Source organism: Sphaerisporangium sp. NPDC051017 (assembly GCF_040683095.1).
Classification (GTDB): domain Bacteria; phylum Actinomycetota; class Actinomycetes; order Streptosporangiales; family Streptosporangiaceae; genus Sphaerisporangium.
This window is the reverse complement of record NZ_JBFBCI010000018.1, coordinates 1-57,671: the sequence shown is the minus strand read 5'-3', so window position 1 is coordinate 57,671 and position 57,671 is coordinate 1. Positions and strand designations below refer to the sequence as shown.

Sequence of the window (57,671 nt, the reverse complement as noted above, 5' to 3'; positions counted from 1 at the left end):
TGGCGTCCTTCTCGTCGACCTTCGCGACGTTGCGGTGGGCGAGCAGGCCGAAGCGGCCCCACGGCTTGGCGGGGTTGGGGAGGAACTCGTCGTTGAAGACCTCCCACATCTCGGCGGGGGTGACCTCGCCGCCACGGGCGTCGGTGCGGGCCTGGATGACGCCGGAGAACTCGATCTGCAGCCGTCGCGGCAGGTCGAAGCCGTACTCGGCCTTCATGATGTAGGCGACGCCGCCTTTGCCGGACTGGCTGTTGACGCGGATGACGGCCTCGTACGTGCGCCCGACGTCTTTGGGGTCGATGGGCAGGTAGGGCACGGCCCACGGGTAGGAGTCGACGGCGACGCCCGCCGCGACGGCGTCGCGCTCCAGGGCCTCCAGGCCCTTCTTGATGGCGTCCTGGTGGGAGCCGGAGAAGGCGGTGTAGACGAGCTCGCCGCCGTAGGGGTGGCGGGGGTGCACGGGGAGCTGGTTGCAGTACTCGACGACGCGGCGGATCTCGTCGATGTCGCCGAAGTCGATCCGCGGGTCGATGCCCTGGGAGAAGAGGTTCATGCCCAGCGTGACCAGGCAGACGTTGCCGGTGCGCTCGCCGTTGCCGAACAGGCAGCCCTCGATGCGGTCGGCGCCGGCCTGGTAGCCGAGCTCGGCGGCGGCGACGGCGGTGCCGCGGTCGTTGTGGGGGTGCAGGGACAGGACGATCGAGTCGCGGTGGGCGAGGTTGCGGCTCATCCACTCGATCTGGTCGGCGTAGACGTTGGGGGTGGCCATCTCGACGGTGGCGGGCAGGTTGATGATGACCTTGCGGTCGGGGGTGGGCTGCCAGACGGCGTTGACGGCGTCGCACACCTCGACGGCGTACTCCAGCTCGGTGCCGGTGAACGACTCCGGCGAGTACTGGAAGAAGATCTCGGTGCCGGTCATCTGGTCGGCGAGCTTCTTGCACAGCTTGGCGCCCTCGACGGCGATGGCGGTGATGCCCTCCTTGTCCTGGCCGAAGACGACGCGGCGCTGCAGGGTGGAGGTCGAGTTGTACAGGTGGACGATGGCCTGCTTGGCGCCGCGCAGCGACTCGAAGGTGCGCTCGATCAGCTCGGGACGGGCCTGGGTCAGCACCTGGATGACGACGTCGTCGGGGACGCGGCCCTCGTCGATGATCTGCCGGACGAAGTCGAAGTCGGTCTGGGAGGCGGCGGGGAAGCCGACCTCGATCTCCTTGAAGCCCATGCGGACCAGCAGCTCGAACATCTGGAGCTTGCGGTGGGAGTCCATCGGGTCGATCAGCGCCTGGTTGCCGTCGCGCAGGTCGACGGCGCACCACTGCGGGGCGCGGTCGATGACCTTGTCGGGCCAGGTGCGGTCGGACAGGCGTACGGGGGCGAAGGGCTGGTAGCGCTGGAAGGGCATGGGGCTGGGCTGTTGCTGGGGATACATGGCGTGCTCCTGATCGGTGTCGGGACCGGGGGCGGCGCGCGTCAGGACTCACATGCCTGACATCTGTGATCGCCCGGAGATCGCTAGGCGTCGCTGCGGATCGCGGGGATTGGTCGCCACCGGGATTTTCGTCCTCGGACGGCCGACGCGCATGACTCGCTCCGCGGCGAGGGAGCCGGCCTCTTACAGGCCCTCGCCGCGGCGGCTAAGGAGCAGCCTGCGCAGCATAAACCAGACCGTACCAGACGCCTGGATTCCGTCGTGACGGGGTCGCCCGAACCTGGGGTGCCGTCCCCGGGTCACCCCTACGTCCCGCCGGCCACCCCCGTGAGATCACGTACTGCCGCTCACCGTACGTGAACGCCGCAGGTCAAAGGCCCGGTTAGCGGCCCTCACCCCATCCTGCCATTGTCCACGCCGTAAGCTCCCTATGGACATCGAGGAGGTAGGACATGCAGGACGGCGAGATCCTCGCGAAGATCAAGGACCTCATCGCGGAGGAGCACGAACTGCGGAACCGGACCGGTACGGGCGAGGTCGACGCGCAGGACGAGCGGGCGCGCGTCAAGGAGCTGGAAGACGCGCTCGACCAGTGCTGGGACCTGCTGCGGCAGCGCAAGGCCCGCAGGGAGTTCGGCGAGGATCCCGACTTCGCCAGCCCGCGCCCGGTCGACGAGGTCGAGGGCTACCAACAGTAGCCCCCGTTTTCCGCAGGTTCCTACACGGCGGCGGTGTCCAGGTTTTCGAAAAGAAAGCCTGGCCGTCGCCTTTTGTGTCTTTGCCGGACATTTCGCCGCTTCGACAAGTTCGCCCGATGTAATCGGAGTACGAGCGGAAACGGGTCGGTGAGCGGACGACGGCGGGGGGTGTGGCGTGACGACGGCACGCAGGGCCCGGCCGGGTACCGGCCCCGCTGAAACCGGTGAAAACGGCGTGACATCGCGCGCTGTACCGTGGCGGGCGGGCCGTACGGCCGGCGCCACCCGATGGCCCGCCGGCCGTACGGCAGGGGGCACCTCGTGATCTACACGCGGGAGCCCCCGGTCCCGGCGACCGGCCTGGCCAAGAAGGGCCGGCTCCTGCTCAAGTGGGCGAGCACGACCGACCACAAGGTGATCGGCAACCTGTACCTGGTCACCTCGTTCGGCTTCTTCCTGATCGCCGGGTTCATGGCGATGCTGATGCGCGCCGAACTGCTGCAGCCCGGCCTGCAGGTGATGTCGCAGAAGATGTACAACGAGATGTTCACGAACCACGGCGCGTTGATGCTGCTGCTGTTCGCCACCCCGCTGTTCGCCGGGTTCACCAACGCCATCATGCCGCTCCAGATCGGCGCGCCCGACGTCGCGTTCCCCAGGCTCAACATGCTCAGCTACTGGCTGTTCCTGTTCGGCGGGCTGATGGTGGTGTCGGGGCTGTTCGTCGCGGGCGGGGGCGCGGACTTCGGCTGGACGCTCTACGCGCCGCTGTCGACCGGCACCTACACACCCGGGACCGGCCCGGACCTGTTCATCATGGGCCTGGTGTTCTCGGGCCTCGGCACGATCCTCGGCGCGGTGAACTTCATCACCACGATCATCACCATGCGGGCGCCGGGCATGACGATGTTCCGGATGCCGATCTTCACGTGGAACGTGCTGTTCACCAGCGCGATGGTGCTCATGGCGTTCCCGGTGCTGGCCGCCGCCCTGCTCGTCCTGGAGATCGACCGTAAGCTCGGCGCGAAGGTCTTCGAGGCCGGGAACGGCGGCGCACTGCTGTGGCAGCACCTGTTCTGGTTCTTCGGCCACCCCGAGGTGTACATCATCGCGCTGCCGTTCTTCGGCATCATCACCGAGGTGCTTCCGGTCTTCAGCCGCAAGCCGATCTTCGGCTACATCGGCCTGATCGGCGCCACCATCGCGATCACCGGCCTGTCGATGACGGTGTGGGCGCACCACATGTTCGTGACCGGCCACGTGCTGCTGCCGTTCTTCTCGTTCATGTCGTTCCTCATCGCGGTGCCGACCGGCGTGAAGTTCTTCAACTGGATCGGCACGATGTGGCGGGGGCAGATCGTCCTCTGCGCCCCGATGCTGTTCGCCGTGGGGTTCCTCGTGACGTTCCTGTTCGGCGGGCTCACCGGGGTGATCCTGGGCTCGCCCCCGCTGGACTTCCACGTCAGCGACACGTACTTCGTCGTCGCCCACTTCCACTACGTGGTCTTCGGCACCGTGGTGTTCGCGATGTTCGCCGGGTTCTACTTCTGGTGGCCGAAGCTCACCGGGAAGATGCTGGACGACCGGCTCGGGAAGTGGCACTTCTGGACGCTGTTCATCGGCTTTCACGCCACGTTCCTGGTGCAGCACTGGCTGGGCACGCAGGGCATGCCCCGCCGGTACGCGGACTACGGGCCGGCGGACGGCTTCACCACCGGCAACATGATCTCCTCGGCGGGCGCGTTCCTGCTCGGCGCCTCGACGCTGCCCTTCCTGTTCAACATATGGAAGACGTGGAGGTACGCTCCCAACGTCGAGGTGGACGACCCGTGGGGCTTCGGGAACTCGCTGGAGTGGGCCACGTCCTGCCCGCCGCCGCGGCACAATTTCACGTATATCCCGCCGGTCCGCTCCGAGCGCCCCGCGTTCGACTTGCACTACTCGCTTCTGCCGATCACCGGGGTACAGACGGCGCGCCGGCGGGAGTGAGCGCCGTAGAGCGGGCCTTCACCGCACTAACACGTCCGGCCTTTGCCGCATGTCCGTATAAGGTGGTCCTGTGGGCCGCGCTTGACCTTCGCGCGGCCGCTCCGGTCGGCCGCCGCGTCCCGCCATTCGGGGCGCCCCGGGTTTGGAACGCGATATCCCCGGCCTCATGGCGTCCGACACGATTCCGAAATGGCGCCGTCACACCATGGAAACGACCGTTGCCTAGTGTCCGGCCATGCGGCTGACCCCACACGAACAGGAACGTCTGCTCATCCATGTCGCGGCGGGTGTCGCCCGAGAACGCCAGGCGCGGGGACTGCGCCTCAACCATCCCGAGGCCACCGCGATCATCGCGTCGTTCCTCCTCGAGGGCGCCAGGGACGGCCAGACCGTCGCCCAGCTCATGGACGCGGGACGCAAGGTGCTGCGCCGGGAGGACGTCATGGAGGGCATCCCCGAGATGCTCGAATCGGTGCAGATCGAGGCGACCTTCCCCGACGGCACCAAGCTCGTCACCGTCCACCGGCCGATCAGTTGACGGGGGGCCACGTGACGCCAGGCGAGATCCTCCACGGCGAGGCGCCCATTCCTCTCAACCCGGGGCGCGAGCGGGTCACGCTGCGCGTCGTCAACACCGCCGACCGTCCCATTCAGGTGGGGTCGCACTACCATTTCGCCGCCGCGAACCCGGGGCTGGAGTTCGACAGGGACGCGGCGTGGGGCCTGCGCCTGGACGTCCCCGCGGGCACGGCCATGCGGTTCGAGCCCGGCGTCGAGCGGGACGTCCGGCTCGTCCCGATCGGCGGGCTGCGGGTCGTCCCCGGCCTGCGGCTCGAATACGCGGGCGCGCTGGACGAGCGCGTGGACGCCAGGGAGCCGGCATGAGCGGTCCCTCGATCGAGCGCGCACGCTACGCCGCCCTCTACGGCCCGACCACCGGCGACCGGATCCGCCTCGCCGACACCGACATCCTGATCGAGGTCACCGACGACCTGAGCCGGAGCCCCGAGGGCGCGGGCGACGAGGTCGTTTTCGGCGGCGGCAAGGTGATCCGCGAGTCCATGGGCCAGGCCCGGACGACGCGCGCCGAGGGCGCCCCCGACCTGGTGATCACCGGCGCGGTGATCCTCGACCACTGGGGCGTCGTCAAGGCAGACATCGGCGTGCGGGACGGGCGGGTCTCGGCGATCGGCAAGGCGGGCAACCCGGACACGATGGACGGCGTGCACCCCGATCTGGTCATCGGCCCGTCCACCGAGATCCTGTCCGGCAACGGCAAGATCGTCACGGCGGGCGCGATCGACTCGCACGTCCACCTGATCTGCCCGCAGATCGTGGACGAGGCGCTCGGCGCCGGGGTGACCACGCTGATCGGCGGCGGCACCGGCCCCGCCGACGGCACCAAGGCCACCACCGTCACCGGCACCTGGTACCTCGCGCGCATGCTGGAGTCGATGGACGGCATGCCCGTCAACGTCGCCCTGCTCGGCAAGGGCAACACCACCGGCGCCGAAGGGCTGATGGAGCAGCTCAGGGCCGGGGCGTCCGGCTTCAAGCTGCACGAGGACTGGGGCACGACGCCCGCCGCGATCGACGCGTGCCTGCGGGTGGCCGACGCGACGGGCGTGCAGGTGGCGATCCATACCGACACGCTGAACGAGGCCGGGTTCGTGGAGTCCACGCTTCGGGCGATCGGCGACCGCGGGATCCACGCCTACCACACCGAGGGCGCGGGCGGCGGGCACGCGCCCGACATCATCCGCGTCGCGTCGCATGCGAACGTGCTGCCGTCCTCGACGAACCCGACGCGCCCGCACACCGTCAACACGCTCGACGAGCACCTCGACATGCTGATGGTCTGCCACCACCTGAACCCCTCGGTGCCGGAGGATCTCGCGTTCGCCGAGTCGCGCATCCGGCCCTCGACGATGGCCGCCGAGGACGTTCTGCACGACCTCGGCGCGATCTCGATGATCGGGTCGGACTCGCAGGCGATGGGCCGGGCCGGCGAGACGATCATCAGGACCTGGCAGACGGCGCACGTGATGAAGCGCCGCCGGGGCGCGCTGCCCGGCGACGGCTCGGCGGACAACCTGCGCGCCCGCCGCTATGTCGCGAAATACACGATCTGCCCGGCCGTGGCGCACGGCCTGGAGGAGCACGTCGGCTCGGTCGAGGTCGGCAAGCTCGCCGACCTGGTCCTGTGGGAGCCGGCGTTCTTCGGGGTCAAGCCCGATCTGGTCGTCAAGGGCGGCGTCATCGCGTACGCGCAGATGGGCGACGCGAACGCCTCGATCCCGACGCCCCAGCCCGTGCTCCCCCGCCCCATGTTCGGCGCGGCCCCGGTCACCGCGGCCGCCACGTCCCTGCACTTCGTCGCGCCGCTCGCGCTGGAGGACGGCATCGCCGACCGGCTGCGTGTGGCCCGGCGGCTCGTGCCCGTCGCCGACGTCCGCCGGCGGGGAAAGGCGTCGATGCCCCTCAACGACGCGCTCCCGGCCATCGAGGTGGACCCCGACACGTTCGCGGTCCGCGTGGAGGGCGAGACGATCGAACCCGCCCCGGCCGAGGAGCTTCCCATGGCCCAGCGCTACTTCCTGTTCTGACCGAACCGGCACCCTCTCGACGATGCTGACCACGCTGCCCACGCTGACGACGCCGGTGGACGGCTGACATGGACGCGGCGCTGCTGCTGCTCGCCGACTCCCGGCTCCCCGCCGGTGGCCACGGCCACTCCGGGGGCGCCGAGGAGGCGGTGCGGATCGGGGCGATCACCGGCCCGGAGGATCTGGCGCGGTTCCTCCGTGGCCGGCTCGCCACGACCGGCCTCGTCGCCGCCGCCCTCGCCGCCGCCGCGTGCGCGCTCGGCGCGACGGCCGACCAGACAGCCGACCACACAGTCGGCGAGACGGCCGGCGGGTGGCGGGCGCTGGACGCCGAGGCGGACGCCCGTACCGCCTCGCCCGCGCAACGAGCGGCGAGCCGCACCCAGGGCAGGCTCCTGCTGCGGAGCGGCCGGCGCATCTGGCCCTCGCCCGCGCTCGACGCCCTGGCACGCGCGGTGCCCGAAGGGCCGCACCACCCGATCGCGCTCGGCGCGGCGGCCCGGGCGGCTGGGTGCGCACCCCACGACGCGGCCCTCGCCACCGCGTACAACGCGATCACCGGACCGGCCACGGCCGTCGTCCGGCTGCTCGGGCTGGACCCGGTCGACGTGCACCGCGTGCTCGCCGGCCTCGCGCCCGACCTGGAACACGTGGCGCGCGCGTCATGCGCCACCACCGCGTGGGAGGACCTTCCCGCGCACGCCGCTCCCGCACTCGACCTGCTGGCCGAACAGCACCTACGCACGGAGGTACGGCTCTTTGTCAGCTAACCACGAGGATCGCCACCAGTCCCCCGAATCCCGGGACCGCGCACTGCGCCTGGGCATCGGAGGACCTGTCGGGTCCGGCAAGACCGCGCTCGTCGCCGCGCTGTGCCGCACGCTGGGCCCGGTGCTGCGCCTGGGTGTGGTCACCAACGACATCTACACCACCGAGGACGCCGACTTCCTGCGCCGGGCGGGGGTCCTCGACCCCGAGCGCATCGTCGCCGTGCAGACCGGCTGCTGCCCGCACACCGCCATCCGCGACGACATCGCGGCCAACATCGACGCGGTCGAGAGCCTGGAGGAACGCTTCGGGCCGCTCGACCTCGTCATCGTCGAGAGCGGCGGGGACAACCTGACCGCCACCTTCAGCCGGGGGCTCGCCGACCAGCAGATCTTCGTGCTGGACGTGTCCGGCGGCGACAAGGTGCCGCGCAAGGGCGGTCCCGGCGTGACGACGGCCGACCTGCTGGTCGTCAACAAGACCGATCTGGCCAAGCACGTGGGGGCCGATCTGACCGTGATGTCCAGGGACGCGGCGGCCGTGCGCGACGGCAAGCCGGTGCTGTTCACCTCGATCAGGGAGGTTCCCGAGGTCTACGCCGTCGCCGAATGGGTGCACGGCGTGGTCGAGTCCTGGGCGCACGCACGCGCGCACCACACGCACGGTCCCGCCGTCCCGTCCACCAACGCCTGAGAACCCTGAAGGACGCCTGAGAACCCTGAGAAAAGCTGAGAACACGGTGACGACCTCCGCCATGCCGCGCCCCCCGGTACCGTCCCCGACGGACCGGAGGTCGCTGGACGCGCGTGCCGCGGTGGTCACCGAACTGTCCGGGGGCCGCACCGTGCTGCGGACGCTCCGGTCGGATCCGCCGCTGACCCTGCGTCAGACCGGACCGGCCATCGGGCCGGCGACCGGATCAGCCACGGTACACCTCGTGTCCACCGCCGCCGGGCCGCTCGGCGGCGACCGCCTGGAGCTCCACATCGACGTGGCCCCGGGCACCTCACTGGAGCTCGCCTCGGTGGCGAGCACGCTCGTCCTCCCGGGTCCCGGCGAATCGGTGGCGATCGTCGAGGCGCGGGTGGGCGTCGGCGCCTCACTGCGGTACGCCCCCGAGCCGGTCGTCCTGGCCGCCGGGTCCGCGCACCGCATGATCGTGAGGCTGGCGATGGACGAGGGCGCGTCGGTGTACTGGCGAGAAGAGATCGTGTTCGGCCGCTACGGCGAGCGGCCGGGCACCTGCCACGCCCGTTTCGACGCGACGGTCCGCGGCGTGCCGCTGCTGAGGCAGGAGTTCGTCGTCGGCGACCCCGCCGTGGACGGCAGCCCCGCGGTGTACGGCGACGCCCGCTGCGTCGGCAGCGTGCTGGTCGCCGGGCCGAGGCCGCCCGCCGTCAAGTCCCCGCCCGAGGCGGTGGTGGGCGAGGGGTGCGCGGTGCTGCCCCTGGCCGGGCCGGGCACGCTGGTGTCCGCGCTCGCGCCCGACGCGCCCACCCTGCGCGAACGCCTCGCCTGGGGAGAGTCCTACTGCGATTCCAGCCGCCCCTGACGCGGTGCGCGCGGCCCCTGAGCCCGCTCGGTGCCGGAAACGGCTGCTGCGCCTGTGAAACGGCCGCGCGGTGCTGAAACGGGCCGCTCCGCCGGTGAAACGGCCGCTCGGTGCTGGAAACGGCCGCCGGTACCGCTGAAAGGTCTCCTCAGTCTCCGGGCACGGCTGTGCGTCCGGGTTTCCACCCGCGGCGCCGTCCCAGGGGGATGACCAGGCTCACCGCCGTCACCAGGGCCGCCGCGCCGACCGCGCCCAGCGCGATGCCGCCCGCCCGCGCCATGGCCTCGTGGTCGGGAGGCGCGGGCTTGGCAACGATGCCGGAGGGCAGCGGATCCGGACGCGCGGGCGCGAGCGCCACGACCTCCGAGGGCAGGATCTCCGACACCGCCAGCAGCGGGTTGACCATGCCTGCCCCCGTCCCCGATCCCGAGGCGCCGTCGGCGGTGAGCTCAATGCGCCGCCGCACCCGCACATTGTCCAGCTCCGGGTGGCGCGCCCGCACCAGCGCGGCGACCCCGGCGACGAACGGCGCCGCGTAGCTCGTGCCGTCCAGATCCTGCTCGTAGGCGGCGCCGGGCCAGGTGCTCGTGATGTTCTCGCCCGGGGCGAGCACCGAGACCGGGGTGGCGGCGTTGGAGAAGTTCGTCCGCCTGCCGTCCGGCCCCGCCGCGCCGACCGACAGCACGCCTTCGTAGGCGGCGGGGTAGGCGGGCACCACAGTGCCGTCCTGCTGCTGGACGTTGCCCGCGGCGGCGACGATCATCACGTCGTTGGCCAGCGCGTACTCGACGGCGCTCTTCAGGTCGGGCTGGTCGGTCGTCTGGATGGAGACGTTGAGCACGTCGGCGCCGAGGTCGGCCGCGCGCCGGATGCCCTCGGCCAGCAGCGCGACGTCCCCCCGGTCGCCGTTGGCCTGCTTGATGGAGATGAGCCGCGCCTTCGGGGCCACACCGGCGAACGGGACGTCCTTGCGGTCCGAGCCCGCGATGATGCCCGCCACCGCCGTCCCGTGGCCGACGCAGTCCAGCGGGGTGGTGCCGGTGAGGTCGACGGATTTGGCGACGTCGAGCTGCGGGTGACGCGGGTCCACCCCCGTGTCGACGAAGGCGACGGTGACGCCCTCGCCGCGCGTGAGCGGCCACACCCCCGTGAAGGCCAGCCGCCGTTGCGCCCAGGACTCGCCGACCTGCATGCCGCCGCGTTTGGGCACGCACTGCTGGGGCTCCCTGACCGCCGCCGCGGCTGTGCCCGGACCCGCCGCGAGCGCCAGCGCCAGCGCGCCGACGAGGATGCCCCGACCGACCATGCCTCAGCTCCATCTCCCCGGGTGGCCCCGCGCCGGCCGCGAGATCACCGGCGTGGTTCGCGCGAAAAGCGTAGCCAATCCGGCCTCCTTCGCGTCCGGGACAAGAGCTCACGAGGTTGTGTCTTCGGGTGATCGGGAAGAAAACCCGCAGGTGGGAACGGGGGCTCCCATCTGAGCGAATCGGGGGAGCATGATGCGCGTCACCGGTGCCGTCCTACTCGCCTGCTGCGCCCTGCTCGCCGGGGTGACGGCGGCCTGCGGCGGGCAGAGGAGCCGTGAGGAGCTGTCGCGGGCGCGCAAGGCGCTGGCGGAGGTCGACGACCCGTCCGTCGACTTCACCGACCGCGCCGGAACCGGCTGGCAGCCCCCGTTCCGCCCGGCGGACGAGCGCTGCGGGAAGCTGTTCGACCTCGCCGAGGGCAAGCAGGGGCCCGGCGTCGCGGAGGCCGCGTCCTTCCGGGGCGACCGCCTCGGCGAGACGGCGGGCGTCGTGCTCGCCGTGTACGCGCCGGGGGACGCGCGCCAGGCGCTGCGCACGGCCGCCGACCTCATGCGGGACTGCCCGGTGGCCACGGTGAAGGAGGCCGGGGCCGGGGACCGGCTGGTCGGCTCTCCGCTGCCCGTGCGCACGATCGGGGACGGCGTGGAGGCGCGGCGGTACAAGGGACGGGTCGGCGGATATCCGTACGAGATGCACCTGGTCGTGGTGCGCACGGGCGGCATCCTGATCTCCTTGGTGCACACCGGCATGGCCAAGCTCGACCCCCAGCGGACCGAGGACCTCGCCACCCTGCTCGCGGCCAAGATCCGGGAGGCCTCCCAGTAGCCTTGTGCCCGTGACCGATACCTCCCTCACTCCCGAGGACAGCAAGATCATCACGTTGGCCCGCGCCGCCCGGGCGCGCAACGGCACGGCCGAGGGCGCCGCCGTGCGCGACGAGACCGGCCGCACCTACACGGCGACCAACGTCGACCTGCCGTCGCTGAAGCTCTCCGCCGTGCAGGTCGCGGTGGCGATGGCCGTGTCCAGCGGGGCCGTGTCGCTGGAGGCCGCCGCGCTCGTCACCGACGAGGAAGAGCCCGGCGCGGCCGATCTGTCCGCCGTCGAGGACCTCGGGGAGGCCATCCTGTACCTGGCCGCCCCCGACGGCGCCGTGAAGGGGCGGTACATCTGATCGGCGACAATGAAGGCGTGAGTTCCTCAGCCGCTGAGTTCCGTGCCGGATTCGCCTGCTTCGTCGGCAGGCCCAACGTCGGTAAGTCGACGCTGATGAACGCGCTGGTGGGCGCCAAGGTGGCGATCACCTCCAGCAAGCCCCAGACGACCCGCCGCGCCATCCGCGGCATCGTCACCCGGCCCGACGCCCAGCTCGTCATCGTCGACACGCCCGGCCTGCACCGCCCGCGCACGCTGCTCGGCGAGCGGCTCGACAGCCTCGTGCTCTCGACGCTGACCGAGGTCGATGTCATCGGCTTCTGCGTCCCGGCCAACGAGCCGATCGGCAAGGGCGACCGCTTCATCTCCGAGAAGCTCGCGGCCGTCAAGAAGACGCCGGTGGTGGCCGTGGTCACCAAGTGCGACCTCGCGAGCCGCGAGCAGATCGCCAACCAGTTGCTGGCGGTGTCCCGGCTGGCCGACTTCGCCGAGATCGTCCCGGTGTCCGCGGAGTCCGGGGAGCAGCTCGGCACGCTCGGCGACCTGCTCGTCGAGCGCCTGCCCGAGTCACCGCCGCTGTACGCGGGGGGCGAGCTCACCGACGAGCCCGAGCAGGTTCTGGTCGCCGAGCTGATCCGCGAGGCCGCGCTGGAGGGCGTGCGCGACGAGCTGCCCCACTCGATCGCCGTCCTGGTCGAAGAGATGGTGCCCCGCGAGGGCCGTGACGACCTGCTGGACGTGTACGCGCAGATGTACGTCGAGCGTCCCTCGCAGAAGGCCATCGTCATCGGGCCGAAGGGGGCGCGGCTCAAGGAGGTCGGCACGCGGGCGCGCAAGCACATCGAGGCGCTGCTCGGCACCCACATCTACCTGGACCTGCGCATCAAGGTCGCCAAGGACTGGCAGCGCGACCCCAAGCAGCTCCGCCGCCTCGGCTTCTACGACTGAGCCGTCCCGGGTCCCCTTCCGAGCCGCTCCGGGTTCCACGTTCGAGGCGCCCCGGCTGCCACGGCCGCGCGGGGGTCGGCGTCCCGGGCGGGCGGGTCGCTCACGTTGCCCGGATCTGAATGCGCGCGACGAATGGATTTCTGCGACATATCCCTCTAAAACGGTGCATGATCAACAGAACCGTAACAAGTGATGCACGGGTGACAAATTACGTCCTGTGGTGCTTGATCATGTGGTGTCATGATCTGCAACGGTGAGCCGTAGGGAAGGCGACGAGGGACATGCAGCCATTGCTACCGGGGGATCCTCAGCAGATAGGCGCCTACACGCTTCTCGGACGCCTGGGCGACGGCCCTCGCGGAACCGCCTACCTGGCCGAACACACCGATCCCGCACGCGCGAACGCCGCCGAACCGCCCGAAACCGCCGCCGAGCCGTCCGTCCAGGTGAGCGCCGAGCCGTCCGCCGAGGGGGAGGCGGCGCGGTTCGTCGTCAAGCTGCTCCCCCGGTGGCCCGAGGCCGACGACCAGGCGCGCTCGCGGGTCCTGGACGATCTCTCCGCCGCGCAGCGGGTCTCCAGCGCGTACGCGGTGCGCGCGATCGACGCCGGATGGGTGGACGACCGCGCCTACGTCGTCCGCGAGTACGTCGAGGGCCGTTCGCTGCGCGAGACCGTCGAGGCCGACGGGCCCCTGACCGGCGACGCCCTGGAGCGGATCGCCGTCGGCACGCTGACCGCGCTCACCGCCGTCCACCTCGCCGGCATCGCGCACCGGGGCCTCACCCCGGACAACGTCTTCCTCGGCCCCGACGGGCCACGCGTCGCCGACTTCGGGCTCGGCGAGACCGACTACCGCTCCCCCGAGCAGGTCCGCGGCGAGCCCGCGGGCCCGGCCGCCGACGTGTTCGCCTGGGCGCGCACCATGGCGTGCGCCGCGACCGGCGCCGAGCCGTTCGCGGACGGGCCGCAGGCCATCGCCACCGCCCGGCCCGACCTCGGCGCCCTTCCCGCGCCGCTGCGCGACGTCGTCGGCGCGTGCCTGGCCAAGACGCCCGCCCAGCGGCCCACGGCGCAGGGCGCGATGCTGTGGCTGCTCGGCGAAGAGAAGGCCGTGCCGCCGGCCCGCGCGATCCCCGCCGCCCCCGTACCCGGCGCCGTCCTCCCGCCCGCCGCGGGCTCCGCTCCCGGGATGGTCATCTCCGGCGAGCTCGTGTCCGGCCCGGACCCTTCCGGGGACACCGTGAAGGTCACCCCCGGTGGGCCGGGCGTCGTCGTCCCCGGCCCCGCCGTGTCCGGCCCGGTCATCTCCGCCGGCCCGGGGTCCGAGCCCGGCCCCGTCCAGTCCGGCCCCGTCCAGTCCGGCGCTGCGGAGCCCGGGTCCGCGGTGGCCCCGCGCACGAACGGCCAGGAGCCGGTGTGGGAGGTCCCGGCGCAGGCGCCGCCCGCGCAGCAGGTGTGGAGCGCCCCCGCGCTGCCCTCCGAAGAGGGCCCTCAGATCCCCGCGCGGCCGTCCGCGAACGGCGAGGACGGGGCTTCCGCCGCCTCTCCGCGCAAGAAGGCCGGCGCGCACTTCCCCGTCGGGCTGGCCGCGGGCGTCGGCATCGTGGTCGGGCTCGCCGGGCTCGGCCTGTGGGGCGCCGGGAAGTACTCCGCATCCCCGCAGCAGATCGGACGCGTCGCCGCGGAGGGCCAGGCGACCACCGCGGCCGATTCGTCCGGCTCGCAGGCCCAGGGCTCGGACGTCGGCGCAACCACCGCGCCGCGCCCGCAGGTCACGGTGCCGTGGGCGACCTCGCCCGCCCCGCAGGACCAGGGCGTCTACCCGATGCAGATCACGACGGCCTCCCCGTCGATCGGCATCCCGACCCTGTCCCCCGGGCCGCAGTTCACCCCGCCGCCGATTCCCACCCAGAGCGGCTCCCCGGCGCAGTCGCCGTCGCCGCAGTCCACGGTGACCGTCACGGCGACGCCGACGCCCAGCCCGTCCGAGCCGACGCCGAGCCCCTCCGGGCCGTCCGAGACGCCCGACCCCTCCGAGACGCCGACACCGTCGCCGACCGGGTCACCGACAGGGTCGCCCACCGGGTCACCGACGGGGTCCCCCACCGGATCTCCCACGGGGTCGCCGAGCATCCCGTTCGTGCCGCCCACGACGACGGCGACGCCCAGCCCGACGCACTCGCCGACGGCGCCGCCGCGCCCGACCGCGTCCGGCCCTGTCTCGCCGCGGCCGACGGTCACGAGGACCGTCACCCCGCGTCCGACCGTCACCCGGCCCGGCCCGACCGTCACCAAGACCGTCGTGCCGCTCCCGTACGTGACCACCTCCACCGCGCCGCGTCCCACCGGCGGGGTGGTCGACCCGCGCACCTCGCAGCCGACCCGCACGCAGGCGCCGGCGTCCAACCTGTACACGCCGCAGCAGGTCTGCGACTCGGCGGGCAAGGGCGTCGGGTACGCCGTCCAGCGGTCCGTCTCCTTCCCCGGCGGTGTGGCCTACCAGCTCTTCAGCAACCAGTCGGGCCTGACCTGCGCGGTGACGATCAAGACCGACCGCGTCGGCGTGGCGTCCCCGGTGTCGGTGACGCTGGAGGTGCAGGGCGGCGGCTCGCAGACCGGCGGCGGGTCCGAGAAGTACTACGCGGGCCCGGTGATCATGCTGACGAAGGGCAAGTGCGTCCGCCTGGGCGGCGCCTCGGGCAGCGGATCCACCCAGTCCCCCTTCGGCACCTGCAAGTGAGCGTGCCGCGTACCACCGATAGGCCGAGAGCGAAGCGAGGGACGGGCCTCGGATGACGACGAGCGGCGGACGACCGGTACGCCGGCCCGGGCCGCCGCCGCTTCGGCGACCACGACCTTCGTCACGAGGGGCCTCCGGCGACCTAGAGTGGTCATCGTGCGGGACTGGGAGCCGGCGGGGCCGTTCGAGGTGGAGCTCGCCGCCGCGTTCGCCGAGGGCGACCTGGCCCGCTGCCTGATCCTGCTGCGCCGCGCCGACCTCGCGCTGCCGATCGGCCCGGACGCCGCGGCGGGCCGCGCGCCCGTGGCCTGGCCGACCGCCTCCGACGCCGAGCGCACGTGGATCGTCGCCTACACCTCGGCCGAGGCGATGCGCGCCCGCGTCGGCGGTCTCACCGGGCACCACAGGATCGTCTCGCTGGCCGAGATGGCCGCCGGCTGGCCCGACCTACGCTGGGGCCTGGCCGTCAACCCTGGCCTTCCGGTGAACTTCTTCCTGGAGCCGGGCACGGTCGCGCGGCTGGCGGTGCCGTCCCTGGCCGACGACCGCGCCGCCGACCCGGGCGCGGGGACGCCGGTGGTCCAGAAGCTGCTGACCCCCGCGGACCTGTACGCCTACCTGGCCGAGGGCCGTACGCGGGTCTCCGGGTACTGCCACCACGCCCTGGACGTCGCGCACATCGCCACCCCGGTCGTCCTCGCCGACGCGCTCGCGCGCTCGCGGGACGAGGGCGTCGTGACGGACGAGGGGTCGGTGCACATCCTGCGGTGGCACGCGGTCGGGACGGCCCTCTACCGCACCCCGTACGGCGGCACGGACGAGGAGACGCGGGCGGCCGTGGCGGGGTGGGTGATCGAGGAGCCACCGTTCGCCGGGATGGGATTGGTACCGAACGTCGACCAGGTGATCCGCGAGTACAAGATCGACGGGGTGGGGCTGCCGCACGGGGCCGAGATCTGGGAGCTGACCGCCGCAGGCGTCGAGCACCGTCGCGCGCTGTACGACGGCGACCTGGAGCGGTGGATGCTCGTCCATGCGGCGGACCCGGCCGGGCACGACCTCGGCGACCCCGCCCGGCAGGACCTCGGCGACCCCGCCCGGCAGGACCTGGGCGACCCCGGCGGGCACGGGTCCGGCGGGCGCGTCGGCGGGGCGCGATGAGGTGGCATTCGTACCGGGCGCGGTGGCGCGGGTCGGAGTACGAGGCGAGCCCGGACGCCCGGACGGGGCGACTGTGGATCCGGCTGCGGCGCGCGGCGCCGGCGGAGGGGTTCGAGGAGGTCGCGCCGGGCCTCCACGTCCGGCCGGTCCCGGCGGAGGAGTGCGAGGCCGTCGTGTTCGTGACGACGGTGGGGACGTGGCGTGGCGTCCCGTGCCAGGTGCACGACGCGCGTGATGGGCACCTTCGTGGCGAGCCGGGCGACGGGCACGACGACGGACACGACGGGCGTCCTGGCGGGCACGGCGGTGAGTTGCTCGTCGAGTACACCGGGGGGTTGGCGCCGGTGGCGCGGGCGCTGGGGCTGCGGCGGACCGAGCGCGGGGTCTACCAGGGCTGGGTGCCTCGGGACGAAGTGCTCGGCCTACGTGAGCACGTCACCCCACTCGACGTGTAACAAGTAACGCCATATAGCCATATATCCGGCAAATCACTTATAACGCTATTCGGTGTTCATCATCCTTGCCGGATGATGTTCGCAAATGTCACAATGCCCCACAGCGACTGTTTCCCGGAAGTTAGTCCACGCTTACTGCGCCGTTAAGCGCTGTATCGGCCGGGACAGGTGCTCGGGGAGGTGTGAATGGAGCCCGCGGACGGGGTGGACGACGCGGTCAGTGCCGAGATGCGCGCCTACGCCGACGAACTGCGCGCCTCGTTCCTGCGGCTTCAGGAGGAGGCGCCCGCGCTGCACGAGAAGGCCCGGGCCGTCCAGGTCACCGAGAAGTCGGACGACGGGCTGATCTCGGCCACCGTCGGCGCCCGCGGCGACCTCGTCCGGCTCGACATCGACCCGCGCGTCTACCGGCGGCCCGACTCGCGTCGGCTGGCCGACTCCATCACCGAGACCGTCCACCGGGCCGCCGCCAAGGCGCGGGCCCGGGTGGTCGAGGTGTTCGAGCCACTGATCCCCGCCGACCAGATGCGGGCGCACCTCGACGGAGACCTCCAGCGCGCCCTGGACGACATGGCCGCGCGGATGCTCGGGAAGAAGTGAAATGGCCGACAACCTTCAGACCTCCCAGTACGCGGGCCAGGGTCCGCACGTGGACATCCACGCCCAGACGGCGCACCTCGGGCTGACCCAGTGGGACACCGCGGCGACCGACGTCACGAGCCTCTGGAAGTCCGGCACCGAACGGCTTCAGCGGCTGGTCGAGGCGGCCCCGTGGGGCGGGGACACCGCCGGGACCTCGTTCCTGCAGGCGTACACCAAGGACGGCGGCACCGACGCCATGATCCGGGACGGGGACCGGATCATGAAGGACATCGACACCCTGGGGACGAACGTCCGCACGGCCGTCACGACCACCCGGCACACCGACCAGAGCCAGGCGGACGCCACCCGGAGCATCTGACGGCCGGCGCCGCGAAGACCGCCCCGGCCCGCCGGCACCCGGACGCGGAGATCGAACGCACCACAGCCGGACCACCCGGGCGCAGGCCCGGGCGGGCGGCGACGAGCGGAACGGGGGGACGTGGCCAGCGGTACGAACGTCGACCCCACGGTCAACGTCAACCCCAACACCCCGCCGGGCCAGAGCGGGATCGTCGGCGGCGGAACCTCCACCAGCGACGTCACCCCCGCCTGGGGCGAGAGCCTGCCCGGATGGGTCGACCTGCTGATCTCACTGATCGTCTCCGGGCAGAGCTGGCCCGAGGCGAGCGAGACCCTGCTGTGGGAACTGGCCAAGGAGCACCAGGCGCTCGGGGCCGGGCTGTACGGGGCGTCGGAGCCGGGCGTCAACGCGGCGCGGACCGTACTGGCCGGGTGGGACGTGCCCGCGACCCCGCTCTACCTGGACCAGGCCGCGCGGCTCTTCACCCACGACACCGGGGTTCCCGGGCTCGGGATCAAGAACCTCACCAAGGCCATGCAGGCCGACAACTTCGCCCGCGAGACCCAGTACTCCAAGATCTCCATCAACGTGGCGTTCTGGGTGGCCGTCACGGCCGCGTTCATCGCGCTGGTCAGCGCGTTCTTCACCGCGGGCGCCACCACGTCCGCGGTCGGGCCCATCGCCGCGTCCGCCCGCGCGGCCATCGCCCGCATCCTGCAGCGGCTGGCCGCCGTCGCCGGGCGCGACTTCGGCACGGCGGTGACGACCCGGCTGGCGAGCGCCACCGCCGCCAGGGCCGGCCTCGCGCGTACCGTGCTCGCGAGCCACCTGGGGCGGGAGCTGATCGAGGAGATCGGCGAAGAGGTCTTCATCGACGCCTACACCCAGAAAGAGCAGATGGACCGCGGCTCGCGGACGAGCTGGGACTGGAGCAAGACCTCGGCCTCGGCCGTCGGCGCGGGCGGCGGCGCGATCATCGGGACCAAGATCGCAGGGCCGCTGAACCGGTACAGCGACCGGATCCCGCTGCTGCGCACGCTGAATGCGGCCGGTGGGGACGCCCCCGGGGTGGCCGCCGCCTTCGCCCGCTTTCCCGGACGGGCGGTACAGACCGGGCTGAACAACATGGCCGCCTCGCCTGGGGGCAGCATCCTCGCCAACGGCCTGGTGTACGGGCAGTTCTCCCTGCCGGACGGGGAGTCGCTGCTCGGCGCGGCGATGGGCGGCGCGGGGCGGACGAACACGATCAGCCCGTTCAACCCCTCGGTCCCCGCCGCCGTCCTCAACCCCGGCGCGGCCCTTCACGACGCCACCACCGCGAGCGCCCTGACCGACCTCTCCCGCCTCGCCAACACAACGACCACCCCACCGGGCACCCACACGGCCTCCACCCCACCCGGCACCGACCCGGGTGAGGCCCCAGGACCCCGCAACCCCGCCGGCCTTGGCGTCTCGCCGCCCGCACCCCCCACCGCCACCACTCCACCTCACGCCTTCACCCCTCAGACGGGAGTACCGCAGGCCACAGCCGGCACCGTCCCCCAACACGGCACAAACCCCCAGACGGGAGCGCCCCAAGGCGCGGCAAGCCCCACCACCCAGCACGCCACGAACACCCAGACGGGAATGCCGCACGGCACAGCAGGCACCGTCCCGCAGCACGGCACGAGCACGCAGACGGGAGCACCCCAGGGCGCGGCAGGCTCCACCACCGGCACTGATGCCCATACGACCCAGCCCGCGCCGCACAGCACCTCCCAGGCCGCACCCCCGAGCGCACCTCTGGCGACGGCATCGCCGAACGGCACGCCGCAGGCCGTGCCGCCGGGCACATCCCAGCCGACCGCGCCACCGCCGCACGGCCCGTCACATCACTCGGCCGCGCCACCCACTCCGCCATCCACGAACGCCGTACCGTACCAGGGCACCCCCCAGGCAACGGCGGACCCCGGCCTGCCCGCCGGCACGTCTCCGTCCCACCTTCCGATCGCTCCACAGGCACCGAACACCTCGCAGCCACCGACCACGTCCCAGTCCCCGGCCCCCGCTACCTCGCAGGCGCCGTCCCTGTTCACGGCTCCAGTCGGCTCGCAGGCGCCCCAAAGCGTCCAGGCACCGGGACCTGTCCCGCAGCAGACCACCGCACACCAGACCACACACCAGAACGGCCACGCACAGGCCGTACCTCCATCGCCGGGACCGGTGCCCGGTTCCATCGTCGCGGCGCTCAACGGCGACCCAGCCCCCGACGCGGCCACTCGCTCCCCTGACGGAGCCCCGCCCGCCCCCACATCCCACGCGAACGGCTCACCCCACCCCGGACCCGTTGCGAACGCCGCATCTCGGTCCGGGCACCGGGGGGCCGGCTCTTCTGGGCGGCGGCCGAATGTCGGGAGGCGGCACGCGCGGGCGGGGACGGTGACGGCCGAGGAGCTCGCGGACTCCGATTTCCGGCCGGACGCGCGCCCGGCAGGGATGCCGAAACTGGATGTGCGCGAGGTCCCCGCCGCCATCGCCGACCTGCGGCCCGGCGACTTCGCGCACGGCACGGCCGTACGGCGGCTCGGCGCGCTGCCGGACGGCTCCCGCTACTGGGTGGAGACGACGAGCCGCCGGGTGTACCACTTCTCCGTCGAGGTGGGCCGGGTGCCGCGGCCGCTCGGCGCGCTGAGCGGCCCGCGCCGGGTCGCCCGCACGAAGGTGAGAAGCGGGGACGCGGACGACCCGATGAAGGTGCGCATCGCCCCCGGCGTCCACCCCGACCAGCTCGCCCGCGTGCTCCTGCATGAGACCAGCGACGCGCTGCGACGACGCGCGGCGATCGACGCCGGTAGCGCCCAGGGGATCATCCGCGGCCACCTGCCGGGCGCAGGCGGACACGTACCAAGCACGGACGGGCACGCAGCAGGCACAGGCGGGCACGTACCAAGCACGGGCGGGCAGCAGCCGACCCCCGGCGGACCCGTGCCGACCGCAGGCGCCCAGCAGCCCGTACCGGGTGGTCGGCGTGCCGAGGGCCGGGACGAATGCGTGACATCGCGCCGGAATGAGATCGCCCACCTCGTCCGCAAATGGAATGCGGCGCGCACCCCCGAGGGGCGGCGCTACTACCGGCGCGAGGCCGAGGCGACCGCGCGGGACATCGAGCGGCGCGGCCACATGCCGCCGTCCCTGCCCTGGCCGGCCGCAGCGCCCGCCTCCTCCGAACTCGCCCGGGCGCGCGAGCTCACCAGGACGATGGCGGACGCCGCGGACGCGCTGACGGTCCGTTCGGCCGCGAAGCTGGAAGCGGCGATCAAGGCCGCGGACGCGGCCGACAAGGCGAACAAGGCCGCAGAAAAGGCACAGAAGGCCAAGGACCTGTCCGCGCCCGAACGCCTGCGCAGGGCCCTCGCCGACGCCGACGTCGCGGCGGACGACGAGAGCAGGAACCTGCGGGTGGCCGAGGCCTACCAGAACGCGGCGGAGGCGGCCCGCCAGGCGCGGCTCGCCTACGAGGACGTCGCGCTCGCCCTGGAGGCGATGGAGGCCGCCCGGGATCCCCGCGAGATCGCCCGGCTGCGCCAAGAGGCCGAGCCGTACACGGACCTGGCGACGACGGCGCGGACGGCGTACGACGCGGCGCTGGAGGCCGCGCTGCCGTCCGTGACCGCGCCGGCGGCCGGGCATCCGTTCGGTACTCTGCCGCACGTGGCGGCGCTGGCCCGCACGCTCAACGACATGATGCGGCGGGCCGGGGTCGACCACGAGTTCACCGCCTCCGCGCTGGAGAGCCGCCTGTTCGCGGAGTTCGCCCAGGTGGCCTCCGCGGACGGCCACACCCTGCGCGTGGGCCGCGACCGCCTCGGCGAGGTGCGCGTCAAGCTTCACCTGAGCGAGCTGCTGGAGATCCTGGACCTGGGCGCGCGTCCGAGCGAGTTCATCCGCGGATGGCTCCCGCAGGGCGGCGCGTCGTTCGCGCACAGGGCGGGCCACCGCCTCGGGCAGACCTACGAGCCGAACTACATGCGCCTGATCAAGATGGCCGTGGCCATGCTGCCGGACACCGCGGCCGGGACGGCGATCAAGGTGGCCGCGGCCCACGCCGTGGCCGGGGTGGGTCACAGGTTCGGACGCGAGGAGTCGACGAGCGCCTCGTCGTACCAGCGCGCGCTCGGGGGCGGCGTGGACGACAACCGCGGCGAGTCGCCGGTGTTCGAGGCGGCGGTGGAATGGGAGGCCGAGGTCCGCACGGCGAAGGGCACTCGGGCCGAGCGGGTGACCGGCGCGGCGGACGATCCGGCGCGGCTGCGGCTGGCGCTGTCGCACTCCTACGCGGTGCCCGGCCCGGAGGACGTCGTCCGGCTACCCCCCTCGGTGGCGCCGCGCCCAGGGCTCCCCCGGCACGTCGTCCTCACCATGGACGGCGTGAACGATCTGGTGGAGCGGACCGCCGACGCCCTCGGGGGCCGCGCGCCGGTCGGGAGCGTGGCGCGCGACGAGATCCGCCAGATACTGACCCAGGTGTTCCCCGCCCGGCTCGGGGAGGCGACGGCCCTCGGCGGGCTGCCGTGGCGGGTCGTGACCGACGGGACGAAGCCCGTGGCCGAGGTGCAGGTCGTCGCCCGGCTCAAGGCGCGGCCAGGCGCGAACGGCACGCCCGAGCCGGCCGTGACCCCGTTCGGCGTCGCCAGCGGGACGCACTTCCAGGAGCTGCTGCGCATCGAGTCGAACGGGGTGTCGGTCACCCAGGCGTCCGGGCGCTCGCACGGCACGACCGCGACCGTCGGCGCCAAGGCCCTGCCCACCGAGGACCTGCCCGTCCTGGACGACGAACTGACCCCGAAGATCACCCACAGCTACGGGCGGTCCCGGTCGCACTCGGAGACGTCCTCGGCGACCACGGCGACCTACAACGTGAGCGTGCAGCGGGCCAAGTACGGCGAGCCGTACGCCGCGGAGTTCGAGGTGGAGGTCCGGGTCCGCCCGGTCACGCTGGGACGCGCGGGCGCGCCGGCCGTCGTCCCCGGCGAGGTGACCGCCCTGCTCAGGACGCCGGTGTGGCACGCGTACCGGTCCGGGTGGCCGGTGGACGCGCGGGCGGTCGTCCACGGGCCGTCCGGCGCGCCGGAGCTGAACGACGACGGCTCGCACGTGCTGCGCGACCAGGTCGTCCCCGGCCCTCCGCCCGGACGGCTGCCGCGACCGCCGGTGTGGGCGGGCGAGGGCCCCGGGCGGCTGCGGGGAGCCGGGCCCGCGCTGGTCCAGGACATGCGCGGCGTCCCCGAGCTGAAGCGGGCGCTGGAGAAGCGGCTACGCGAGATGGAGGACGACCACCTGCCGCCGCTGAACGCCGCCGGCGACCCGGTGTGGTCGCTCGACCCCGTGAAGCACGCCGCCCAGGAGCTCAACAAGAGGATCATCGACGAGCAGCTCACCGCCGAGCGCCTGGAGTCCGGGTACAACACCGCCGTGCAGAACGGCGTCGTGCTACCGCTCGTGCACGCCGGGCTCAACCGGTCGGTCGAGTACCTCACGCTGCTGGTGCAACTGGACCAGCGCCTGGACCGCATGGACTTCAGCGGCGTCGCGCCGATGGACGCGGTGGTGAACCTCCAGATCGGCTCCGACACCGCCGGGACGACCAGCGGCGAGACGGCCTCCCGGGCCCGGGACGTGGTCAGGGTGTCGGTGGACGCGGACGTCCACGGGCAGGGCGAGATGGTGACCGGCGGCGGCGCCGGGGTGAACACCGGCCGCGACGCCGCCGCCACGGGCAAGGCCGGGAACACCACCAACAACGTCAAACTCGGCGAGGGGGCGAACGCGCCCGCCGCCGAGGACGTCCCGCACACCGCCCAGGTCTTCGTGATCCACCCGGACGGCCGTCTGGATCCGTTCGTCGAGGACGTCCAGGTGTGGGCGCGTCTGGGCTGGCCGGTGGACCTGCTGCCCCCGGCGGACCCCGCGCTGGGCATGGCGTACGATCCGGCGGCGGCGCACCCGACGTCCCTGGAGGAGGTGCGCCGGGGCGGCCTCCTGCACCTGGACACCGGGCCGATGCTGCGCGCCGTGCTGCCGCGCCTGCCGTACTCGATGCGGCCGGGCACCGACGCGTTCCTCCACGTGGCGGCCCTGCTCAGCACCGAGAACCTGCTCGCGCACAGCGAACTGCTGTTCTCCGAGTACGGCGTCCAGCTTCCGGTGCACCCGCAGGGGCAGGGGGCGCTGCACTCGCCCGTGACGATCCGCGCCGTCGTCGGACCCTCGACGCTCGTCGGCCGGGCGGAGCTGGTCACCGGCGACATCCTGTTCGGGATGGGCAGCTACGGCACGGCGACCGGCGCGACCCGCGGCTTCGGCGCCGGGGCGTCGGCCGGGGCCGGGACGCACCAGGCGAGCGCACCGAAGGCGTCCGTCACCCCGGGCGTCGCCGGGTCCAGGTCCGTGAACCGCTCGAACACCAAGATGTCGATCTGGGGCGTCGAGACGCTGGCCATCGACCTCGGCATCGACCTGGCGCACGCCGCGCCCGTCCGCTTCGAGATCAACTTCCAGGAGGCGGGCGAGCCGATCCGGGTGGAGGTCGACGGCGCGATCCTCTACCGGCAGGCCGAGCGGCGCGCCCTCAAGCTGTACGCCGACGGCGCGCGGCCGCTGCCGCTGACGGCCGTGGCCGACGCGGTCGAGCGGTTCCTGGGCGGCGACCTGACGCTCGACCGGCGCACCGCGATCCCGCTGGTCCGCCGCTACCTCGCCGACCTGCACCAGGCGCAGCGGTCCGGCGGCGTCCCCGAACTGTCCAAGGATCACACCCGCCGGCGTCTGCTGCACGCGCTCGGCCCGCTGCTCGGCGACCCGGCCGTGGCCGCGAACACCGGCTCGGGGTCGCGCCACCGGCTGGCCAAGGCGCTGAGCGGCGCACGGAGCCTGGCGAACCTGGAGCCGGAGGTGTCCCTGCCCGACCACTACCTCCGGGGCCAGGGCCAGACCGCGTTCGAGCACGTCGCGCTCACCATGAACGGCGAGCGGGTGGAGCTGCTGGACGAGATGCTGCGCTCCGCCGAGGAACGGACGCCGGGGATCATGAGCCGCGATCCGGTGCTGCGCTCCAGCCTGTCGGCGATCTTCGGCCTGGACCGCTGGCTGGCCAACGCCCCCAACCTGTACGGGCCGCAGGGGCTCGTGCTCTCCTTCCCCGTGCGCGTCGGCCCGGAGCTCACCCAGCGGCTCACCGTACGGATGAGGTGGGACTTCACCGGACCTCCCCGGTGGGCCGGACACACGCCGTACAAGGACGTGATCACCCAGATCTACGACTACGAGCAGGAGGAATGGTCGGCCTCCCCCAGCGGGACGGGCGCCGTCTCCCTCGGGGGCGAGGCCACGGGCGGGCCGGACCTCGGGGCGCTCAACGGCGGCATCGGGACCGACCGCGCCCAGGAGCACGGGGTGTCGGCGAGCGACCAGCGGACCGATCTGTCCCGCATGGCGACCTTCTCCGGCGGGCACACGGTCCGTATGCCGTTCCGGCTGACCGTCGACATGGAGTGGTCCGACGCGTTCGACAGCGTGGCCGAGAAGGCGGTGAACCACCTGCCCGGCCTGGTTCCCGCCGGGCGCGCCCCCACGCTGGTGTTCGAGGGCGAGGCCGAGCGGCTCGTGTCGACCGGAATGGTCGGGCCCGCGGGCATGGCCCCGGCGACGCTCACCGTGCCCGACCCCGGGGCGCTCACCCTGCCCGCCGACTACGTGGTGGAGGTCCTGGACACCGGCGACCTGCTGGACCGCGTACGGACGGCGCTCGCCGGCGACGGCCTGCTGGGAGAGAACGGGATGCGCGCCCGGGACGTCGCCCTTGAGCAGCAGTTCGCGCCCATGAGCCTGATGTCCAAGTTCAAGCGCCTCGCGACCGCCACCGGGGACGAGGCCGCGCGGCTCACCGTACCCGGACATCCTGGGCGGGAGGTGCGTGTCCGCCTGCGGGCCCGGCCGACGCAGGCCACCGTCATCGTGTCCGGACGGGAGGGCGTCGAGTTCGGCGTGGCCAAGCGGCACCAGGACATGCGGTCGAGGTCCAACGGTGTCGGCCGCCCGCTGCCGGTGGGCTGGGACGTCGGGCCGGACGTCAACGCCGCCGGGGACGGGGCCGTCGGCACCGACTACGCCTACGGCGTGCAGGCCGCGGACACGATGAGCACGAGCGACGGCGTCCGTATGGAGGAGACCAGGATGTTCGTCGGCGACGGCGCCACAGTGACGACGCGCGTGAACTGGGACGCCGTGATCGAGCTGGTCACCCATGACGCCGGCGGCGGCGAGCGCGTGGGCAAGGTCGTCACGATCACCCAGGCGGCGGTGGGCACGGCCGACCTCAGCATGCCGCAACGCGACATCTCCGCCATGCTCGCGACCACGCCCGACGCGGCGGGAACGCCCGGCACATCGGGCACGCAGGGCGGCACGCCGGGCACAACCGGCACGCCCGGCGCCCCGTGGCCGACGACCCACGACGTCGGCCGCCACACCCCCATGCCGGGGCCCGGCGTCACCTACCAGAGCGGCGCGGGCGGCCCATGAGCCCGCGGGCACGACGGGTGCGAGGGAGCGGCCCGGACGGATGAGCGCCGGCGCGCGCGGCGGACGGTTCGGCGGAAGATCGGCGGCAGAGGAGCGTCATGGCATTCTCGGTGGCGAGGACCAGGGACGAGGCGCACCTGTTCCTGGACCTGAACCCCTGCGAGGACTGCGGCTCGGTCGACACGGCGTGGGAGTCCACGCTGGCCGAGTTCGGCGGCGAGCCGGTCGCCGGCTACGCCGGGGTGTGCGAGGGCTGCGGCGCGCGGCGCGAGTTCCTGTTCGGCGTCCCCGAACGCGACACCGCGCCGATCACGTTCCCCTCCTTCGGCGGCCCCGAGCCGTCACAGTTGCTGGACGCCGGCGAATGGCTGTGGGTCGCCGACCTGACCGCGGGCGACGTCCCCGAGGACGACCCCGCCGCGGCCCGGCGCGCCCTCGCCATCGCGATGGCGGCGGTGGAGGAAGTGGTGAAGTTCATCCCGCCAGGCGAGTCCGAGGTCCCCGAGCACGCCTTCTGGTCCGAACGAGGATTCGTGCTACGCGCCACCGACCCTGGCCGCTTCCAGCTCGACCGCCTACTCGTGATCCGCGACACCTACCGCGACCTCCTCGCGGCGCGCTGATCTTCACGGCATGTCAACGGGCTCAGGCGATGCGCGGAACGGCCACCGTACGGTGGGTCGTCCGGTGAACGTGCGCGGACGGCGCACTAGGGTGAAACGTGCCCGGGCAGGTCGGGTACTCAGGACACGCCTTGGCACGGCGCGAACGCTGACCGTCGTGTCACTGGAGGAGGAGGTCGGGCGCCGATGCTCCGCGCGCGAACGCTTGTGGAGGCGTACCTCTACATCGACCTCACGCTGGCCGCGGGTGACGGCGACGGCGGGGACGACGGGTTCGGCGAGCCCGGGCTGTCCGCCCGCCCGTGGACGACGCTGACCGAGGGCGCCGACGCCTGGACGCTGCGGTTCGACGGGCCCGCGACCGGCCCGCGCCACCTCATCGACGTTGTCGTCCCCTACCGGACGGAGGCGGAGGCACGCCGCGACCGCCTGCGCTTCGGGCCGGGGCCGTCCGAGCTGGTCGACGCGGGCCAGTGGCGGCTGGTCGCCGACGAGTACGCCCAGCGGGCCCTCGCCGCCGACCTGTCCTTCGCCGACACTCCCGAGGACGACGAGCGCTACCACGAGGTGGTCCTGAACTGGGAGTTCGCCCGCGACGCCCTCGCCGAGGCGGCGAAGTTCCTGCCGGCCGGCGCGGACGCGGCGGACACAGTGCCGGAGACGGCGTTCTGGACCGGCATGGGCACGGCCGTCCGCGAGGAGGATCCCGGACGTTTCACCCGTTCCCGGCTGGAGGACGACATCGCCTTCTACGGGGAGAACCTCCAGCACTTCACAGACATGTACGGCGACCGCTGACGCGCCTCCTGATCGGTTCGACTGGGCGGCCGGGAGCGGTTCCGATGCGCGGGCCGACGAGGTTCCGGCACCCGTAGACACACCCCTCGACTTGCCGGGACGCCACCCTCGCGCCGGATATGGTCGAAAGAGGCCGCGACGGTCGAATGAACCGCGCGGCGATCGAAGCGGCCACGGCGTGCGGACGTGGCCGGACGCGTGACGGCGCCGCACAGCGCCTCGGACACGCCTCCAGCAGGCCGGGCGAAACGGGCACGCTTTCGGCGATACAACAGCAATCAGGGGGGCGGCCGTGACGAGCACCGAAGTTCCCATCCTGCACGCGCGAACGCTAGCCGAGGCGTACCTGTACATCAGCCTCGTCATCGCCGCCGACGACCTGAACCCCCCGAACGACACCGAAAGCCCTCCACAGGAACCGCCTCCCAACACCGAAAAGCTCTTGACCACCGAGAAGGTCGCGGATGTGGGCGAGGGGGTCCAGGAACTCGACGCGTTCAGGGACGCCGACCCGGGCGCGCGGAGCCGGGTGATCGACTACGAGCGGTGCACGACCCTGACCGAGGGACGGACGGCCTGGACATTGCTGTTCGACGGCCCCTGCACCGGCCCTCGGCATCGGATCATCATCGTGATCCCCTACGAGACCGAGTTCGCCGCCCGCCACGGCGAAGCACGCTTCGGTCCAGGTCGCTCAGAGATCATCGACCCGGGCCAGTGGCAGCTCGCGGGCGCGGGCTACGCCCACCGCGCCCTGCGCGAGGCCGCCCTGTACGCCCAGAACCCCACTGGCCATGCCCGCTACCAGGAAGTCCTAGCCAACTGGTCCTACGCCGTAGACGCCGTCGCCGAGGCGGCCAAGTTCCTCCCCGACGACGCGGACGAGATCCCCGAAGACGCCTTCTGGACCGAAGAGGGCGCCACGACCCGCCACGACGAACCCGAACGCTTCACCCGCGAAGGCCTCCAAAGCGACCTGACCCTCTACCAACACCACCTGACCCACTTCCAAAACCTCCACCCACCACCCCGATGACCCGTGTCACGGCTGGAGACGTGATCCTCCCGGCGGCGCGGGCCGGATCACGGCTCGGTTCGGGCACGGTGCCGGGTTCGTCCTTTCCAGATCTCCGCCGCGGCGGCGACGCGATCCTGCCCGTGTCCAGCCGGGAGCCGGCCAGGGGGTCAGTAGCCGACATAGCCGGTGCCTCTTTTGCTGCCTACGACGCCGGGGACGTTGGAGACCGAGCCGTAGCGTTCGATGGCGTAGCGGACGCCCGCGATGATGTTGTCGACCGGGTCGTAGATGTTCTTGTGGCCGGGGAGCGACCAGCGGGAGAACGTCCCGTCGATGGTCTGCATCAGGCCCTTGGAGGGGTGGCCCGCGGCGGCGTTGGAGTCCCAGTTGTTGATCGCGTGCGGGTTGCCGCCCGACTCGTGCTGGATGATCATCCAGATGTCGTTCGGATTCATCTTCTCGACCGGGTACCCGTGGGCCTTGAGGATCTCGATGGCCTGCCCGATCCACTCCGCCACCTGGCCCTTGGGCGCGGGGCCGCCGCCCGGAGGCGGAGGGCCGCTCGGCCCGTACCCGCCGAACCCTCCCCCGCCGCCACCGGACGACCCTCCGTCGCCGTTGTAGAGCGTGGGGTCGATCTCCTTGGCCGGCACCGGGATCCACTGCGTGGTGTGCCCCGGTCCGGGGACGAACGCCTGGTCTCCGGCGGGCGGAATCGAGGCGAACGTAGGTGACACGCCCTTGAGCTCCGCGTCGATCTCCCCGAGCGCCGTGGACAGCGCCGTCTCGGCGGTCGTGACGTACCCCTGGGCGAGGGTGACCGCCCGTCCGACCTGCTCGGTTATGCCAGGTTTGAGCTGTTCCTCGGTGGCGTGCGGGTTGCGCTTGCGGTAGTCGGCCACCCAGGCGAGCAGTTCGTCGCAGACGCCGATGACATTGCTCCTGGCCGTCTCGACCGCGCCCGCGGCGGTGTCCAGGGAGTTGGCGCAGGCGCCGACCGCGTCGTGCAGCGCGTCCCCCGCGCGCCCGTACCGCCGCATGTACGCGACGAATGCGTCGGCCGAGGCGCCCCTCCAGGCGGCGTCGACCCGGGTGATGGACGCGCCCAGCGTCTCGAACGGCTCGACGCAGTCGCCCGCGGCGGTACGCCACCGGGTGGCGATCCCGCGGATGGCCCCCGGGTCTCCCTTCGTCTTGTCCGCCAGCGTGACGAGCTCCTGCCCGCCCGGCAACGCCCCGACGGCGCCCATGTCGGTCACTCGTGACTCCCCGTCCGCACGTCGCCTCTGGCGGTCATGCATCCGTGCCCGTCTTCGCAAGCCCCGGCGCGGCGGCGCTCACACCGGCTCTACGGCCGGAAGTCCCGCGCCCGTGTCGTGCTCGGCCGTGCGGATGTTGTCCTCGATGGTGTCGAGAGCCCGTTCCACCCCGTCGAACCGGCTCTTGACCGTGCCGAGCTCCTGGTCGGCGTGGTCCTCGACCCGCCCGATCGCACCCGCGAGGGCCTCGGCGCCGCCCAGCTTCCCGAACAGGGACGCGGCGGCCCGGTCCTTGGCGGGGAACCCGTCCCCGACGGTGGCCAGCAGGCCCGCCTGCGTATGCACCGCACTGCGCAGCTTTGCCAGCGCCTCGCGGTTCATGTCGATACCTGTCACCGGGGGCGACTCCCTCCGAACGTCACCGGCCGATCACCTGCTCACCGGCGGGCGGGACCCCGTGACCGGCTCCTCCGGAGCCCTCCGACCGGAACCACAAAAGCGATCATATCCACCCAGGTCTCCCCCATCGTACGAACGACCCAGGACAGGTGACGCACCGCCGCTTACCGGCTGACGAGGCATTCCAGAAGCAATCACCTCTTATGACGCTTACAGCCTCTCCGCACTACCTCCTAGCCTAGAGACCCGGTTCAGCCTCCTTCAGTGCGTGCGGAGGTAGCTCAACGCAGATCGCGATTGGCAACCGTCAGGGCGATGACAGGAAGGGGCGACACCATCAACCAGATGAGGTGGACGCTGTCCCAGTGCGGGTTGTTCGGCATCGGCCACGGGGACATGTTCGACAGGTCGTCCTGAAAGAAGAGCGTCACGACGAACAAGGCGAGCAATGCCGCTCCGCCCGCCAGCCCCGCGGAGCGTTCGGTCCGGTGACGTACGGCGAACGCGGTGCACGCGAGCCCCGTCGACACGCACACGGCCGCCTCGAGGACCAGCCCGGCCGTGGGCAGCGACGCGGTCGGCCCGAGCCGCGAGGAGGTGATCGCGTACACGCAGGTCCAGGCCACGGCCGAGGTGGCGATGGCCAGCGCTGTGCGGATCCACTGCCGCAGCCAACGAGGAATCGGTTCGGCAGCGGTGCTGTCCGTCATCGGATCCACCAGGAAGAAGCCTGCGGCCGATCCCAAGAGCAGAGCGGACATGCGCAGTACGACCAGGGCATCGGTGGCGTGCAGTCCCGCGGGAGAGCCTGAACGGATCAGCGCGGCGGCTGCGGCGGTCACCAGGATGGCGACGCCCACCGGTGTCCAGTCGATCGCCCGCGTCAGGGGACGCAGCAGGAGCACGGCGGTATGGGTCATGCGCACGGTTCCTCCCCCGCGGGCGGCCGACCCGAAGCGGGCTGCACGCTGAGACCGAGCAAGGGAATGACCTGGCTGACCGTGGACTTGGGGTTCGTGAGGACATCCCAATGCGCCCAGATGCGCCGTTCGGCGCCAGGGTCGGCGAGCAGGCGACGCGCGTAGCCCAACTCGGCGGGGCCGTAGTCCACCCACCCCATGTCGGATCGGGGGATCGATCCTATTTTTCGGTCCCCCTCCTGGTTGAAGGTGTCTATGGAAGAGGGGAGATGCTGTCGCTCCACATGTTCCGCGAGCCACAGCGCGACCACCGTGCGCGCCTGTCCGCGCGCGTCGCAGGTGGGCAGGTATCCGCCCGAGTCCATCTCGTCCCAGGGGAGTCCGGTAACGGCGGCGGCGACCTGTGCGGCGAGGATCCGCCGGGAGGCGGTCTCCCCTCCATTGCGGCCCCACGTCTGGTCGGGACGGACGGCCGGGCGCGCGAGCTTTTCGCGCGGGAACCGCCGCCAGTCGTAGACGCGCTGCCTGATCTCGGGAAGCGCGTGCCGGGCGGCGGGCGGCACCGCGGCCACGACTGGCTCCACCGCCTGCTGCCACAAGCCGATCCAGGGGACGTAGGGAGGAAACGCGCAGTATGTCACCTCGCCCCGACGCTCGCAGTGCTGGGTGCTCGCGGCTGCGAAAGCCTTGTGCTGTCCCTGGCCACCGAGCACCGTCGCGCCGAGGGCGAAAACGGTAGCGGCGGCGGCGATCGTGGCGGGACCCGGTCGCGGCCCGTGGCGGAGCAGGGCGACGGCCCCCACGAGGAACACCAGCGCCACGATGTAGACCAGGTGCCACCCGGAGGGGCGGGACAGCTCCACGGGAATGCCTGACACGAAGACAAGGGGAAGCAGCCAGGCGGCGAGCCCCAGCACCATGGCCGCACCCAACACGAAGAGGGCGATTCCTGGCGCGATCAAGGTGGGAAGCCAACGGCCGAGCGCGATTCCGATGACGGCCGACAGCGCCACCACCACGACGCCTGTGACCAGTGCGTAGGCGTCGAATCGGCCGGCGCCGACGGTGGTCCCCACGCGCAGGCTCGTGAGCTGTACCAGGATGGCAGCGGTGACGGGCACCATGGTGACCAGGGGGGTGATGAGGACGGCGGCCCGGGTGCGGGCCGGCGCCCGGACGGGCAATGCGGCGAGCGTCTCCGGCATCTGATTCCGCAGCTCGCGAGTGATGATCAAATTCGCAGCGATCAGGGTCGCGGCGCCGACGATGAGGCCAGAAGACGCCATGTCGATGGTGGCGATGGACCAGTAGGGTATCACCCTCCAACTCATGAAGACCCCCCAGGTCACCATGAGCGCGGCCGCGCCCCACAGCATAGGGCTGCGGAGCAGGCGACGCGCCTCGAAGAGGGCGAGGGCGTCATGCGGTAACCGTTCTCGCGTCCCCGCCGAGAAGCAGCAGGTAGCCATCCTCGATGGTGGGTTTGGCGGCCTGGGCGTTTGGAGGGCGCTCCCCCAGCGTGCGGTACCTGCCGTCCGCCGTGCGCCAGAACAGCCCCGACACAGGACGCTCGGCCGACTCCCACACCTGCCCCGTGGCCGTCCCGGCGAGCTCGGCGGGTGTTCCGTCGAAGGCCACCTGTCCCTGCTTGAACGTGATCACACGTTCGCAGAGCGCCGCCACGTCCTCGGTCTGATGGGTGGAAAGCAGCACGGTGCACTTCTCGCCCAGCCGGGAGATCAGCGCCCGGAACCGCATCCTTTGCTCGGGGTCGAGCCCGACCGTCGGTTCGTCGAGAATGAGCAGCTGTGGTCGGCCGAGCAGGGCCTGAGCGAAGGCGAGACGCTGCCGCATTCCTCCGGAGAGCTTGCGAACCTTGGTCGTGGCGCGGTCCGCCAGGTCGACCTCGGACAGGACGCGGCGCACCTCGTCGTGCCGCTTCCGGCGATCGGTCATCTCCTTGAGAATCGCGACGTAGTCGACCAGTTCGAACGCCGTGAAGTGCGGGAAGCCGCCCGGCTTCTGCGGAAGGTAGCCGAGCCGTCGGCGCAGTTCGGTGCGCTCGGCGTGCTTGGACGGATCGAGCCCGAGCCTATATGAGTTGGCTCCCGTATCACCGTTGGGATTGACCTGCCATCCGGGAACCATTTTTCTGCGGTCCGGTGTCGCGGCCGTTCAGCGTTGGGGGGTGGAGGGGGGCAGGTAGGCGGTTTGGATGAGGCGGGAGCCCGAGCGGCGGTCCACGTAGTAGGCGCGGCCGGGGGGCAGTGGGTGGGGGCGGACGCCGAACAGGACGCCCTCGTCGCGGTCGCCCGAGAGGACGACCGCGGGGCTGGCCATGTCCTTGAGCCGCTGCATCACCGGGTCGTACATCGCGCGCCCGGCGCCGCCCATCGCGCGGGACAGCACCAGGTGCAGACCGATGTCGCGGGCCTGGGGCAGCAGGTCGAGCAGGGGCGCCAGGGGGTTGGTGCCGGTGGCGACCAGGTCGTAGTCGTCCACGATGAAGTACAGGTCGGCGCCCTTCCACCAGTCGCGCGCGCGGAGCTGGTCGGGGGTGAGGTCGGGCGGCGGGAGCCGTTTGGTCAGCGCCTCGCGGGCCTCCATCACCATCTCGGCCGCGGCGGTGGAGGAGGCGGCGTACCCGATGCGGTGCTCGGTGTAGGCGGCGTCGAGCAGCGAGCGCCGGTAGTCGATGACGATGAGCCGCGCCTGCGCGGGCGCGTGCCGCGCGACGACGCCCTCGGCGACCAGGCGCAGCAGGTTGGACTTGCCGCTCTCGGTGTCGCCGAGCACGGTGAGGTGCGGGTCGGTCTCGAAGTCGGCCGCGACCGGGGACAGCGTGGCCTCGTCGATGCCGATGGGGACGCGCGCCCCCGTCTGGTCGGGGCCGGGCAGTGCGTCGGCGGGCAGGACGGCGGGCAGCAGCCGGACGCGCGGCGCGGGCGGCCCCTGCCACGCCTCGCGGACGCCGTCCACGAGCGCGCGGACGCCGACGCTGAGGTCGTCGGTCTGCCGGACGCCGTCGATGCGGGGCAGCGCGCCGAGGAAGTGGAACCCGTCGCGGGTCAGGCCGCGTCCGGGCACACCTTCGGGCACGGCGAGCGCGGTCTTGCGGTTGACCTCGGACTCATAGGCGTCGCCGAGGCGAAGCTCCAACCGGGAGCCGAACAGGTCGCGGATGCCGGGCCGGAACTCCGACCACTTGTTGGTGGCGGCGACGACGTGGACGCCGTAGCCGAGGCCGCGCGCGGCGAGGTCGGTGATGGTGGGTTCCAGCGACTCGAACTCCTGCCGGACGGTGAGCCAGCCGTCCACGACGAGGAAGACGTCGCCGAAGTCGTTGCCCGTGATGGCGCCCTCGGCGACCATGCGCCGGTAGGTGGCGAACGAGTCGACGCCGCGCTCGGCGAACTCGCGTTCGCGCCGTTGCAGGAGCGCGGTTACCTCGGCTACGGTGCGGCGGACGCGGTCGCCGTCGAGCCGGTTGGCGACCCCGCCGACGTGCGGGAGGCCTTCGAGGGAGGCGAGCGTGCCGCCGCCGAAGTCCAGGCAGTAGAACTGGACCTCGCGCGGGGTGTGGGTGAGCGTGAGCCCGGCGATCAGCGTGCGCAGCAGCGTGCTCTTGCCGCTCTGCGGCGCTCCGACGACGGCGAGGTGCCCGGCCGCGCCGGACAGGTCGACGCCGAGGGGGTCGCGCCGCTGTTCGAAGGGCCGGTCGACGATGCCGACGACGGCGCGCAGCTTGCCGCGCCCGGCCCAGCCGGTGGTGGACAGGCCGTGCTCGGGGGTGATGCTGAGCGGCGGCAGCAGGTGGCTGAGGGTGAGCGGCTCGGCGAGCGGCGGCAGCCAGATGCGGTGCGCGGGCGGGCCGTACCCTTGAAACTGGCGGACCATGATGTCGAGCAGGCTGTCCCGGCCGGCGACGGCGGGCTGCGGTTCGGGGTCGGTCTGCTGGACGGGCGGCGCGGGGACGGGGATGTAGGACGTCCCGTACGTGGCGATCTGCCGCCGGTCGGCGGGGGCGCGGCGCTCCTGGCGCGTCTCGGGGGCGAACGGGCCGGAGACGTAGGCGGCCTTGAACCGGGTCATGCCGCTGGTGTCGAACTTCAGGTAGCCGTTGCCGGGCGCGGAGGGCAGCTCGTAGGCGTCGGCGACGCCGAGCACGACGCGGCTCTCCATGGCCGAGAAGGTGCGCAGGCCGATCCGGTACGACAGGTGGGTGTCCAGGCCGCGCAGCCTGCCCTCCTCCAGCCGCTGCGAGGCGAGCAGCAGGTGGACGCCGAGCGAGCGCCCGAGACGGCCGATCATGACGAACAGGTCGATGAACTCGGGCTTGGCCGACAGCAGCTCGCTGAACTCGTCGAGCACGACGAACAGCGTGGGCATCGGCCGCAGGTCGGCGCCCTGTTCCCGCGCGCGCTCGTAGTCGCGCAGGGAGGCGTAGTTCCCGGCGGCGCGCAGCAGTTCCTGGCGGCGCACCATCTCGCCGTTGAGCGCGTCGTACATGCGGTCGACCAGCGGGAGCTCGTCCTCCAGGTTGGTGATGACCGCGGAGACGTGCGGCAGCGTGTCCAGGCCGAGGAACGTCGCGCCGCCCTTGAAGTCGACGAGCACGAAGTTCAGGATCTCGGACGAATGGGTGGCGGCGAGGCCGAGCACCAGCGTGCGCAGCAGCTCGCTCTTGCCGGAGCCGGTGGCGCCGATGATGAGCCCGTGCGGTCCCATGCCGCCCTGGGCGGACTCCTTGATGTCGAGTTCGACCACGCGGCCGTCGGCGCCGAGGCCGATGGGCACGCGCAGCCGGTTGCGCGGGGCCCGGGGGCGCCACAGCGCCGGGATCTCCAGGCGCATCGGGTCGGCGAGGCCGAGCAGGTCGGTGAGGGTCATGTTGCCGGCGAGGACGTCCTGGCCGTCGCCGCTCTTGGCGGGGGACGCGCGCAGCGGCGCGAGCTGGCGGGCCAGCCCGTCCGCCTGCATGTACGACAGCTTGTCGGGGCGGCCGAGCCCGGTGACGATCTCCTTGCCGGCGTGGTCGAGCTGGATCCGGGTGAACCGGTCGGGCAGGACCTCCAGCCGCAGCGTGACGCCCTCCTCGGTGGGGGACGTCGCGCCGGTGAGGTCGATGACGGTGACGCCCTGGATGGCGTCGGCGCCGAGCTGGGAGTCCTGCGGGACGTACCCGCCGTCCACGATGACCACGTGGTACGGCAGCGCCTCGGCGGAGGCGCCCTGCCGGAACCGGCCGCGGTCCTTCAGCTCGCCGCCGAGCAGCCGGTCGAGGTCGCGCAGGTCCTCGGCCATGAGCCGGACGGGCCCGGCCGCGTCGACCTCCTCGGGGTGCAGGGCGTGCGGCAGCCATTTGACCCATTCCCACTGGGCCATCCACTCCTTGCCCGCGCACACGGCGATCCGCATGTCCTCGGGCGAGTGGAACACGGCGAGCTGCCCGATCAGCGCCCGGACGAGGGCGCGGGCGGCGGCCGGGTCGCCGGTGGGCAGGATGCGGGCGAAGGAGTGCAGGGCGAGGGCGATCGGCAGGTCGTCCACGGTGGAGTGGGCGCGGACGAAGCGGCGCAGCGCCGCGGCGGACATGGCGTCGAGGTCCTCGACGGGCTTGGAGTCCGGCGGGATGAGCTGGACGGCGAGCCGCTGGGTGCCGGTCCCGGCGCGGACGGTGGCGAAGTCGCCGTCGCGCGGGCGCCGCTCCCACAGGCGCGGGCCCATGACGAACGACCACAGCGCGTCGGGGTCGGGGCCGTTCCAGTGGAGGGCCTCGCGCTGCCGGCGTGCGGCTCTACGCACCTTCTTGCGGGTCTGGGACAGGTAGCGGAAGTAGTCGCGGCGCGCGCCGTTGAGCCGCATCTTGCGCTCGCCGGAGGCCCGGCCGAGCTGGCTGAGGCTCATGCCGACCATGGACAGGGCGAACATGCCGCTGGCGACGTACATGATGGGGCTGCCGCCGGCACCGGCGGTGAACATCAGGCCCATGGCGGCGCCGCCGGCGACCATCGGCATGAACGTGAGGATCTGCCCAAACCCGCCGGATGTCGTCTCGGGGATCTCCGGCGGCGACTCCAGCAGGATCTCGCCTCGGGGCGGCACCGGAGGCGGCCGGCGCTCGGGCCGCCGGACGACGACTGTGCCCACGTCGCTCCCCCTGTTCAGCGAACTGTTCAGCGAACCCGTCCCCTGGGCTCGCCGCGCGCGTACAGTCCCCGTAGCCCGCGACGCCCCCGAAAACTCCGTATCGGGCTAACCGTAGCGAATCTGGATCAGTCGCCCAGCTCGGTCCGGAAGAAAGCTCGCGTCACCGCAGAAGATGAAATGTCGGGCTACTACTGGCTTGTCAGCCCGATACGGTATTTCTCGTGATGAAGGAGTCGGCGTGACGCTGAACCCGATGACCGGGCCGCCGATGCCGGGGGCAGGACCGGCGCCAGGACCCGGGCTGCCAGTGGCCAACCCGGTCAACGGAGGGGTCGGGGCGAACCCGATCAACGGGGGCGGCGGGCCGCGCGCGGCCGTCCTGCGCCCGCCCGGGTCGGCCGTGGCCATGAGCCGGGTCACCATCGTCACCCCCCGCAAGCGGGTCGACCTCGCGGTCCCCTCCGACCTCCCGCTCGCGCACATGCTGCCGAACCTGCTGGCCGCCGCGGGCGAGGGCGCCGACGAGGCCGCGTTCACCACGGCCGGGTGGGTGCTGCAGCGCGTCGGCGGCCGGCCGCTGGAGCTGGACGCCGGCCTGAGCACGCTCGGCGTCCGCGACGGCGAGGTGCTGTACCTGCTGCCCCGCCCCTCCGAGCTGCCCGAGGCCGTGTTCGACGACGTCGCCGACACCATCGCCACAGGCATCAAGGAGCGCTCCGGCCGCTGGCAGCCTAGGCATACCCGGGCCACCGGGCTCGGCGCGGCCGTGGCCTGCCTGGTCGCGGGCGCGCTCGCCCTCACCGTCGCGGGCCCGCCGTGGACGGTCGCCACGCTCGTCGCGGGCGCGCTCGCCCTGCTGCTCATCGGGGCGGGCGCCGCGCTCTCGCGGGCGCTCGGTGACGCCGGCGCCGGGGCCGTCGTCGGGTACACCGCGCTGCCGTACGCCTTCCTGGCCGGGATGTTCGCGACGGGCGGGAACGCGGGCCTGCTGTGGTTCGGCGCGCCGAGCCTGCTCGCCGGCCTCGCCCTGACCGCGCTCGCCGCGACCGTCGCCGGGTGGGTCGTCGCCGAGGGGCTGCCGGTCTTCTTCGGCGTCATGCCGGCCTCGCTGGCCGGGGCCGCGGGCGCCGCCGTGGTGATGGTGTGGCACCTGCCCGTCGCGGGCGTCGCGGCCCTGGTGGTCGCCGTCATGCTGGCCTGCACGCCGCTGATCCCCACCCTGTCGTTCCGCCTGGCCCGCCTGCCGCTGCCGTCCGCACCGAGGAACGCCGAGGAGCTGCGCGCCGACGACCAGGACCTCGACGGGCCCGACGTCAAGAGGCGGGCCGTGGAGGCCGAGCGGTTCGCCACCGGCCTCGCCTCGGGCGTCGCCATGGTCGGCGTCGCCACGGAGCTGCTCCTGCTGGGCGCCACGGGCTGGACCGGCAGGGCCATGCAGGTCGCGCTCGCGCTGGCGTTGCTGATGCGCGCCCGGGTCTTCCTCGGCGTCGGCCAGCGCCTGTGGCTGCTCGGGGCCGGGGTGGCCGGGCTGGTGCTCCTGCTGGTCTCGCTGTCCTTCGCCGGCCCGCTCGCGGCCCTGCTGGTCGTACCCGGACTGCTGGGCATCGCGGCGATCGGGGCGGGAATGGGGCTGTTCCTCCCCCAGCGCCGCCCGACGCCGTTCTGGGGCCGCGCGGGGGACATCGTCGAGTTCGTGCTGATCGCGGGCATGTTCCCGCTGGCGCTCGGCGTGCTGGACGTCTACAGCTGGGTCCGCGGCCTGGCCGGGTGACGGCACGGCCCCTGACGGCCGCGGACGCCGGGCGGGACGCGTGCCGTCCCGCCCGGCCCTCTGTCCGCGTGCGGCTAGGAGGTGATGTCCACTCTGTCGGGCACCACGAAGCTGTTCGTCGCGCCGGGACTCGCGGTGCCGGTGACCCGCAACCGGAAGGTGTGGGTTCCGGACGGCAGCACCGGGCTGGTCCACAGCAGGACGTCGCCCTGGCGCGTGGCGTTGTAGAAGTCGACCTGCGTCTCGGCGCCGCCGTCGATCGACACCGCGCCCCGGCCGTGGACGGTGTCGCGGACGCCGTACAGCCGGATCTGGGTGCCCACGAAGGTGACCGTCACGTCGTCGCCGGCGACGTTGTCCCAGCTGTTGGTCCCGGCGTACAACTCGGCGCCGCACCCCGTGCAGGACTGCCAGGCCCCGCGGTAGTTGAACTGGTTCGTCCCGGTGCCGGTGACCCGGTCGTCGACCGAGACGGTGGCGCTCGGGCCCCCCATGCCGACCTGGAGGTCCGCGACCGAGGTGAACGCCTGCCCGTCGAACCCGCTCAGCGCCCGCAGCCGCACATAGCGCCCGGTCTTGGCCGGGAACGTGACCGTCTGCCGGGCCGCGCTGTTGGGGAACGTGCCGGTCGCCACCGCGCCGCCCCAGTTCGTGCCGTCGGCGCTGACGTAGAACTCGTACTGGGCGAGGCGGCCGTTGGCGTTGTCGTCCTGGCGCGGCAGGTACTGGAACGAGGCGATCGGGTAGGTGCCGCCCAGGTCGATCTGGATCTCATGTGGCAGCGGCGCGTTGCCGTTGCGCCAGGCCGTGTGCCAGAACGTATTCGCCGTGTTGTCGAAGGCGCTGATGGCGGGCCCGCTGAGGCTGGTGCCCTCGGGGCCGTAGTCCTGGCTGTCGACGTACTTCAGCGACCACTGCGCGTGCGGGATCAGCGTCCCGGACGCCACCGGCAGCGCGGACGCCGGCGCGGCGACCACGGCCGGGCCCGCCGAGACCACGATGGCCCGGTCGAGCGCCACGGCGCCGCCGCCGATCACGCGTACCCGCAGTGTGTGGCCGCCCTGCGCGAGCGCGGCGCTGCTCCAGAGCGCGACGTTCGCGCGGCGTGTCGCGGCGTTGAAGCTCACGGTCTGCTCGGCGCCGCCGTCCACGGACACCGCCGCGGAGCCGTGCCTCGGGTCGAGGATCCCGTACAGGACCACCCGGTTGCCGGTGAAGGCCAGCGTCGCCGTGTCGCCCGCCGTGCCGTTCCAGGTGTTGTCCTTGCCGAAGGCCTCGTTGTCGCCGCCGTTCTGCCAGCCGGCGCCCGCGTACGCGAACTGGTTCACGCCGCCGCCGGTGACGCGGTCGTTGACGTCCAGCGGGAAGCCGAAGGCGTAGGACCCGGAGACGGGGACGATCGGGTCGGTGAACGCGGTGGCGCCGACGCCGACCGGCGGCGCGTCGGCGAGGCCGGGTGAGGTGGCGCGCAGGGTGATCGTGCCCGTCTGGTTCAGCGCGGTCTTGACGTACACCGCGCCGGTCCCCGCCTCCAGCCGCAGCGGGTTCTCGCCGACCACCGCTCCCGGCCCGCTGACGGCGAAGCTCACCGGGGCGCCGCTGGTGGGCACGACCTGGTCGTTGGCGTCCAGCGCCTTGACCACGACGCGGGTCATGTCGGCGCCGTCCGCCTTCAGCGAGGTGTCGTCGGCGGCGAGCACGAGGTGTGTGGCCGCGCCCGGCGTGTGGCGGGTGTCGGTGGCGGCGATCCGGCCGCCGATCCAGCAGTCGGCGCGCAGGCTGCCGCTCGCGGGCGTCACGTTGTCGAACTGGAAGAACGGGTGCGGCAGTGAGGTGTACGCGTTCGGGCTGATACGTCCCTTGGACGCGCCGTTGGCGAACAGCTCGACCTGGTCGCAGTTGCCGGCGACGTAGATCGTGCTACTGGACGTGCTCGGCTGCCAGTGGCTGTTGATCGACACGTACGCGCCGTAGCGGGCCGGGTCGCGCTGCGAGGAGTACACCGACGCGGCCATCTTGGGCTGCCGGAAGATGTCCGACACACCGTGATAGCACGTGAAGTCGAGGCAGGAGTCGCTGTCGAAGGTGGTGTTGTAGTCGAAGGAGACCCAGCCCAGCGCCCCGGAGATGTTCGCCTTGGACGCGGCGGTGTTCTGCACGTTGAGGTGCGTGCGCATGGTGCCGGTCAGGACCTGTTCGGGGTCCCAGCTCCGGTCGGGGTCGGTGTGCCCGGAGAACTCGGTGATCAGCCACGGCAGCACGCGCGGGTCCTGCGCCGTGCCCGAGAAGTCGTTGAAGGTGTAGACGTCCTCCAGGAACTCGCTGCCCATGAAGTTGCGCACGCCGCCCGTCGGCCGGGACGGGTCGAGCCGGCGCGCCAGGGCGTTGGTGCGGGTGTAGAGGTCGTGGTCGTCGGCGGACTCGTTGATCCGCACCCCCCACAGGACGACGGCGGGGTGGTTGCGGTCCCGCGTGACCATCTCGCGGACGTTCTCGACCGCGATGTCCTTCCAGGCCGCGTCGCCGATGAAGTTCCAGCCGGGGATCTCCTCCAGGACCAGCAGGCCGATCTCGTCGGCGCGGTCGAGGAACTCCGGGTCCTGCGGGTAGTGCGAGGTCCGCACCATGTTGACGCCGAGGTCGTACTTGAGGATGTCGGCGTCCTTGACCTGGAGGCGGTTCGGGGCGGCCCTGCCGATGTAGGGGTAGGACTCGTGCCGGTCCAGGCCGCGCAGCTTCACCGGCTGGTCGTTGAGGTAGAACTTTCCGTCCATACTGCTGAACCGGATCGACCGGATGCCGATCCGCGTCCGGTGCTCGTCGACGTACCGCGTGCCGTCCTGCACCTGGGTGTACACGGTGTAGAGGTACGGCGAGTCCAGGCTCCACAGCCGCGGGTTGCTCACCGGCGAGGTGGTGTGGTCGAAGTCGGCCGCGCCGCCCGCGGCGATCGTCTGCGTTCCGGTTCCCGTGGCGACGACGTTCCCGCCGGTGTCGACCACGCTGGTGGTGACGGTGACGGCCTTCGCGGCGGCGGCGCCGTTGACGACGCGGGTGCGCGCGCGGACGGTGGCGCTGCCCGCGCTGACGGACGGCGTGGTGACGTAGGCGTTGTCGACGCGCAGGGGATCGGTGACGATCATGTTGACGTCGCGGACGATGCCGCCCCACACGTAGTAGTCGATGCTGCCGCCCTCGGGCGGGATGTCGCCCCGGGTGTTGGAGTCCACCTTGACGGCGATGATGTTGTCGGCGCCGCCGATCGCGACGTACGGGGTGATGTCCACCGTGAACGACGTGTACGCGCCCTTGTGCTGGGTCACCCACGTGCCGTTGACGTAGACGTCGGCGACCTTGGCGACCGCCTGGAACTCGACCATGACACGCCGGCCGGTGTAGGTCGAGGGCAGGGTGAAGTGGCGGCGGTACCAGGAGACCGGCACCTCGAAGTCGTCCTTCGGGAACCCCTTGTGGGGGTGGGTGCGGAAGTAGGGCAGGGTGACCGGGACGAACGCCGACTCGTCGAGCCCGGTCGCCTGGCCGTCGCCGGCGGGGACCTCTCCCGCGAACAGCCAGTGGGTGTTGAAATTCAGCACAGCGCGGTTGGAGTTCTGTGGCACGTACACGGCTGCGAAGGACGGCGCCGCGACGCCGCCGACCAGGATCGTGACGATGAGGGACAGCACTGCTGACAGGCCGAGAGGCTTGCGCATCGGGTCTCCCAGGGGCGGGGGCAGTGCATCCTGTGTAATAGCGTTACAAATTATCGTCAAGACCCAACATTGGATACATCAGAAACGCACACGATGCGACATCAAGGGACATGCCACAGCCTCCAGGGAAGGGCACCCGGACCAGAGGATTTCCCGGGACGCGAGGTGGAGGGGCGGCGAGGCTCTTCAGAAGGGCACAGGGAACGGCGAAAGCGCGACCTCGACCAGGAGGTACGAACCTCAGTGCGGCCAGGAGTCCTTCATCGAGCGGGCGGCGTCCTCCAGCCATGACTGGACACCGTCGAGGTTCTGCGGGTCGAAGGCCAGTTCCCCGCCCATCGCGTCGCGCAGAAGCGCGTCGTTGCGCCTGCGCGCGTCCTGCTGGGCCGCCCGCACGGCCTCGGTGACCGCCTCGGCGATCGAACGGCTGTCCAGCCGCATGGCGCGCGGGTCGAGCGTGACCTCCTGGATCTGCCCTCCCCCGTCCACGACCGCCCCGACCAGCCCGTCGGCCGCCTCGCCGACGCCCTTGATCGTCCTCAGCTCGCCGAGGACCCCGCTCAGGCGCTGGACGGCTCGCTTGCTCTGCTCGGCGACGCGGTCGAGGTCCTCGAGCTGAAAGTCGTCCGGGTCGAACACGCGGGCCGCTCCTTCGCTGGGCGGTCGGGGGTGGATCCAGCAGGGGTCTTACGGGTGCTCAGGGGGTCTCACGGGTGGTAGGGCTCGGGCTTGTCGATCTTCGGTTCCCGCCACTCGAACCCGCCGGACGGCGGCGGCACGGGAGGCTGTCCGGGGGACGTGGCGGGCGGCTGCTGGAACGGCGGCAGGCCCTTGGTGTCGATCACGGCCTTGGTGAAGTCGATCTTGGCCTCACCCGTGGGCTGAAGGTTGTACATCTGCACGAGCGCCTTGCCGGCGAAGTACACCGACATGCCGCCCGCCACGGCGGACACGACCTTGCCGAGCATGCCCGTGGCGGCGGCGATCACCTGCGTGGCGAGCTGGCCGAGCGCCTGGAGCCGCGCGTACCCTGCGGCGGCGTACGGCGTGGCCAGCATCGCGGCGGCGATGGCGACGCCCGCGAGCAGCACCGCGACCACCCGGGCCAGCGCGAGCCAGTAGGCCCGGTATGCGTCGCCCAGCTCGTCCACGATGCCCGCGATGTTCTTGAGGTACCCGCGCAGGCTCTCCAGCGCCTCCTGGTAGCGCTCGACCGCGTCGACGAACGCGTCGTGGTCGGCGGCGATCCAGCCCTCTTTGCCCTTGTCGCCGAGGTTGCGGATGAAGCTCTTGTTCGCCGTGTCCAGGCGGGAGTGGATCGATTCCCAGTTGTTGTACGCGTCGGCCATGCCGGGGACGTTCGCGATGGCGGTCGAGGCGATCGCGACGCCCACGGTGAGCGGGCGCGAGAGCAGCGCGGCCTTGCGCAGGTCGTTGAGGATCGACGCCGCGCTGCCCCCGGCCATCCGCAGCGACGGCCCGTACGGGCTACTCGGCATGGTCGAAATCCCCCTGTTGGCGCTTTGACGCGGAACGTGCCGGAATCGGCGGTGCTGGTGGACGGGCGGTGCGCGCGGTCAGACGTAGACGGTGGTGGAGGCGTCCTCGGCGGCCCGCCAGTTGCCCCGGGCCGTGTCGAGCTGCCGGTTCCAGGTCTCCAGGACCGTGATCGCCTCGCCGAACTTCTCACGCACGTCGTTCTGGACGTCCCGGTAGCGCATGCCGATCAGGGCCTCGCCCAGCGCCCCCCAGCCGGGGAATCCGACGACGGTGGTGTCGACCAGGGCACGCCACTGCTTGACGGCGGGGATCACGTCTTCGTTGATCTCCTTGATGATGCTCTCGATCGCCGCCGAGGTGACGTACCGCTCCTGCCCCATGCCGCCTCCATGCTCCGACGTCCCCGCGGTGACGTTCTTACCAGGATTCGCAGCGCCTCCAGGAGTTACGTCCCGTATGTTCACCTTTATCTAGATGATCGGAAATACGGCCGATGATCACCGTTCACGCACGGCGGGACGGCTGGTGCGGCGATAGGGTCCTCGATGTCAGGCCCGGCCCAGGGGAGGCTGAATATCACATGACCGAGTTCGGCGACTTCGCGAACATCGATGTGGAGAAGCTGCTCAGCGGAGCCCAGCAGCAGTTCGCCCGCATGGAGGAGCTTCAGCGCCGCCTGCCCGAGCTCGTCGGCCGCGCCCAGGACAAGGACCGGCTGGTCACGGTCGAGTACGGCGCCGACGGCCTGCGCGAGCTGGAGCTCAACCCCCGCGCCATGCGCCTGGCCTCCACCGACCTCGCCGAGCTGATCAAGACGGTCACCCGCCAGGCCGCCCAGGACCTGAGCGCCCGCACCAACGAGGTCATGGAGGAGGTCTTCGGCGCGGAGGACAACCCCATGAGGCTCCTCAACGACCCCGAGGCCGCCCTCGCCGGCGCCAAGGAGGCCGAGGCGACCTACAACCGCGTCTTCGACGACGTCATGGGCGAGCTGAACCGCGTCCGCCGCCGCCTCGACCTCTGACCGATCTTGCCGCTCCGACCGCTCTGATCGCTCTGACCGCTCGGACCGCTGGCGCGGGCCTACTTCTGGCCCGGAAGCCCGGGATAGCCGGGGTATCCCGGGTAGCCGGGCACGGTCGTGTTCGGGAGCCCGGGGACGCCGCCGTCGCCGGTGGTCAGGTTCAGCGTGGCGACCTGCGTGAACATCGGCTGACCGCCGCCGGTGGCGTTCATGCCCTTCTGCTGGAGCTCGCTCTGCTTGCCCTGGTTCCACTGATAGACCAGGTACATCAGCGTGGACGCGACGCCGAGCGCGAGAAGCTTCTTCTTCTGCGCCAGCTCCACGACCTTCTGGAGCCCCGTGGCGATGGCTCCGGCGGCGGCCTGGGCCGGGGCGGCGCCGACGCCGGTGGCCATCGCGGCGGCCACGGCGGCGATCAGCGCCAGCAGGATGCCGCCCACGGCGAACACGACCACGGCGAACGCGTAGTACAGCGTGGCCATGCCCTGCATGCTGTCCCCGACGCCGTCATGCACCTCGCCGCTCTTCTTCAGCTCGGCTTTGAAGGCGGCCACGCTGTCCTCGAACGCCTTGCGGTCCTCGGCCGTCCACTTGTCGTCCGGCACGCTCTTGGTGAGGTTCGTCAGCTCGGTGACAAGGCCGTCGAAGTCGGACGCGACGCTGTGCCAGTCCTTGGCCGCCTTGTCCATGCCGCCGGGGTTGGACAGCGAGGCGCCCGCCATGAGGAAGATCGGCCACCCCCGGGGGTTGAGCACCGAGAACGCGGCGATGCCGGCGAGCCCGATGGAGTGCAGTGTGGTGCCGTTCTCGTAGCTCATGGACGGGTCTCCGTCATGCGATCGTCACTTCCCCTTGGTGGAGCTGGCCTCCTCGGCCAGGGTCCAGTACTTCGCCGAGGTGTGGAGCATGTCCTTCCACTGGGTCAGCGTGTCGCGGCCCTGCTGGAGGTAGCCGGTGGCGCTCTCGCGGACCTGGGCGTGCGCGCCCGCGAGGCCGATCCCGATCACGCCGAAGGACGGGAAGCCGACGTGGATCTGGCTCGTCTTCTGCTTGGAGCCGTCCATCTTGGCGCCGGCGCTGGTGTCGATCGTGTTGCCCAGGTTGCGCAGCGCGCCCGGGTCTGCCTTGCGGGTCTCGCCCGGGTTCTTGGGGCTTCCCGGCACCTGGCCGGGCACTTGTCCGGAAACCTGCGGAAAGGCGGGAATGCCGCCTCCGCCGCCCCCTGACGGCATCCCGCCGCCCGACGGCATCCCGCCGCCGCCCGCGCCGGACAAGTCGGGGACGGAGGGCATGCCCCCGCCGCCGGACCCCATCGGGTCGAGGGCGCCGGACAGGTTCGGATTCTGGCTCTGGGGGATCGTGAGGTCCGTCTGACCCGGAAGGTTCGGGTCGGGGATGGGCGGGATCGTCGGGTCGGTCTGCCCGGGGAGGTTGAGGTCGGGGACGCCCGGCCCGCCGGGGATGTTCGGATCCGGCACGTTCGGGTCGGGCACGTTGGGGTTCGGCACGTTCGGGTCGGGGATCTGCGGATCACGAGGCTCGCCCCCGACCGGCACGAACGGCTCCCCCGGACCACCCGTGATCGGCACGTAGGGCTGACCCGGCTCTCCCTCGACCGGCACGAACGGCTGCCCCGGCTCGCCCCCGATCGGTACGTACGGCTGTCCGGGATCGCCGGGGTCCGACCCCTGCGGCTGCCACACCTGCGACCACTGCGGGACGAACGGATCGATCGGCTCGGGCCCGGAGCCGCCCCCGTCCGGGTACGTCAGGTCGCGCGTCTCGGAGAAGGTCGGCCCCATCACCTGGAACTGCGGCCCGCCGTCCCCGCCGGGCGGGACCGCGCCGAACGGGACGCCCGGGTCGCCGCCCGTCGCGAGCGGGTTCCCCGGATCCACCGGGACGACGAACCCTCCACCGAGTGAGCCGTCCGGATTCCCGTCAGCCGGGCTCTGCGGACCTCCGCCGGTCGGGCCACCGGGTGAGAAGGGACCCCCGTGGAGCCCCGGACCGCCGGGGCCGGCCTGGCCGGTGTCGAGTGGCACGGCGTACGGGCCGCCGGTGACGGTGCCCGCGGCGGTCGCGTCGAACGCGCCGGAGGCGGCCGGCGCCGGATCGTCCCCGTTCAGCAGCGCTTCTATGCTGCGTTCGCCGCTCACAGCGCCCCCGTTCCGTGCCCGCCCGGTCTTGATCGGTGGAAGTGCAGACTAGCCCAGCGCACTTCCGAGCGTACATAACCGCTCTATGCTGGCGGCCGTGATCCGCCAGGCAAGGCAGAGGTGGCATGCAGACCCGTCGTGATCTCTACCAGGCGCACCGGCTGATGATGCAGCGCCTCGGCATGGCGCTGCTCCAGGGCGAGCCCGACGTCCCCGAGTCGCCGATGCGGCGGCACAACGTGGCGATGTTCTGCGGCGTCCTGCTGGCGGTCCTGGTGATGGCGGCGTTCGGCATCTGGGGCCTGATGAGACCGGGCGGCGCCACCGCGCTCACCGCGCCCGGGACGCTGATCGTCGAGGAGGAGACGGGCGCGACGTACGTCTACAGCGCGCAGGAGGCCAAGCTCATCCCGGTCGCGAACTACACTTCGGCCCGCCTGCTGCTGGACAGCCAGGACGTGACGGTCCGCACGGTGTCGTCGGCGTCGCTGGGGGGCTTCGCGCGGGGGACGCTGGTGGGCATCCCGGGCGCGCCCGCCTCCCTGCCCGCGCGTGAGAAGCTCGTCCGCGGGCCCTGGTCGGCCTGCGTGGCCGAGGCCGCGGAGGCCAACGGCACCCGCAGGCCGTACGTGTCGCTGGTGGGCGGCATGGATGTCGGCGGCAGGCCGTTCGGGGGTGATGCGATGATCGCCGACGACGGCCAGCAGGCCTGGGTGATCCTCGCCGACCGCCGCATGCGGGTGTCGGACTCGGGGGTGCGCGCCCTGACGGCGGAGCAGCCCCGGCAGGTGCCGGCGAGCTGGCTCAACGCGCTTCCCATCGGTCCCGACTTCCGCGGACCGAAGATCCCCGGCCTCGGGCGCAAGACGCGAGGCCCGGACGGCGGTCCGTCGGCGGCGGGGCGGGTCTACACGGTGCGCGGGGTCACCGGCGGCGAGTCCCGCTGGTACGTGCTGCTGCCGGACGGGCTGGCGCCGATCTCCGAGACGCAGGCCACGCTGCTGTTGCAGGACCCGTCCAGCAAGGCCGCCTACGGCGGCGGCACCGTGAGCGCGATCGAGACCGACGCCGCGCACGTCAACGGCTTCGCCGCCTCCCGCACGTCGCTGGCGAGGCCGGGCCTGCCCGCGACGATGCCGAAGATCGGTTCGCCGGACCCCTCGGCGCCGCTGTGCGCGGTCTACTCCGACACGCAGAAGGGCTCCACGCGGGCGCGGCTGACCATCGGCGGGCGCATGCGGATGCCGGTGCCGCCGGCAGCGGGCTCGGACCAGGACCACTTCGACCAGGTGCTGCTGCCCCCGGGCGGCGCGGTGCTCGCGGGGCTGCTTCCCGGCGAGGGTCAGCTCGGCGCCGTCCAGAACTTCTCCCTGATCACCGACCAGGGGCGCAGGTTCGCGCTGGCGTCGGCCGACCTGCTGCCGAAGCTCGGGTACGACGCCGACGTGGTCACGCCGCTGCCGGCCCACCTGCTGCACCTGATCGCGGAGGGCCCCGTCCTCGATCCCGCCGCCGCGCGGACGCCGGTGCCGATCACGCAGGTGGACGCGGTGAAGCCCTGACGGGCCTACACAAACGGGACGGTTGCGAGACACGCGTACGGAAAACCGTTACTGACTCGCAATGCGCCTCATGGCCACTGTGTGGTGATTGATCCTAATGTTTCAATCGATCAGCATCGCGGGGGCACGACGATGCGAATGCCGCATTGCGGGCCGCCGCGAGCATGGCCAGGCCGTACTCCTTGGAGGTAACCGTGGCCCCGCAGACCGCAGCGAATCTCCCTCAGATCGTCGAGTCCGCCAAGAAGACCGAGGCGGCGCACACGCTCATCGGCAGCATCCAGTCCCAGCTCCAGGGCCACGTGGCGGACCTGCGCGCGGGCTGGGGCGGCCAGTCCGGCATGGCGTTCGAGACCGTGTACAACCAGTGGAACACCGAACTCGGCGTCGTGCTGCGCGAATTGCAGGAGCTGGCCAGAAAGCTCCACGCGACGGAGGCCAAGTACCGCGTGACGGAAGACGCGGGGGCCGCGGCCGCCCACCGGCTCACCGCCAACATCAACATCTGAGACGTCTGAGACATCCGAGAAGAGGTCCGAGACGTCCGAGATGTCCGGCGGAACCTCCGACCTGAACCGGTCCTCCACGAACGGAGATCATCATGGCTGGCATCAACAACGACGTCGACCGTACGCTCGTCAACTTCGGGACCATGACCACCGGGCGCCAGGACTTCGCCCGCCAGTGGCAGGCCATGGAGGGCACCCTCCAGCAGCTCGAGGGCGACCTCGACCGCCTGCTCGGCGAGTGGGAGGGCGACGCGCGCGCCGCGTACTGGCAGGCGCGGGGGCAGTGGGACGCCGCCTCGGGACGCATGGCCGCCCTCCTCCAGCAGCTCGGCGCCGTGATCGAGCAGGGTCACGAGAACTTCGCGCTGGCCGAGAAGGCCAACGTCGCCATGTTCGACGGCAAGTGAGGCGGCCACCGGCCGTACTGGCAGCCTAGGACCGCCCCGCGCGGGGGCGGTCGCGGAACCCAAGGGGGCATCGGTGGGTGAGCACGGAGAGAGCGGCTTCGTCTACAACGGGTTCGAGATCGATCCCAAATGGCCCGGGCTGGACGTCAAGGACGGGGTCGACGTCCACCACCCCCGGGTGAAGAACCTGATCAAGGCGCTGGAGGACGACGTGCAGCGGCTCAAGGGCCACATCGCCGGTACGCCCGTGCACCTCAAGGCGTACGGGCAGGTGACGGCCCAGCACGTCGGGGAATGGGACGCGGCGCTGCAACTCGCCGCCGTCTTCGGCAAGGGGCACTCGGCGATCACGACCAGCTACGACAAGCTGATCCTGCAGTACGAGGCCGCGGTGGAGGCCACCAAGGCGGCCTTCGCCAACATCGGCAGGGCCGAGCAGGCGAGCACGACCGACGTGTGAGCCGCCGGCCGTGACCAACGGCCGGGCGACGCGATCGACAGCGAGGCGATAGGTCGACATGGAGCGAATCAGCGACATCCAGCCGGTCAAGGCCGGAACCACGTCGCCGCGCGGGGACTCCGGCACCTACGGCGGTGTCGAGAGCGTGCGCAAGAAGCTGGAGAACACCGATCCCGACGGGATCTCCACGGCGGGCGGCGCCTACATCCGGGCGGCCGAGGTACTGGGCGACACCGTCAGCCTGATCGAGTCGGTCGCCGGCTCGATGGCCGGGGACTGGAAGGACCAGTCGTCCAAGCAGGCCCAGGAGGCGCTGCGGCTGCTGCACGCGTCCGCCCGTGAGCTCTCGGAGCGCGCGCGGCAGGTCGGCGCGGCCCACAACATCTACGCCGACGAGCTGCGCAAGGCCAAGGCGAACCTGCCCGACAGCGGCCACTTCCACTTCGACGACGACATCCCGGAGAACGTGAAGTCGATCTCGCCGGTCACCATGATCTCCGGGTGGCTCGCGGGCGAGACCGAGACCGACAACGAGAAGGCCCGCAAGCACCTCGAAGAGCTGAACAAGCAGATCACGACGGTCTACAACGGGCTACCGGTGGAGGTGACGACCGTCCTGCCCGCGCCGGGGCCGCCCGTCACGCCACCGATCGACACGGTCAACTACCCGAAGGGCGATCCCTACTCCGGCTCGCCGTCCAGCGGGACGGGGTACGACGGCTCCGGCTCGTCATACGGCGGGAATTACCCGGGCGGCGGGAAGAACGGCTCGATCTCCTACCCGGGCGGATCGGGCATTCCAGGCTCCTCGGACCCCGGCACCGGGCCGGGCGGGACGGGACCGGGCGGGACGGGCCAGCCGCCCGGCGGCGGTTCCGGCCTGCCGCCGGGGACGGGGACGGGCACCGGCGGGACGGACATTCCCGGCGGCGGTCTTCCGCCCGGGTCGGGAACGAACACCGGGCAGCCTCCCGGGCTCGACCCTGGCGACCCGCGGGGCACCGGCCTGGCGGGCGTCCAACCTCCGGGCACGAACACCATGCCGCCCGGCACGACCCAGCTCAACACGCCCCCGGGCCTCGGCAACCCCACCGGGCTCCCGAACGGCCTCACCACGCCGCCAGGGATGAACGTCCCGACCTCGGGCTACACCGGGCCGCTGGGCACGGGGCCGTTCGGCGCCGGCCCGCTCGGAACCGGGCCCGGCGCGAGTCTCGGCGGCGGGACGTCGTACGGAGGCGCGGGCGGGCTCGGAGCCGCGGGCCAGGCCCTGGCCGGTCGCGCCCCGGCGGCCGGGCCCATGGGCGGCATGCCGTTCATGCCGATGGGCGGCGGCGGCGCCGACGGCACCCAGGAACGCGAGCGTTCCACGTGGCTGACCGAGGACGAGAGCGTCTGGGGCGGCGACGGCCCCGTCGCCCCCGGAGTGATCGCCTGACCGTCCCCGGCTGACCGACCGGAACGAGCGAGCGAAGTGCGGCACAGCGACCGCGCGAGGCCGTCGGACGCGGAGTGAGACAACGGCGGAGTGCGGCAGAGCCGGCGTCGCCCACAGAGTTCGGACAAGGCCCGCACAGGGTTCAACAAGACCGGCAGAGTGACACGAAGCCAAAAGGGTGCCTCACCCGCCCAGCGAGGGTGAGGCACCCTTTTAGCGTGGCGCGCCCCGGCCGGTCCCCCACCGACCAGGGCCCGTCACGCATCCCCCCCGGCTCTAGCCGATCCGCCGCGAACCCCTCCCCGGCGAACCGGCCCTCCCCTTACCGACGCCCCGAGCCGTTGAGCGCCTGAGACAACGATGGCAGCGCCCGCTTGCAACTCACTTAAAGAACGCTTGCCATATATCCCTAATATCCCCACAAACACCCACAGAGGACGGCAACTCACGAGCCGCGACGGCCCCCTCAAACGACTTGGCCGACCGCCAGACGGGCACGGCCTTGCCGGGCATCGCGATGGGGCTGCTGTCGGAGCCGTGATCTGCTCGGCCGTGCGAACCGGTCGTCCCGGTGTGCCGAGACCCTGCCTTTCAGGAGATCAGATACGTTGTGTCCGCAGATCGGCGAGATGGAACAGCTCAGCGGCACGGTCGGCGATCAGGCCGGCTATCGAGGTCGGCTTGAGCGCGATACGTCCGATGCCTTCGGCGGTCAAGGGAATCTCCTCGACGATGTACTCCCCCTGCGCCGGGTCGGCGAACTCCGGGCCGGTGCGCCGGTCCGGATCCCAGTGCGCGATGCGGGCGAGGTAGAAGTATTCCCGCTGGTCGCCATCCTCGTTGACCTTCACCAGCGCATGCACGACGGCCTCGCCGTCGAGCTCCTCGCGGATCTCCCGGGCGAGTCCGGCCTCCAGGCTCGCGTCGGTCGGCTCGACCCCGCCTCCAGGCAGGACCCAGTACGGCTCGACGCCGGGGCGCATCCGTTTGATGGTCAGCAGGGTGCCGCTCGGAGTGACGAGGATGGCCCGTACACGTTCCTTCATGGAATCTTCCTTTCGGTCAATGCAGGAGCCATCCGCCATCGACATGCAGGGACTGGCCGGTGATGAATCATGCGTCGGTCCTGCCAGAAACGCTACCGCGCCCGCCACATCTGCCGGTTGGCCGCGCCGGGGAAGGCACTGGCGTGCGATCGGCTGGTCAGGTGGCATGCATTGGTCGGCGGGGAGATGTTCTTCCCGGTCCACCTGTATAGGTCCGGGTACCACGGTCGACCCGCGCGGCGAACGTCGTCGGCGACCTTCACGGCTTCTTCTTCCGGATACCCGGGGTGGTTGATGCTGACGTCGGCCCCCGCGCAGGCCAGGACGCGGGCGATGGCGGCGCCTATGCCGGTCGCGGCGACCTACCCGGCGAGCGGCAGAATGTGACGACGGGTCATGGGTTCTCCGTGGTGGGAGCGGTCGCGCTGAAATCCTCCAACTCGCGCCCATCGGCCAGTTCGGCGAGTTTGAGCAGGCATACCGCCCGGTCTGTGGGGCTCATCGCGGTGAGCGGTAACACGCCCAGGATGCGCACCACGAGCCACGCGCGCAGGGCCTGTGCCGGGTCGCCGCCGAGCGCGGCGCCGAGATCACCGCGTAGGCGGGCCACCAAAGCGTCCAGGGCGGCACGCCTGCCCGCACCCGCCCGTAGCTGGGCGCAGATGTCGACCCGGTCGCCGTCGATGCGGGCGTGGGTGACCAGCGGATGCAGGGGCGGGCGGGGGGAGGTGACGGTGGCGGCGTAGGTGGCCGGCTTGTACGTAGGGACCAGCCATCCACCCATGGCCAGCAGGTACCACAGCAGGATGGCCACATCCCCGGCCAGGGCGTTGCGGCCCGCGTGCTCGTAATCCAGCCAGCACAGCGGATCGGCGATATTGGGCTCGGTTGGGTCTCCCTGGGTGATGGCGGTGGCGCACAGTCGTTCCGGGCTCAGGTCCGCGCGGGTCCGGTCGAGCAGGTGGGGAATGTCCAGGGTGAGGGCGCGCGCGCCGGTGTCGATGGTCACCGGCCCGAGGTGGCCATACCACTGGTCTACCCGGCCGCCCGGGGCTAGTCGGGCGGCGTAGAGGCCGGGGTGGCATCCGCCGATGGAAGAACTCGCACCGGTGTTGGCCTGGGCCTTGAGCAGGGCGTCGCAGATGTCGCCGACCAGGTTCGTCACCGGTCCTGTCTGGTGGTCTTGGTCGGCGCGGCAGATCGCGTCGGCCAGGGTCTGGTGGCATCGTCCGCTGGCGAACACGTCCTCCCACACCAGCGTCTGCTGCCCGCCGGAGTGGGAGATGGTCTCCAGCATGTCCGGCACGGTCAGATGGGCGGCGATGGCCCGCCATCCTGCGGTCTCGCGGGCGGCCTTGCCGACGGTGAGACGCTTGCGGAATGTGCCGTCGCCGTGCCGCCAGAACGTCGGGGCCGGGTCGGTGATGGCGGGGTTCATGCGGCCGGCTCCAGGGTGGCCAGCCACCACGTCAGGACCTGCCCGGCCAGGGCAGCCGTGGCCGCGGGATCTTGGCGCGGGTCGGTCACGCTGCGGGGGATGCCTGCGAGCTTCCCGAACGCCTCCAGGGCCTGGGCGTCGCCATCCTGGGTCTGTCCCTCGTGGCGGAGTACGACTTTGGCCAGCATGGCGGCGACCTTGTACAGGGCGCGCAGGTCAAGCGGATCCTTGAGCAGCAGGCGTCGCAGGTCGATCGCGGCGGTCGCGCAGTCGTGGCGGTTGCGGGCGGTGACGGTACCAGGGTCGGGGTGCGGCAGACGAAATCGTGGGGCGGCCCACAGCACGGGCAGGCTGCCGTCGGCGATCGAGGCGATGGTGTAGAGCAGGCGCGGGGTCAGAGTTCCGGCGCGGCACTCCGCTTGGCTGATCACCGTGAAGCCCAGCTTGACGCCGCCGAGGTGGCTGCGGATCTCGTTCAGCGCGGAGTTGATCGGGGGAAGCGCCCGCATGTCCGCGACCACGAGCATGTCCAGGTCCGACCAGCCCTCCAGGTACTTGCCCCGAGCACTCGATCCGGTCACGGCGATCAGATCTACCGTACCGACCGCGGACGGGCCGGTGAGCGCGGCGAGCAGGTGGTTGAGGAAGCCGGTGAGGCGATCTGGCAGGCCCAGGTCGGCCGTCGCCAGCACGCGCGGCGCGCGGCTCTCCCGGCAGCGGCCTCGTACGAGCCGATCCAGAGCGTGCCCGAGTTCGACCCGGGAACGGCTGTTGTCGATCACGACGTCTGCGATGGCGGCGATACGGTCGGCACCCCGACTGCGTTTGACCTGGTCGCGGTCGATGACGTCGGCCGGGCCGTCTACGCCGCGCTGCTGGCGCACCTGCGGTGAGGCGTCCAGGTAGACGACGGTGAGCGCGTCGCCGAGCAGCTTGACGAGTTCGGCCGTCAGCTCCGCCCGATGCAGGCTCTCGATGCTGAACCTCCCCTGGTAGTGGTGCGCGCTTGCGTACCGGTCCAGCTCCAGCGCTACCAGCTCGGCGAGCTCGGCAGGAGGCAGCGCGTACACGTCAAGGATCTGGTGACGCGCGGCGGCCAGCTCGGCCAAGTATCCGATCTTGAGGCGGGCGAACCCGTGTTCACGCTGAAGGTGGTCTGCGGCGGTGGACTTGCCGCACTCGGACATGCCTCCGAGTGCAACCGTCCACCGGCCGGTGATCACGGGCGGGGCCAGGCCGGCCCGAGTGCACAACTCGGCGTGCGCGGCCAGGATGGACAGGTTCCCGATCACGATCGGCGCCTGGGCGGCCAGGTGGAGATGTTCGTTGAGGGCTTGCTGGTAGCGGGCGTAATCGGTGCTGACGCTCGTCTCGCGTGACAGCGCGCGCTCGGCGCTGCGGCGGGCATCGACGTCGTGGAGGAACATGAACTCGCTCTCGGCGCTGGCCGCGCGGGCGATATCGCCGGCGTAGGGCGCGAGCAGGTCACGGGCGCGCTCGGCGGCTGCGTCCCGCGGCAGGTGATCGCGGACGGCGACGGTGGCGACGACCGACGCCTCCAGCATCGTCATGCCTCGATCGATCACCTGCAACGTTCCAGCGGCATGCCGGGCCGCGGACGCGCGAGCCAGGTAGGAACTCGCGAGCACGTCGACGACCTCCTGCATGGGCGCCGAGACGAACCACCAAGTCGCCAGACCGTGGCATTTGGCGGCCTGCCACCGGGGGTCGTGTTCGTCCAGCGGGCCGAGGTCGCGTGCGTTGTGTCGCCGGGCCAGAAGCCGGACGTGTGTGCTCTTGCCAACGTTGTCGGGGCCGCTCAGGGCCACGATCGTCGGGGGGAGTTGCATGGATCCTCCGCTCGGGTGGTCGAGTTGGTCTCTGCCGGGTGTTTACCCGGTGCTTTCTGAGGTGCGTCCTGGCCGGATCGTGCCCCCAGACGTTGAACCAGGCGCTGGTCGCGTCGACTGCGACGGCGTTCCGGGCCGCCGCAATCGGCAGGGCACAACGTGAGGACATATGGGGGTCAGCCGCTGGGAGGGAGAGCCCGGGGTCACTCGTTCCAGTTGAACGGAGACATGCGCTTGTCCGGCTTGGCCTCGGGCAGGATGTCGATGAACTCCTTGCGGAACTGCGCGTGGAACTTCACCATCTCGGTGGCCGACCCGGCCTGGACCTCGGCCGCCCGCTTGAGCCGCTTGACCACGCGGCGGGCCCGCAGCCTCACGTCCAGTGCACCGAGCAGCGCGAGCACCACGTGACCTTTGAAGCTGCGGATCAGCACGTGGTACCGCTCCTCCGACGCGGTGGCGAACTCCTCGCGCATGTCCCGCGATAGCACGCGGCCGATCTTGGCGTAGTCGCTGATCGCGGTCGGGCACGTGAACGGGATCATGGTCAGCTCGGGAATCCGGTTGCGGGTTCTCAACGGTCCTCCAGAAGTTCGACATCGAAGACATACGGCTCGATCGCCCGGGAGTCGCCCGGGGTGCCGTACACGACCCGGCGGCACCAGTCGGCCATGCGGCGCACGTGCCAGCGGATGGTGTGGATGCCCAGCCGGGCGGCGATCAAGTCGTCGGCCGCGGCGGCGAGCAGGCACAGCACGGCCCAGGACAGCCGCAGATTGTTCATCGGAACTCGTCCCTTCGGTAGTCGGTTCGGGCTAGCCCACAGGCCGGCGCCCAGGGCCGTCGCCCGGCAGACGCAGGTCCACTGCACGGTCCGGCGGCGCTCCTCCTGGGCCTGCGGCTAGCCAGGCAATCCGCCGCGCGGTCCGCTCGGCGCACAGCACGTGCGGTCCGTGCTCGGCGTGGCCCGAGATCGTCTCGATCACGTCGGGGTGCCGTCGCGGAGCAGGGTGAACCAGATGGTCTTGCCGGTGGGGTAGGGCCATACCCCCCAGCTCGCGGCCAGGGCGCGCACGATGCTCATGCCACGTCCGCCGGTCTCCTCGAGGTCGGGGTTGCGCGCGGTCGGCGGGGTGGTGCTGTGGTCGGTGACGGCGCCGATGAGGGCGGGGCCGGCGTCGTGCAGAGCCATGACCACCGGCCCGGCCCCGTGGACCGGTACCGGTAGGCCACTGGCGAGGTGCCTGCTGGTGCAGGTCCTTTTCCAGTGGCCCCCGGCCCGAACCGGACGTGCACCGTTTCGATGCATCCGG

General features: G+C 71.8%; 47 protein-coding genes (1 of these 47 running past the window's edge). 27 read left to right on the top strand and 20 right to left on the bottom strand.

The window, feature by feature from the left end; genetic code table 11:
• Positions 1 to 1,432, bottom strand: the 5' portion of a protein-coding gene (leuA, locus tag AB0M95_RS17055; protein ID WP_363765000.1) for a 2-isopropylmalate synthase. 284 nt of this gene lie to the left of the window's left edge; the window shows 1,432 of its 1,716 coding nt (coding positions 1-1,432); the start codon lies at positions 1,430 to 1,432; the stop codon falls past the left edge of the window.
• 452 nt (positions 1,433 to 1,884) lie between these two features.
• Here leuA and AB0M95_RS17050 point away from each other — a divergent pair, with 452 nt between their 5' ends.
• The 8 genes from AB0M95_RS17050 (at position 1,885) to AB0M95_RS17015 (ending at position 9,045) form a co-directional block, all read left to right on the top strand.
• Positions 1,885 to 2,130 carry a DUF2630 family protein gene (locus AB0M95_RS17050; RefSeq protein WP_358517745.1) on the top strand — a complete coding sequence of 82 codons (246 nt, stop codon included), beginning with the start codon at positions 1,885 to 1,887 and terminating at the stop codon, positions 2,128 to 2,130.
• Positions 2,131 to 2,451: 321 nt separating this feature from the next.
• Positions 2,452 to 4,119, top strand: a complete 1,668-nt coding sequence (gene ctaD / locus AB0M95_RS17045) for a cytochrome c oxidase subunit I (RefSeq protein ID WP_363764997.1) — start codon at positions 2,452 to 2,454, stop codon at positions 4,117 to 4,119.
• Between the two features lie 235 nt (positions 4,120 to 4,354).
• On the top strand, positions 4,355 to 4,657 hold the full coding sequence (locus AB0M95_RS17040) for an urease subunit gamma (RefSeq protein WP_358517741.1): 303 nt from the start codon (positions 4,355 to 4,357) through the stop codon (positions 4,655 to 4,657).
• Positions 4,658 to 4,668: 11 nt separating this feature from the next.
• Complete coding sequence (locus AB0M95_RS17035) at positions 4,669 to 5,004, top strand: urease subunit beta (protein ID WP_363764994.1); 336 nt, start codon at positions 4,669 to 4,671, stop codon at positions 5,002 to 5,004.
• The gene (locus AB0M95_RS17030; RefSeq protein WP_363764991.1) at positions 5,001 to 6,725 is read left to right on the top strand and encodes an urease subunit alpha; all 1,725 of its coding nucleotides are present in this window, start codon (positions 5,001 to 5,003) and stop codon (positions 6,723 to 6,725) included. The genes AB0M95_RS17035 and AB0M95_RS17030 overlap by 4 nt, the downstream gene beginning before the upstream one ends.
• Positions 6,726 to 6,793: 68 nt before the next feature.
• Positions 6,794 to 7,495 carry an urease accessory UreF family protein gene (locus AB0M95_RS17025; RefSeq protein WP_363764988.1) on the top strand — a complete coding sequence of 234 codons (702 nt, stop codon included), beginning with the start codon at positions 6,794 to 6,796 and terminating at the stop codon, positions 7,493 to 7,495.
• The gene (gene ureG / locus AB0M95_RS17020; RefSeq protein WP_363764985.1) at positions 7,485 to 8,186 is read left to right on the top strand and encodes an urease accessory protein UreG; all 702 of its coding nucleotides are present in this window, start codon (positions 7,485 to 7,487) and stop codon (positions 8,184 to 8,186) included. The genes AB0M95_RS17025 and ureG overlap by 11 nt, the downstream gene beginning before the upstream one ends.
• Before the next feature lie 61 nt (positions 8,187 to 8,247).
• Positions 8,248 to 9,045 (top strand): urease accessory protein UreD, encoded by a 798-nt coding sequence (locus AB0M95_RS17015; protein WP_363764982.1) that lies wholly within the window; start codon positions 8,248 to 8,250, stop codon positions 9,043 to 9,045.
• A 148-nt stretch (positions 9,046 to 9,193) separates the two neighbouring features.
• Here the strand turns inward: AB0M95_RS17015 and AB0M95_RS17010 are convergent, their stop codons facing one another.
• The gene (locus AB0M95_RS17010; RefSeq protein WP_363764979.1) at positions 9,194 to 10,351 is read right to left on the bottom strand and encodes a S8 family serine peptidase; all 1,158 of its coding nucleotides are present in this window, start codon (positions 10,349 to 10,351) and stop codon (positions 9,194 to 9,196) included.
• Between the two features lie 190 nt (positions 10,352 to 10,541).
• On the opposite strand from AB0M95_RS17010, the gene AB0M95_RS17005 reads away from it, so the two are divergent.
• From AB0M95_RS17005 to AB0M95_RS16950, 12 genes are all read left to right on the top strand, one after another.
• Positions 10,542 to 11,177, top strand: coding sequence for a hypothetical protein (locus AB0M95_RS17005; protein ID WP_363764976.1), 636 nt, complete (start codon positions 10,542 to 10,544; stop codon positions 11,175 to 11,177).
• Between the two features lie 10 nt (positions 11,178 to 11,187).
• Complete coding sequence (locus tag AB0M95_RS17000; protein ID WP_363764972.1) at positions 11,188 to 11,526, top strand: cytidine deaminase; 339 nt, start codon at positions 11,188 to 11,190, stop codon at positions 11,524 to 11,526.
• 17 nt (positions 11,527 to 11,543) lie between these two features.
• A complete protein-coding gene (era, locus tag AB0M95_RS16995; protein ID WP_363764969.1) occupies positions 11,544 to 12,455 on the top strand; it encodes a GTPase Era in 912 nt (303 codons plus the stop codon).
• A gap of 281 nt (positions 12,456 to 12,736) precedes the next feature.
• Positions 12,737 to 15,196, top strand: coding sequence for a hypothetical protein (locus tag AB0M95_RS16990; protein ID WP_363764966.1), 2,460 nt, complete (start codon positions 12,737 to 12,739; stop codon positions 15,194 to 15,196).
• Between the two features lie 156 nt (positions 15,197 to 15,352).
• Positions 15,353 to 16,357 (top strand): SseB family protein, encoded by a 1,005-nt coding sequence (locus tag AB0M95_RS16985; protein ID WP_363764963.1) that lies wholly within the window; start codon positions 15,353 to 15,355, stop codon positions 16,355 to 16,357.
• Complete coding sequence (locus AB0M95_RS16980; RefSeq protein ID WP_363764960.1) at positions 16,354 to 16,812, top strand: hypothetical protein; 459 nt, start codon at positions 16,354 to 16,356, stop codon at positions 16,810 to 16,812. The genes AB0M95_RS16985 and AB0M95_RS16980 overlap by 4 nt, the downstream gene beginning before the upstream one ends.
• Positions 16,813 to 16,998: 186 nt before the next feature.
• Entirely contained in the window at positions 16,999 to 17,412 is a 414-nt protein-coding gene (locus AB0M95_RS16975) for a YbaB/EbfC family nucleoid-associated protein (RefSeq protein WP_358517718.1), read from the top strand.
• Between the two features lies 1 nt (position 17,413).
• Complete coding sequence (locus AB0M95_RS16970; RefSeq protein ID WP_363764957.1) at positions 17,414 to 17,773, top strand: hypothetical protein; 360 nt, start codon at positions 17,414 to 17,416, stop codon at positions 17,771 to 17,773.
• A 120-nt stretch (positions 17,774 to 17,893) separates the two neighbouring features.
• Positions 17,894 to 26,314: a hypothetical protein gene (locus AB0M95_RS16965; RefSeq protein WP_363764954.1), complete on the top strand. Its 8,421-nt coding sequence runs from the start codon at positions 17,894 to 17,896 to the stop codon at positions 26,312 to 26,314.
• 98 nt (positions 26,315 to 26,412) lie between these two features.
• Positions 26,413 to 26,937: a hypothetical protein gene (locus AB0M95_RS16960; RefSeq protein WP_363764952.1), complete on the top strand. Its 525-nt coding sequence runs from the start codon at positions 26,413 to 26,415 to the stop codon at positions 26,935 to 26,937.
• A gap of 186 nt (positions 26,938 to 27,123) precedes the next feature.
• Positions 27,124 to 27,735, top strand: a complete 612-nt coding sequence (locus AB0M95_RS16955) for a hypothetical protein (protein WP_363764949.1) — start codon at positions 27,124 to 27,126, stop codon at positions 27,733 to 27,735.
• 292 nt (positions 27,736 to 28,027) lie between these two features.
• Positions 28,028 to 28,771, top strand: coding sequence for a hypothetical protein (locus AB0M95_RS16950; RefSeq protein ID WP_363764946.1), 744 nt, complete (start codon positions 28,028 to 28,030; stop codon positions 28,769 to 28,771).
• Positions 28,772 to 28,920: 149 nt separating this feature from the next.
• Here AB0M95_RS16950 and AB0M95_RS16945 read toward each other — a convergent pair whose 3' ends face one another.
• From AB0M95_RS16945 to eccCa, 6 genes are all read right to left on the bottom strand, one after another.
• The gene (locus AB0M95_RS16945) at positions 28,921 to 30,003 is read right to left on the bottom strand and encodes a transglycosylase SLT domain-containing protein (protein WP_363765183.1); all 1,083 of its coding nucleotides are present in this window, start codon (positions 30,001 to 30,003) and stop codon (positions 28,921 to 28,923) included.
• A gap of 87 nt (positions 30,004 to 30,090) precedes the next feature.
• A complete protein-coding gene (locus AB0M95_RS16940; protein ID WP_363764943.1) occupies positions 30,091 to 30,408 on the bottom strand; it encodes a hypothetical protein in 318 nt (105 codons plus the stop codon).
• A 284-nt stretch (positions 30,409 to 30,692) separates the two neighbouring features.
• Positions 30,693 to 31,316: a hypothetical protein gene (locus AB0M95_RS16935; protein ID WP_363764940.1), complete on the bottom strand. Its 624-nt coding sequence runs from the start codon at positions 31,314 to 31,316 to the stop codon at positions 30,693 to 30,695.
• A gap of 11 nt (positions 31,317 to 31,327) precedes the next feature.
• The gene (locus AB0M95_RS16930; protein WP_363764938.1) at positions 31,328 to 32,650 is read right to left on the bottom strand and encodes a hypothetical protein; all 1,323 of its coding nucleotides are present in this window, start codon (positions 32,648 to 32,650) and stop codon (positions 31,328 to 31,330) included.
• Positions 32,651 to 32,750: 100 nt separating this feature from the next.
• Positions 32,751 to 33,479, bottom strand: a complete 729-nt coding sequence (locus AB0M95_RS16925) for an ATP-binding cassette domain-containing protein (protein ID WP_363764935.1) — start codon at positions 33,477 to 33,479, stop codon at positions 32,751 to 32,753.
• 27 nt (positions 33,480 to 33,506) lie between these two features.
• Positions 33,507 to 37,481: a type VII secretion protein EccCa gene (gene eccCa, locus AB0M95_RS16920; protein WP_363764932.1), complete on the bottom strand. Its 3,975-nt coding sequence runs from the start codon at positions 37,479 to 37,481 to the stop codon at positions 33,507 to 33,509.
• A 238-nt stretch (positions 37,482 to 37,719) separates the two neighbouring features.
• Between eccCa and eccD the strand changes: the two genes are divergently transcribed.
• A complete protein-coding gene (gene eccD, locus AB0M95_RS16915) occupies positions 37,720 to 39,252 on the top strand; it encodes a type VII secretion integral membrane protein EccD (protein WP_363764930.1) in 1,533 nt (510 codons plus the stop codon).
• 74 nt (positions 39,253 to 39,326) lie between these two features.
• On the opposite strand, the gene AB0M95_RS16910 is transcribed toward eccD, so the two are convergent.
• From AB0M95_RS16910 to AB0M95_RS16895, 4 genes are all read right to left on the bottom strand, one after another.
• On the bottom strand, positions 39,327 to 42,965 hold the full coding sequence (locus AB0M95_RS16910; protein WP_363764927.1) for a glycoside hydrolase family 2 TIM barrel-domain containing protein: 3,639 nt from the start codon (positions 42,963 to 42,965) through the stop codon (positions 39,327 to 39,329).
• Between the two features lie 240 nt (positions 42,966 to 43,205).
• The gene (locus AB0M95_RS16905) at positions 43,206 to 43,604 is read right to left on the bottom strand and encodes a YbaB/EbfC family nucleoid-associated protein (protein WP_363764924.1); all 399 of its coding nucleotides are present in this window, start codon (positions 43,602 to 43,604) and stop codon (positions 43,206 to 43,208) included.
• Positions 43,605 to 43,672: 68 nt separating this feature from the next.
• Positions 43,673 to 44,464, bottom strand: a complete 792-nt coding sequence (locus AB0M95_RS16900) for a hypothetical protein (protein ID WP_363764921.1) — start codon at positions 44,462 to 44,464, stop codon at positions 43,673 to 43,675.
• 78 nt (positions 44,465 to 44,542) lie between these two features.
• On the bottom strand, positions 44,543 to 44,845 hold the full coding sequence (locus tag AB0M95_RS16895) for a hypothetical protein (RefSeq protein WP_363764918.1): 303 nt from the start codon (positions 44,843 to 44,845) through the stop codon (positions 44,543 to 44,545).
• Positions 44,846 to 45,045: 200 nt separating this feature from the next.
• Between AB0M95_RS16895 and AB0M95_RS16890 the strand changes: the two genes are divergently transcribed.
• On the top strand, positions 45,046 to 45,489 hold the full coding sequence (locus AB0M95_RS16890; RefSeq protein WP_358517693.1) for a YbaB/EbfC family nucleoid-associated protein: 444 nt from the start codon (positions 45,046 to 45,048) through the stop codon (positions 45,487 to 45,489).
• A 59-nt stretch (positions 45,490 to 45,548) separates the two neighbouring features.
• Here AB0M95_RS16890 and AB0M95_RS16885 read toward each other — a convergent pair whose 3' ends face one another.
• Positions 45,549 to 46,307 carry a hypothetical protein gene (locus tag AB0M95_RS16885; RefSeq protein WP_363764915.1) on the bottom strand — a complete coding sequence of 253 codons (759 nt, stop codon included), beginning with the start codon at positions 46,305 to 46,307 and terminating at the stop codon, positions 45,549 to 45,551.
• 24 nt (positions 46,308 to 46,331) lie between these two features.
• A complete protein-coding gene (locus AB0M95_RS16880) occupies positions 46,332 to 47,648 on the bottom strand; it encodes a hypothetical protein (protein WP_363764912.1) in 1,317 nt (438 codons plus the stop codon).
• A gap of 125 nt (positions 47,649 to 47,773) precedes the next feature.
• On the opposite strand from AB0M95_RS16880, the gene eccB reads away from it, so the two are divergent.
• The 5 genes from eccB (at position 47,774) to AB0M95_RS16855 (ending at position 52,024) form a co-directional block, all read left to right on the top strand.
• The gene (eccB, locus tag AB0M95_RS16875) at positions 47,774 to 49,210 is read left to right on the top strand and encodes a type VII secretion protein EccB (protein ID WP_363764909.1); all 1,437 of its coding nucleotides are present in this window, start codon (positions 47,774 to 47,776) and stop codon (positions 49,208 to 49,210) included.
• 194 nt (positions 49,211 to 49,404) lie between these two features.
• Positions 49,405 to 49,719, top strand: coding sequence for a WXG100 family type VII secretion target (locus AB0M95_RS16870; protein WP_358517686.1), 315 nt, complete (start codon positions 49,405 to 49,407; stop codon positions 49,717 to 49,719).
• Between the two features lie 92 nt (positions 49,720 to 49,811).
• The gene (locus AB0M95_RS16865; protein WP_358517684.1) at positions 49,812 to 50,126 is read left to right on the top strand and encodes a WXG100 family type VII secretion target; all 315 of its coding nucleotides are present in this window, start codon (positions 49,812 to 49,814) and stop codon (positions 50,124 to 50,126) included.
• A 73-nt stretch (positions 50,127 to 50,199) separates the two neighbouring features.
• Positions 50,200 to 50,586, top strand: coding sequence for a hypothetical protein (locus AB0M95_RS16860; RefSeq protein WP_363764905.1), 387 nt, complete (start codon positions 50,200 to 50,202; stop codon positions 50,584 to 50,586).
• Between the two features lie 58 nt (positions 50,587 to 50,644).
• A complete protein-coding gene (locus AB0M95_RS16855) occupies positions 50,645 to 52,024 on the top strand; it encodes a WXG100 family type VII secretion target (RefSeq protein ID WP_363764902.1) in 1,380 nt (459 codons plus the stop codon).
• Between the two features lie 599 nt (positions 52,025 to 52,623).
• On the opposite strand, the gene AB0M95_RS16850 is transcribed toward AB0M95_RS16855, so the two are convergent.
• From AB0M95_RS16850 to AB0M95_RS16825, 6 genes are all read right to left on the bottom strand, one after another.
• Entirely contained in the window at positions 52,624 to 53,070 is a 447-nt protein-coding gene (locus AB0M95_RS16850) for an NUDIX domain-containing protein (protein WP_363764899.1), read from the bottom strand.
• 394 nt (positions 53,071 to 53,464) lie between these two features.
• Complete coding sequence (locus tag AB0M95_RS16845; RefSeq protein ID WP_363764896.1) at positions 53,465 to 54,508, bottom strand: hypothetical protein; 1,044 nt, start codon at positions 54,506 to 54,508, stop codon at positions 53,465 to 53,467.
• Positions 54,505 to 56,358 (bottom strand): nucleotidyltransferase domain-containing protein, encoded by a 1,854-nt coding sequence (locus AB0M95_RS16840; protein WP_363764893.1) that lies wholly within the window; start codon positions 56,356 to 56,358, stop codon positions 54,505 to 54,507. The genes AB0M95_RS16845 and AB0M95_RS16840 overlap by 4 nt, the downstream gene beginning before the upstream one ends.
• A 203-nt stretch (positions 56,359 to 56,561) precedes the next feature.
• Positions 56,562 to 56,936, bottom strand: a complete 375-nt coding sequence (locus AB0M95_RS16835; RefSeq protein WP_363764890.1) for a hypothetical protein — start codon at positions 56,934 to 56,936, stop codon at positions 56,562 to 56,564.
• Positions 56,933 to 57,142: a hypothetical protein gene (locus tag AB0M95_RS16830; RefSeq protein ID WP_363764887.1), complete on the bottom strand. Its 210-nt coding sequence runs from the start codon at positions 57,140 to 57,142 to the stop codon at positions 56,933 to 56,935. The genes AB0M95_RS16835 and AB0M95_RS16830 overlap by 4 nt, the downstream gene beginning before the upstream one ends.
• Positions 57,143 to 57,340: 198 nt before the next feature.
• Positions 57,341 to 57,550 carry an ATP-binding protein gene (locus tag AB0M95_RS16825; RefSeq protein ID WP_363764884.1) on the bottom strand — a complete coding sequence of 70 codons (210 nt, stop codon included), beginning with the start codon at positions 57,548 to 57,550 and terminating at the stop codon, positions 57,341 to 57,343.
• Between the last annotated feature and the right edge of the window lie 121 nt (positions 57,551 to 57,671).

Coding starts and splice junctions, on each gene's coding strand:
- AB0M95_RS17050 (WP_358517745.1), top strand. CDS start 1,885: ATGCAGGACGGCGAGATCCTCGCGAAGATCAAGGACCTCATCGCGGAG.
- AB0M95_RS17040 (WP_358517741.1), top strand. CDS start 4,355: ATGCGGCTGACCCCACACGAACAGGAACGTCTGCTCATCCATGTCGCG.
- AB0M95_RS17030 (WP_363764991.1), top strand. CDS start 5,001: ATGAGCGGTCCCTCGATCGAGCGCGCACGCTACGCCGCCCTCTACGGC.
- AB0M95_RS17025 (WP_363764988.1), top strand. CDS start 6,794: ATGGACGCGGCGCTGCTGCTGCTCGCCGACTCCCGGCTCCCCGCCGGT.
- AB0M95_RS17015 (WP_363764982.1), top strand. CDS start 8,248: ATGCCGCGCCCCCCGGTACCGTCCCCGACGGACCGGAGGTCGCTGGAC.
- AB0M95_RS17010 (WP_363764979.1), bottom strand. CDS start 10,351: ATGGTCGGTCGGGGCATCCTCGTCGGCGCGCTGGCGCTGGCGCTCGCG.
- AB0M95_RS17005 (WP_363764976.1), top strand. CDS start 10,542: ATGATGCGCGTCACCGGTGCCGTCCTACTCGCCTGCTGCGCCCTGCTC.
- AB0M95_RS16990 (WP_363764966.1), top strand. CDS start 12,737: ATGCAGCCATTGCTACCGGGGGATCCTCAGCAGATAGGCGCCTACACG.
- AB0M95_RS16980 (WP_363764960.1), top strand. CDS start 16,354: ATGAGGTGGCATTCGTACCGGGCGCGGTGGCGCGGGTCGGAGTACGAG.
- AB0M95_RS16975 (WP_358517718.1), top strand. CDS start 16,999: ATGGAGCCCGCGGACGGGGTGGACGACGCGGTCAGTGCCGAGATGCGC.
- AB0M95_RS16970 (WP_363764957.1), top strand. CDS start 17,414: ATGGCCGACAACCTTCAGACCTCCCAGTACGCGGGCCAGGGTCCGCAC.
- AB0M95_RS16960 (WP_363764952.1), top strand. CDS start 26,413: ATGGCATTCTCGGTGGCGAGGACCAGGGACGAGGCGCACCTGTTCCTG.
- AB0M95_RS16955 (WP_363764949.1), top strand. CDS start 27,124: ATGCTCCGCGCGCGAACGCTTGTGGAGGCGTACCTCTACATCGACCTC.
- AB0M95_RS16945 (WP_363765183.1), bottom strand. CDS start 30,003: ATGGGCGCCGTCGGGGCGTTGCCGGGCGGGCAGGAGCTCGTCACGCTG.
- AB0M95_RS16925 (WP_363764935.1), bottom strand. CDS start 33,479: ATGGTTCCCGGATGGCAGGTCAATCCCAACGGTGATACGGGAGCCAAC.
- AB0M95_RS16910 (WP_363764927.1), bottom strand. CDS start 42,965: ATGCGCAAGCCTCTCGGCCTGTCAGCAGTGCTGTCCCTCATCGTCACG.
- AB0M95_RS16900 (WP_363764921.1), bottom strand. CDS start 44,464: ATGCCGAGTAGCCCGTACGGGCCGTCGCTGCGGATGGCCGGGGGCAGC.
- AB0M95_RS16895 (WP_363764918.1), bottom strand. CDS start 44,845: ATGGGGCAGGAGCGGTACGTCACCTCGGCGGCGATCGAGAGCATCATC.
- AB0M95_RS16890 (WP_358517693.1), top strand. CDS start 45,046: ATGACCGAGTTCGGCGACTTCGCGAACATCGATGTGGAGAAGCTGCTC.
- AB0M95_RS16885 (WP_363764915.1), bottom strand. CDS start 46,307: ATGAGCTACGAGAACGGCACCACACTGCACTCCATCGGGCTCGCCGGC.
- eccB (WP_363764909.1), top strand. CDS start 47,774: ATGCAGACCCGTCGTGATCTCTACCAGGCGCACCGGCTGATGATGCAG.
- AB0M95_RS16865 (WP_358517684.1), top strand. CDS start 49,812: ATGGCTGGCATCAACAACGACGTCGACCGTACGCTCGTCAACTTCGGG.
- AB0M95_RS16855 (WP_363764902.1), top strand. CDS start 50,645: ATGGAGCGAATCAGCGACATCCAGCCGGTCAAGGCCGGAACCACGTCG.
- AB0M95_RS16850 (WP_363764899.1), bottom strand. CDS start 53,070: ATGAAGGAACGTGTACGGGCCATCCTCGTCACTCCGAGCGGCACCCTG.
- AB0M95_RS16845 (WP_363764896.1), bottom strand. CDS start 54,508: ATGAACCCCGCCATCACCGACCCGGCCCCGACGTTCTGGCGGCACGGC.
- AB0M95_RS16840 (WP_363764893.1), bottom strand. CDS start 56,358: ATGCAACTCCCCCCGACGATCGTGGCCCTGAGCGGCCCCGACAACGTT.
- AB0M95_RS16830 (WP_363764887.1), bottom strand. CDS start 57,142: ATGAACAATCTGCGGCTGTCCTGGGCCGTGCTGTGCCTGCTCGCCGCC.
- AB0M95_RS16825 (WP_363764884.1), bottom strand. CDS start 57,550: ATGGCTCTGCACGACGCCGGCCCCGCCCTCATCGGCGCCGTCACCGAC.